Annotated in this window: 49 protein-coding genes (2 of these 49 only partly in view); 31 read left to right on the top strand and 18 right to left on the bottom strand. The window is 71.5% G+C overall.

What is annotated here, in order from left to right; genetic code table 11:
- The 4 genes from ACIBI5_RS19745 to ACIBI5_RS19730 form a co-directional block, all read right to left on the bottom strand.
- Window positions 1–396: the 5' portion of a hemolysin family protein gene (locus ACIBI5_RS19745; RefSeq protein WP_397248632.1), read on the bottom strand. 894 nt of this gene lie to the left of the window's left edge; only the first 396 of its 1,290 coding nucleotides appear in the window; its start codon is at window positions 394–396; the stop codon falls past the left edge of the window.
- Window positions 393–869, bottom strand: coding sequence for an rRNA maturation RNase YbeY (gene ybeY, locus ACIBI5_RS19740; RefSeq protein WP_397248630.1), 477 nt, complete (start codon window positions 867–869; stop codon window positions 393–395). The genes ACIBI5_RS19745 and ybeY overlap by 4 nt, the downstream gene beginning before the upstream one ends.
- A gap of 46 nt (window positions 870–915) precedes the next feature.
- Complete coding sequence (locus ACIBI5_RS19735; RefSeq protein ID WP_397248628.1) at window positions 916–1,953, bottom strand: PhoH family protein; 1,038 nt, start codon at window positions 1,951–1,953, stop codon at window positions 916–918.
- Window positions 1,954–2,050: 97 nt separating this feature from the next.
- Entirely contained in the window at window positions 2,051–2,395 is a 345-nt protein-coding gene (locus ACIBI5_RS19730) for a histidine triad nucleotide-binding protein (protein ID WP_397248626.1), read from the bottom strand.
- A 230-nt stretch (window positions 2,396–2,625) separates the two neighbouring features.
- Between ACIBI5_RS19730 and ACIBI5_RS19725 the strand changes: the two genes are divergently transcribed.
- Window positions 2,626–3,171: a SigE family RNA polymerase sigma factor gene (locus tag ACIBI5_RS19725; protein ID WP_184967323.1), complete on the top strand. Its 546-nt coding sequence runs from the start codon at window positions 2,626–2,628 to the stop codon at window positions 3,169–3,171.
- Window positions 3,168–3,812 carry a hypothetical protein gene (locus tag ACIBI5_RS19720; protein ID WP_397248624.1) on the top strand — a complete coding sequence of 215 codons (645 nt, stop codon included), beginning with the start codon at window positions 3,168–3,170 and terminating at the stop codon, window positions 3,810–3,812. The genes ACIBI5_RS19725 and ACIBI5_RS19720 overlap by 4 nt, the downstream gene beginning before the upstream one ends.
- A 4-nt stretch (window positions 3,813–3,816) precedes the next feature.
- Here ACIBI5_RS19720 and ACIBI5_RS19715 read toward each other — a convergent pair whose 3' ends face one another.
- From ACIBI5_RS19715 to hrcA, 3 genes are read right to left on the bottom strand one after another with little or no spacing between them, the layout of a single operon-like run.
- Window positions 3,817–4,548, bottom strand: coding sequence for a 16S rRNA (uracil(1498)-N(3))-methyltransferase (locus ACIBI5_RS19715; RefSeq protein ID WP_397248622.1), 732 nt, complete (start codon window positions 4,546–4,548; stop codon window positions 3,817–3,819).
- 28 nt (window positions 4,549–4,576) lie between these two features.
- On the bottom strand, window positions 4,577–5,716 hold the full coding sequence (gene dnaJ / locus ACIBI5_RS19710; protein WP_379616629.1) for a molecular chaperone DnaJ: 1,140 nt from the start codon (window positions 5,714–5,716) through the stop codon (window positions 4,577–4,579).
- 11 nt (window positions 5,717–5,727) lie between these two features.
- Window positions 5,728–6,741, bottom strand: a complete 1,014-nt coding sequence (gene hrcA, locus ACIBI5_RS19705) for a heat-inducible transcriptional repressor HrcA (RefSeq protein ID WP_379616627.1) — start codon at window positions 6,739–6,741, stop codon at window positions 5,728–5,730.
- 143 nt (window positions 6,742–6,884) lie between these two features.
- On the opposite strand from hrcA, the gene ACIBI5_RS19700 reads away from it, so the two are divergent.
- From ACIBI5_RS19700 to ACIBI5_RS19680, 5 genes are all read left to right on the top strand, one after another.
- Complete coding sequence (locus tag ACIBI5_RS19700; RefSeq protein ID WP_397248620.1) at window positions 6,885–7,784, top strand: hypothetical protein; 900 nt, start codon at window positions 6,885–6,887, stop codon at window positions 7,782–7,784.
- Window positions 7,785–7,801: 17 nt separating this feature from the next.
- On the top strand, window positions 7,802–8,611 hold the full coding sequence (locus tag ACIBI5_RS19695) for a DUF3097 domain-containing protein (RefSeq protein WP_397248618.1): 810 nt from the start codon (window positions 7,802–7,804) through the stop codon (window positions 8,609–8,611).
- Window positions 8,608–9,336: a DUF4870 domain-containing protein gene (locus ACIBI5_RS19690; protein ID WP_397248616.1), complete on the top strand. Its 729-nt coding sequence runs from the start codon at window positions 8,608–8,610 to the stop codon at window positions 9,334–9,336. Before ACIBI5_RS19695 ends, ACIBI5_RS19690 begins: the two co-directional genes overlap by 4 nt.
- An 82-nt stretch (window positions 9,337–9,418) precedes the next feature.
- A complete protein-coding gene (locus tag ACIBI5_RS19685; RefSeq protein WP_397248614.1) occupies window positions 9,419–11,026 on the top strand; it encodes a hypothetical protein in 1,608 nt (535 codons plus the stop codon).
- The gene (locus ACIBI5_RS19680; RefSeq protein ID WP_397248612.1) at window positions 11,023–11,406 is read left to right on the top strand and encodes a hypothetical protein; all 384 of its coding nucleotides are present in this window, start codon (window positions 11,023–11,025) and stop codon (window positions 11,404–11,406) included. The genes ACIBI5_RS19685 and ACIBI5_RS19680 overlap by 4 nt, the downstream gene beginning before the upstream one ends.
- 22 nt (window positions 11,407–11,428) lie before the next feature.
- On the opposite strand, the gene hemW is transcribed toward ACIBI5_RS19680, so the two are convergent.
- Window positions 11,429–12,649: a radical SAM family heme chaperone HemW gene (gene hemW, locus ACIBI5_RS19675; RefSeq protein WP_397248610.1), complete on the bottom strand. Its 1,221-nt coding sequence runs from the start codon at window positions 12,647–12,649 to the stop codon at window positions 11,429–11,431.
- A gap of 97 nt (window positions 12,650–12,746) precedes the next feature.
- Here hemW and ACIBI5_RS19670 point away from each other — a divergent pair, with 97 nt between their 5' ends.
- A complete protein-coding gene (locus tag ACIBI5_RS19670) occupies window positions 12,747–14,003 on the top strand; it encodes a glycoside hydrolase family 18 protein (RefSeq protein ID WP_397248608.1) in 1,257 nt (418 codons plus the stop codon).
- A gap of 68 nt (window positions 14,004–14,071) precedes the next feature.
- Here ACIBI5_RS19670 and ACIBI5_RS19665 read toward each other — a convergent pair whose 3' ends face one another.
- Window positions 14,072–14,695: an MOSC domain-containing protein gene (locus tag ACIBI5_RS19665; RefSeq protein ID WP_397248606.1), complete on the bottom strand. Its 624-nt coding sequence runs from the start codon at window positions 14,693–14,695 to the stop codon at window positions 14,072–14,074.
- 43 nt (window positions 14,696–14,738) lie between these two features.
- The gene (locus ACIBI5_RS19660) at window positions 14,739–15,011 is read right to left on the bottom strand and encodes a hypothetical protein (protein WP_379634186.1); all 273 of its coding nucleotides are present in this window, start codon (window positions 15,009–15,011) and stop codon (window positions 14,739–14,741) included.
- 102 nt (window positions 15,012–15,113) lie between these two features.
- On the opposite strand from ACIBI5_RS19660, the gene ACIBI5_RS19655 reads away from it, so the two are divergent.
- The 4 genes from ACIBI5_RS19655 to ACIBI5_RS19640 are packed head-to-tail and all read left to right on the top strand — an operon-like array spanning window position 15,114 to window position 17,898.
- A complete protein-coding gene (locus ACIBI5_RS19655; protein WP_397248603.1) occupies window positions 15,114–15,728 on the top strand; it encodes an ATP-binding cassette domain-containing protein in 615 nt (204 codons plus the stop codon).
- Window positions 15,725–17,155 (top strand): DUF6297 family protein, encoded by a 1,431-nt coding sequence (locus ACIBI5_RS19650; RefSeq protein WP_397248601.1) that lies wholly within the window; start codon window positions 15,725–15,727, stop codon window positions 17,153–17,155. Before ACIBI5_RS19655 ends, ACIBI5_RS19650 begins: the two co-directional genes overlap by 4 nt.
- Before the next feature lie 33 nt (window positions 17,156–17,188).
- Entirely contained in the window at window positions 17,189–17,485 is a 297-nt protein-coding gene (locus ACIBI5_RS19645) for a hypothetical protein (RefSeq protein WP_379616603.1), read from the top strand.
- Window positions 17,482–17,898: an acyl-CoA thioesterase gene (locus ACIBI5_RS19640; RefSeq protein WP_397248599.1), complete on the top strand. Its 417-nt coding sequence runs from the start codon at window positions 17,482–17,484 to the stop codon at window positions 17,896–17,898. Before ACIBI5_RS19645 ends, ACIBI5_RS19640 begins: the two co-directional genes overlap by 4 nt.
- 15 nt (window positions 17,899–17,913) lie before the next feature.
- On the opposite strand, the gene lepA is transcribed toward ACIBI5_RS19640, so the two are convergent.
- Window positions 17,914–19,746 (bottom strand): translation elongation factor 4, encoded by a 1,833-nt coding sequence (lepA, locus tag ACIBI5_RS19635; protein ID WP_397248597.1) that lies wholly within the window; start codon window positions 19,744–19,746, stop codon window positions 17,914–17,916.
- A gap of 55 nt (window positions 19,747–19,801) precedes the next feature.
- Between lepA and ACIBI5_RS19630 the strand changes: the two genes are divergently transcribed.
- Together ACIBI5_RS19630 and rpsT are read left to right on the top strand one after the other, a co-directional pair.
- Complete coding sequence (locus ACIBI5_RS19630) at window positions 19,802–20,806, top strand: hypothetical protein (protein ID WP_397248595.1); 1,005 nt, start codon at window positions 19,802–19,804, stop codon at window positions 20,804–20,806.
- Between the two features lie 102 nt (window positions 20,807–20,908).
- Window positions 20,909–21,178: a 30S ribosomal protein S20 gene (rpsT, locus tag ACIBI5_RS19625; RefSeq protein ID WP_184966628.1), complete on the top strand. Its 270-nt coding sequence runs from the start codon at window positions 20,909–20,911 to the stop codon at window positions 21,176–21,178.
- Between the two features lie 482 nt (window positions 21,179–21,660).
- On the opposite strand, the gene ACIBI5_RS19620 is transcribed toward rpsT, so the two are convergent.
- Entirely contained in the window at window positions 21,661–23,025 is a 1,365-nt protein-coding gene (locus ACIBI5_RS19620) for an ankyrin repeat domain-containing protein (protein ID WP_397248593.1), read from the bottom strand.
- 197 nt (window positions 23,026–23,222) lie between these two features.
- Here ACIBI5_RS19620 and ACIBI5_RS19615 point away from each other — a divergent pair, with 197 nt between their 5' ends.
- The 8 genes from ACIBI5_RS19615 to ACIBI5_RS19580 all read left to right on the top strand — a co-directional run bounded on the left by ACIBI5_RS19615 (window position 23,223) and on the right by ACIBI5_RS19580 (window position 37,864).
- Window positions 23,223–23,900, top strand: a complete 678-nt coding sequence (locus ACIBI5_RS19615) for a GNAT family N-acetyltransferase (RefSeq protein WP_397248592.1) — start codon at window positions 23,223–23,225, stop codon at window positions 23,898–23,900.
- Between the two features lie 118 nt (window positions 23,901–24,018).
- A complete protein-coding gene (locus ACIBI5_RS19610; protein ID WP_397248590.1) occupies window positions 24,019–24,477 on the top strand; it encodes a hypothetical protein in 459 nt (152 codons plus the stop codon).
- 46 nt (window positions 24,478–24,523) lie between these two features.
- Entirely contained in the window at window positions 24,524–27,703 is a 3,180-nt protein-coding gene (locus ACIBI5_RS19605; protein WP_397248588.1) for an FtsX-like permease family protein, read from the top strand.
- Complete coding sequence (locus ACIBI5_RS19600; protein WP_397248586.1) at window positions 27,700–30,267, top strand: FtsX-like permease family protein; 2,568 nt, start codon at window positions 27,700–27,702, stop codon at window positions 30,265–30,267. Before ACIBI5_RS19605 ends, ACIBI5_RS19600 begins: the two co-directional genes overlap by 4 nt.
- A 149-nt stretch (window positions 30,268–30,416) precedes the next feature.
- Window positions 30,417–33,593: an ABC transporter permease gene (locus ACIBI5_RS19595; protein ID WP_397248584.1), complete on the top strand. Its 3,177-nt coding sequence runs from the start codon at window positions 30,417–30,419 to the stop codon at window positions 33,591–33,593.
- On the top strand, window positions 33,590–36,250 hold the full coding sequence (locus ACIBI5_RS19590) for a hypothetical protein (protein ID WP_397248582.1): 2,661 nt from the start codon (window positions 33,590–33,592) through the stop codon (window positions 36,248–36,250). Before ACIBI5_RS19595 ends, ACIBI5_RS19590 begins: the two co-directional genes overlap by 4 nt.
- A 2-nt stretch (window positions 36,251–36,252) precedes the next feature.
- A complete protein-coding gene (locus ACIBI5_RS19585) occupies window positions 36,253–37,173 on the top strand; it encodes an ABC transporter ATP-binding protein (protein WP_397248580.1) in 921 nt (306 codons plus the stop codon).
- Entirely contained in the window at window positions 37,166–37,864 is a 699-nt protein-coding gene (locus tag ACIBI5_RS19580) for an ABC transporter ATP-binding protein (protein WP_397248578.1), read from the top strand. The genes ACIBI5_RS19585 and ACIBI5_RS19580 overlap by 8 nt, the downstream gene beginning before the upstream one ends.
- Here ACIBI5_RS19580 and ACIBI5_RS19575 read toward each other — a convergent pair.
- A complete protein-coding gene (locus ACIBI5_RS19575) occupies window positions 37,818–38,999 on the bottom strand; it encodes an MFS transporter (RefSeq protein ID WP_397248576.1) in 1,182 nt (393 codons plus the stop codon). The two genes, ACIBI5_RS19580 and ACIBI5_RS19575, sit on opposite strands and share 47 nt — an antisense overlap.
- A gap of 67 nt (window positions 39,000–39,066) precedes the next feature.
- Between ACIBI5_RS19575 and ACIBI5_RS19570 the strand changes: the two genes are divergently transcribed.
- The 4 genes from ACIBI5_RS19570 to holA all read left to right on the top strand — a co-directional run bounded on the left by ACIBI5_RS19570 (window position 39,067) and on the right by holA (window position 45,345).
- Window positions 39,067–39,552 (top strand): MarR family winged helix-turn-helix transcriptional regulator, encoded by a 486-nt coding sequence (locus ACIBI5_RS19570; protein WP_397248574.1) that lies wholly within the window; start codon window positions 39,067–39,069, stop codon window positions 39,550–39,552.
- Window positions 39,553–40,452: 900 nt separating this feature from the next.
- Window positions 40,453–40,887, top strand: a complete 435-nt coding sequence (locus ACIBI5_RS19565; RefSeq protein WP_397248572.1) for a helix-hairpin-helix domain-containing protein — start codon at window positions 40,453–40,455, stop codon at window positions 40,885–40,887.
- Window positions 40,856–43,729 carry a ComEC/Rec2 family competence protein gene (locus ACIBI5_RS19560; RefSeq protein ID WP_397248570.1) on the top strand — a complete coding sequence of 958 codons (2,874 nt, stop codon included), beginning with the start codon at window positions 40,856–40,858 and terminating at the stop codon, window positions 43,727–43,729. The genes ACIBI5_RS19565 and ACIBI5_RS19560 overlap by 32 nt, the downstream gene beginning before the upstream one ends.
- 632 nt (window positions 43,730–44,361) lie before the next feature.
- The gene (holA, locus tag ACIBI5_RS19555) at window positions 44,362–45,345 is read left to right on the top strand and encodes a DNA polymerase III subunit delta (RefSeq protein WP_397248568.1); all 984 of its coding nucleotides are present in this window, start codon (window positions 44,362–44,364) and stop codon (window positions 45,343–45,345) included.
- A gap of 497 nt (window positions 45,346–45,842) precedes the next feature.
- On the opposite strand, the gene ACIBI5_RS19550 is transcribed toward holA, so the two are convergent.
- The 4 genes from ACIBI5_RS19550 to ACIBI5_RS19535 all read right to left on the bottom strand — a co-directional run bounded on the left by ACIBI5_RS19550 (window position 45,843) and on the right by ACIBI5_RS19535 (window position 50,482).
- Window positions 45,843–46,649, bottom strand: coding sequence for a DegV family protein (locus tag ACIBI5_RS19550; protein ID WP_397248566.1), 807 nt, complete (start codon window positions 46,647–46,649; stop codon window positions 45,843–45,845).
- Window positions 46,650–46,662: 13 nt separating this feature from the next.
- A complete protein-coding gene (gene hutI / locus ACIBI5_RS19545) occupies window positions 46,663–47,871 on the bottom strand; it encodes an imidazolonepropionase (RefSeq protein ID WP_379616555.1) in 1,209 nt (402 codons plus the stop codon).
- A 427-nt stretch (window positions 47,872–48,298) separates the two neighbouring features.
- The gene (hflX, locus tag ACIBI5_RS19540) at window positions 48,299–49,717 is read right to left on the bottom strand and encodes a GTPase HflX (protein ID WP_397248564.1); all 1,419 of its coding nucleotides are present in this window, start codon (window positions 49,715–49,717) and stop codon (window positions 48,299–48,301) included.
- A gap of 75 nt (window positions 49,718–49,792) precedes the next feature.
- On the bottom strand, window positions 49,793–50,482 hold the full coding sequence (locus ACIBI5_RS19535) for a DUF4097 family beta strand repeat-containing protein (protein ID WP_397248562.1): 690 nt from the start codon (window positions 50,480–50,482) through the stop codon (window positions 49,793–49,795).
- A 147-nt stretch (window positions 50,483–50,629) separates the two neighbouring features.
- Here ACIBI5_RS19535 and aceB point away from each other — a divergent pair, with 147 nt between their 5' ends.
- The 5 genes from aceB (at window position 50,630) to ACIBI5_RS19510 (ending at window position 56,913) form a co-directional block, all read left to right on the top strand.
- Window positions 50,630–52,207, top strand: coding sequence for a malate synthase A (gene aceB, locus ACIBI5_RS19530; RefSeq protein ID WP_397248560.1), 1,578 nt, complete (start codon window positions 50,630–50,632; stop codon window positions 52,205–52,207).
- Complete coding sequence (locus ACIBI5_RS19525) at window positions 52,204–53,652, top strand: FAD-linked oxidase C-terminal domain-containing protein (protein ID WP_397248558.1); 1,449 nt, start codon at window positions 52,204–52,206, stop codon at window positions 53,650–53,652. The genes aceB and ACIBI5_RS19525 overlap by 4 nt, the downstream gene beginning before the upstream one ends.
- The gene (locus tag ACIBI5_RS19520; protein ID WP_397248556.1) at window positions 53,652–54,806 is read left to right on the top strand and encodes an FAD-binding oxidoreductase; all 1,155 of its coding nucleotides are present in this window, start codon (window positions 53,652–53,654) and stop codon (window positions 54,804–54,806) included. The genes ACIBI5_RS19525 and ACIBI5_RS19520 overlap by 1 nt, the downstream gene beginning before the upstream one ends.
- Before the next feature lies 1 nt (window position 54,807).
- Window positions 54,808–56,031: a (Fe-S)-binding protein gene (locus ACIBI5_RS19515; RefSeq protein ID WP_397248554.1), complete on the top strand. Its 1,224-nt coding sequence runs from the start codon at window positions 54,808–54,810 to the stop codon at window positions 56,029–56,031.
- A 144-nt stretch (window positions 56,032–56,175) separates the two neighbouring features.
- Window positions 56,176–56,913, top strand: coding sequence for an IclR family transcriptional regulator (locus ACIBI5_RS19510; RefSeq protein ID WP_397249139.1), 738 nt, complete (start codon window positions 56,176–56,178; stop codon window positions 56,911–56,913).
- A gap of 116 nt (window positions 56,914–57,029) precedes the next feature.
- Here ACIBI5_RS19510 and ACIBI5_RS19505 read toward each other — a convergent pair whose 3' ends face one another.
- Window positions 57,030–57,671, bottom strand: partial view of a VOC family protein gene (locus tag ACIBI5_RS19505; protein WP_397248552.1) — the 3' portion only. Its footprint extends 57 nt past the window's final position; 642 of the gene's 699 nt are visible here — the last part of the coding sequence; its start codon lies beyond the right edge, outside the window; its stop codon occupies window positions 57,030–57,032.

Raw genomic sequence — 57,671 nt, 5'->3', positions numbered from 1 at the left:
GAGGCCGTAGACGACGGGGGCTCCGGCCAGCGCGATCGGCTCCGCGTGCTGACGGCCCAGCGTACGGGGAGAGACGCCGACGATCACGTAGCTGACCACGATCATGACGGCGGCGGCGCTCACGTACGCCCAGCCCTGATCGCCCTGAACGTCGATGAACAGCAACGTCACGATCACGGTGGCGACCAGCTCGCAGCTCAGCCTGAGCAGGAGCAGCAGGTTGAGCGAGCCGGACGGGTCGGTGACGATGTCCTGCAGGCGCTTGGAGCCTCTCCTGCCCTCGCGCACGAACTCCTCCGCCCGCACCCGGGAGATGCGGGTCAGCGCCGTCTCCGCACTGGCGATCAGGCCGGCGATCACCACGAGGAGGATGGCCAGAGGCAACCAGGCGTTCACCGCGGGGAGCGCACCTCTTTCCACGACGCGAGAAGCTGGGCCTGCAGCCCGAACATCTCCTTGTGCTCCTCAGGCTCTGCGTGATCGTAGCCGAGCAGGTGGAGGATGCCGTGGGTGCACAGCAGCTCCAGCTCGTCGGCGGCGCTGTGGCCGGCCTCGGCGGCCTGCCTGGCCGCGACGGGCGGGCACAGCACGACGTCGCCGAGCAGGCCGGGCTCGGCCGGGCCCTCGGAGTCGCCGCGGGCGCCGCCGCCGGGACGCAGTTCGTCCATCGGGAAGGCGAGCACGTCGGTGGGACCCGGCTCGCCCATCCACTTCTCGTGGAGGTCGGCCATGGTGTTCTCGTCCACGATGAGGAGGGACAGCTCGGCGAGCGGGTGGATGCCCATCTCGCCGAGCACGTGGGTGGCGAGGGCGACGAGCGTCTCGTCGTCGACCTCGTCACCCGACTCGTTGTTGATCTCGATGCTCACGCGCCCTCCTTCGCCGGGCGCGCGAGCGGGAGATCCGGTAGCTCTCTCATCGCCTGGGCCCCCGCTGCTGCTTGACCGACTTCAGCTCCTGCTGCTTCAGCACGTCGTAGCGGCCGTAGGCGTCGACGATGTCGCTGACGAGCCGGTGGCGCACCACGTCGACGCTGGTCAGCGTCGCGAAGTGGATGTCGCGGATGTCGGAGAGGATGCCCTGCACGACGCGCAGGCCGCTCTCGGTGCCGGAGGGGAGGTCGACCTGCGTGACGTCACCCGTCACCACGATCTTGGAGCCGAAGCCCAGCCGGGTCAGGAACATCTTCATCTGCTCGGGCGAGGTGTTCTGCGCCTCGTCGAGGATGATGAAGGCGTCGTTGAGTGTACGGCCGCGCATGTACGCCAGCGGCGCGACCTCGATCGTGCCCGCGGCCATGAGCTTGGGGATCGTCTCGGGGTCGAGCATGTCGTGCAGCGCGTCGTAGAGCGGCCGGAGATAGGGGTCGATCTTCTCGTAGAGCGTGCCGGGCAGGAAGCCCAGCCGCTCCCCCGCCTCGACCGCCGGCCGGGTGAGGATGATCCGGTTGACCTTCTTCTCCTGAAGCGCGCGGACCGCCTTGGCCATGGCCAGGTAGGTCTTGCCGGTGCCGGCGGGGCCGATGCCGAACACGACCGTGTGCTTGTCGATGGCGTCGACGTAGCGCTTCTGGTTGGCCGTCTTGGGGCGGATGGTCCGCCCCCTGGAGGACAGGATGTCGAGCGACAGCACCTCTGCGGGCCGCTCGGAGGTCATCTTCATCATCGCGATGCTCCGCTCGACGGCGTCGGGCGAGAGCTCGCCGCCGTTGCGCAGCACCTCGACCAGCTCCTCGAACAGGCGCACGACGGCGCCGCTCTCGTCGGGGGTCCCGGTGATGGTGATCTCGTTGCCCCGGACGTGGATGTCGGCCCGGAAGGCGCCCTCGATGACGCGCAGCAGCTCGTCACGGGAGCCCAGGAGGCTGACCATCGGGTATTCGTCCGGGATCAGCACCTTGGCCTGAGTGCGCGAGGGAGGTGCCGTGCGTCGGGATTCGTGTAGTTCGGACATGGGTCAGGCCCTCGGGCCTGATGCCTCCCGGTCTTAATTCGGGTGTACTTCTCTGGCCCCATCGTAGCCGGGAGTGGCCCGCGCGCTCGCGTCAATATCAGCCGGGAGGCCAGGTCAGGTTGCGCCCGCCGAGAACATGCGCGTGCACGTGGAAGACGGTCTGCCCCGCACCGGCCCCGGTATTGAACACGACGCGGTACCCGGTTTCGGCCACCCCTTCCTGCACGGCGACCGCGTGGGCGGCTTTCAGCACGTCGTCGGCCAGCCCGTCGTCGGCCACGGCCAGCGCCGCGGCGTCGGGGTGGTGCTCCTTGGGGATCACGAGCACGTGGGTGGGCGCCTGCGGGTTGATGTCACGGAAGGCGAGCGTGCGGTCGCTCTCGTGGACGACGTCGGCCGGGATCTCCTTGGCCACGATCTTGCAGAAGAGGCAGTCGGTCACGGGAGTAGCCTATCGAGGCGACCCGTTGCCAATCGGTAATCCTGCGTACCGTGCGCCGGAAGATCCACGCGGTTAGGGTGTGTGTGCGACACTTCAGCACAAAAGACGATTCAGGCTCGGGCGAGGCCACCTGGCGAGGACACGACTGGGTAATGCATCCCAAGGAACCGGGAAAACCTCAAGAACCGGATGAGCGTAAACCCGCAGGGAAGGCCGAGCGTCCCATTGATGTGACCACCGAAACCCTTCTGGCCGACAGGTCGCTGGGGGCGGTGCCGGTCGGATGGGACGCCGACGTGGCCGTTACCGCGCTGTACAGTGCGCACTTCCGGTCATTGGTTCGTCTCGCCGTGTTGCTCGTGCGCGACATAGCAACCGCGGAGGAAGTCGTGCAGGACGCGTTCGTCGCCATCCATGGCGCCTGGCGCAGACTGCGTGACCCCGACAAGGCACTCGCCTACCTGCGGCAGTCTGTCGTCAACCGGTCCCGTTCCGTTCTGCGTCACCGAGCCGTCGTGGAGAAGTACGCGCCCAAGGGCCTGCCAGACGCCCCGAGCGCCGAGAACGGCGCCATCGGCGAGCTGGAGCGCTCCGCAGTCATCGAGGCATTACGCGCGCTGCCGACCCGGCAGAGAGAGGCCCTTGTCCTTCGTTACTACGGGGATCTGTCCGAGGCTGAGATCGCCCATGCCATGGGCATCAGCAAGGGCGCGGTCAAGAGCCACACCGCCCGTGGCATGGCCGCCTTGCGATCCGTCCTGGAGAAGATGTCATGACCCAGCCGCCCGACGAGTACGGCGACATTCTGCGCCGTGTGCTCCGCGCGGAGGCGGACGCGGTCGTGCCGTCTCCGGAAGGTCTGGAGATCATCCGCGGCCGCATCGAGCGGCGGGGCGTGCGCAGCGTGTTGTGGTGGCGCATCGGCGCCGCCACGGTCAGTGCCGTACTGGTCGCGGGCACCGTCGTCATGGTGGTCCCCTCACTCAGGGAACGGGTCATCACGCCCACCCAGATCCAGCCGGTGGAGGACTCGACCGTCCCGCCGGACAACTCCTCCACCAACCGCCCTCAGGACAAGCCCAGCCCGAGCAGGTCGGAGCCGGCGATCCTGCCCGCCGACCCGACGCCCACGCCGACGTCGCCCGGACAGGCCACCGAGTCGGCCAAGTCGACGGCGAAGCCGTCCCCGAGCGGCAGCGTCACCCCGACGCCGACGCCCTGCCCGACCACTCCGGAAGAGGAGGCCGCGCCGCGCGAGGACTGCCCCACGGCGTCGGCCAGTCCCACGCCCTCCGGCCCCACTGACACGCCCATCCCGTCCGGCAGCTGCCCGCCGGAGGAGTGCCCGCCGGACGACCAGCCGCCCGCGCCACCCACCGACCTGACGACGCCGCTGACCTCCAACCAGGTGAGCTGAGGTCTCACCAGCGCCCCGTGCGCGCCATCAGCACCGCCGCCGCGGCCACTCCCGCGGTCGAGGTCCGCAGCACCGTGGACCCCATCAGCGCCGGTACGGCTCCCGCCGCGACGAACCCGGCCAGCTCGCCTTCCGAGATCCCGCCCTCGGGCCCGACCACGAGCACGATCTCCCCGCCGGCGGGCAGGCTCACCCGCGACAGCGGCTCCGCCGCCTCCTCGTGCAGCACGAGAGCCAGCGCCGCCCGTCCGAGCAACGCCTCCACCTCAGCGGTGGAGGCCAGATCGGCCACCTCGGCTCCGTGGAAGCGCCGTGCCTGCTTGCCCGCCTCCCGCGCGGTGGCGCGCCACTTGCCGAGCGCCTTGGCGACCTTGTCGCCCTTCCACTGGGTGATGCTGCGCGCGGCCGCCCAGGGCACGATGCGGTCGACACCGGCCTCGGTCATCATCTCGACGGCCAGCTCGCCCCTGTCGCCCTTGGGCAGTCCCTGGACGACGACCACGCGTGGCGCGGGAGCCGGGACCTCGTAACGCTTGAGCACGTCGAGCAGCAGCCGGTCCTTGAGCGCCTCGCGCACGACGCACTCGGCCACCGCTCCGTCGCCGTCGGTGAGGTCGACCCGCTCACCCGCCCGCAGCCGCCTGACGGCCGCCGCGTGGCGGCCCTCCGGGCCGTCGAGCACCGTCTCATCGCCGCCGAACGTCTCGCGCCCGGCCAGGAACACAGGAACGCTCATGGCCGCCTCCGCTCGCCGTACAAGGAGGTCAGCGGCCGTTGAACGCGTCTCGCAGGCGGGAGAAGAAGCCCTGCTGGCCCGGCGCGAACTTGCCGGGCGGGCGCTCCTCCCCGCGCAGCTTCGACAGCTCGCGCAGCAGCTCCTCCTGGGCCGGGTCGAGGCGGCCCGGCGTCTCCACGTTGACGTGGATGAGCAGGTCGCCGCGGCCGGAGTCGTTGAGGCGCTGCACGCCGCGGCCGTACATGGAGATCACCTGGCCGGACTGCGTGCCGGGGCGGACGTCGACCTCCTCCGCGCCGTCGAGCGTCTCCACCGTCAGCACGGTGCCGAGGGCGGCGGCGGTCATCGGGATCTGGACGGTGCAGTGGAGGTCGTCACCGCGCCGCTCGAAGATCTCGTGCGGCCGCTCGACGATCTCCAGGAAGAGGTCTCCGGGCGGGCCGCCGCCGGGGCCGACCTCGCCCTCTCCGGCCAGCTGGATGTGGGTGCCGTCCTCGACGCCCGCGGGAATGCGGACCTTGATCGTACGGCGGGTGCGCACCCGGCCGTCGCCCGCGCACTCCTGGCAGGGGTTGCGGATGATGGAGCCGAAGCCCTGGCACTGGGGGCACGGCCGCGAGGTCATGACCTGGCCCAGGAAGGACCGGGTGACCTGGGAGACCTCACCCCGGCCGCCGCACATGTCACAGGTGTCGGGGTGGGTGCCCGGCGCCGCGCCGGCGCCCTGGCAGACCTCGCAGACCACGGCCGTGTCGACGACCAGTTCGCGCGTGGTGCCGAACGCCGTCTCGCGCAGGTCCAGCTCGACGCGGATGGTGGCGTTGCGCCCCCTCCTGGCACGCGAGCGGGGGCCGCGCCCGCCGCCCGCCGTACCGAAGAAGGCGTCCATGATGTCGCTGAAGGGGAAGCCCGCACCGAAACCGGCCGCTCCCGCGCCCGCGCCGGCGGCGGCGAAGGGGTCGGCGCCAAGGTCGTACATCTGGCGCTTCTGCGGGTCCGACAGCACCTCGTACGCCTGCGTGATCTCCTTGAAACGCTCCTGCGTCGCGGGATCGGGGTTCACGTCCGGGTGCAGCTCACGGGCCAGCCGGCGATAGGCCTTCTTGACCTCGTCCTGACTGGCGTCACGGCGCACCCCGAGGGTGCTGTAGTAGTCGCTGTTTGCCACTTATCGACCTCTTAAGAAGCAGCCAGGATCTGGCTGACGTAGCGTGCCACTGCGCGCACGGCGCCCATGGTCACCGGGTAGTCCATCCTCGTGGGGCCGAGGACGCCCAGCCGGGCCAGTTGGTTGTCGCCAGAACCGTATCCGGTGGCGACGATGGACGTACCGTGGAGATAGGGGTTTTCCGCTCCGATGCGCACGGTGAGCGCGGTCGGGGTGTCCGTTGTCGTCTCGCCGAGCAGGCGCATGAGGACGACCTGCTCTTCCAGCGCTTCGAGGACGTCGCGCAGGCCGATGGTGAAGTCGGCGCCGGCCAGGTTGGCCGCACCGGCGAAAACGATCTTCTCGTCGTGCCGTTCGACGAGCGTCTCCAGCAGGACCGACAGAATCGTCGCGACGACCGGCCGGTCCTCCACCGGAAGCCGTTCCGGCAGATCGGCCACCAGGTCGGGCACCTCGGCCAGCCCGCACCCGTCGAGACAGGCGTTGAGCACGGCGCGCAGGTGCGCGATCCGGGGATCCTCGATGACCTCGGGCAGTTCGACGACGCGCTGCTCGACCCGGCCCGTGTTGGTGATCAGCACGAGCATGATCCGCCGCTCGCTCAGCGGCACGAGCTCGACGTGACGCACGCTGGAGCGCGTCAGCGTCGGATACTGCACCACCGCGACCTGCCTGGTCAGCTGCGCCAGCAGCCGCACCGTGCGGGTCACCACGTCGTCGAGGTCGACCGCGCCGGCCAGGAACGTCTCGATGGCCCTGCGCTCGGCCGTGGACAGCGGCTTGATCTGCGAGAGGCGGTCGACGAAGAGCCGGTAGCCCTTGTCCGTCGGCACCCGGCCCGCGCTGGTGTGCGGCTGGGTGATGTACCCCTCCTCCTCCAGCGCGGCCATGTCGTTGCGCACCGTGGCCGGGGAGACCTTGAGGTTGTGGCGCTCGGCCAGCGCCTTGGAGCCCACCGGTTCGTTGGTGGACACGTAGTCCTCGACAATCGCGCGGAGGACCGCGAGTTTCCTGTCGTCGAGCACGTGTGCACCTCCTACCTCTTCCCTTGGGAAACGCCAGGTCTGGCACTCGGTGTTCCCGAGTGCCAAGTGTACGGCTCTCACCCACAAGGTGCGATAACCCTCGTGCTAGCGGACGGCAAGCCGGTACGGCCACACTTGCCGGTATGAGTGATGATTTCCGGCAGGGTGGAGGATGGCAGCCTCCTCAGCAGCCTCCGTACGAGCCTCCGCCGCAGGGTGGACCCCCGTACGGCCCCCCGCCGCAGAGCGGTCCCCAGTACGGGCCTCCGGGCGGCCCGCCGTACGGCCAGCCGCCGTCGGGCCCCCAGCAGGGCCAGCAGCCCTCAGGTCCCCAGTACGGCCAGCCGCCGTCGGGCCCGCAGTACGGACAGCAACCCCAGTACGGACAGCAGCCCCAGTACGGCCAGCCCCCCTTCGGCCAGCAGCCCCAGTTCGGGCAGCAGCAGTTCGGCCAGCCCCCCTACGGCGGCGCGCCCCCGTTCCCCCCGCCGGTGGACGGCAAGCGGCTGCGCCCGCCCCTGTGGCAGATCGCCGCGGCCTGGGGCGTGGCCGTCGTGTTCGTGATCGCCGGCATCGCGCTGTTCGCGGGCGGCGTGACCAGCGGCGTGAGCGGCGCCGCCCCGAGCAAGACGTTCCAGCCCGGCCAGCCCGCCACGGTCACCATCGACCCGGCCGACCGGCCCGCGCTCTACCTGTCGCGCGGCACCCAGGTCAGCTGGGAGTGCCAGATCAACGGCAACGCCAAGCTCGTCACCACTCCCGTGAACCAGACCGTCGAGCTCAACGGCACGAGCTGGGAGCTGATCGCGCTGGTCAACGCCCCGGCCGCGGGTGACTACCAGATCAGCTGCACGATCGAGCCCGACGCGCAGACCCGCTTCGGCGTCGGCAAGGACCTGGCCTCCGCGGCCGGCGGCATCATGGGCGGCGTGGCCGCGCTGTTCATCCTGCCCGCGGTCGGCGTGCTCATCGCGGTGGTGTGGACGGTCATCGTGCTGGTGCGCCGCAGCGGCCACCGCAAGCGCCTCGCGATGGGCGGGTGATTTGCTACGGTCCCCGTGTGTACGACGGTGATGTGCTCGCGGGGAACTGGCGGCGTCCGGGCAAGGGCAAGATCCCTCAGGTCCCGGCGGATCCCGACCTGGTCGTGGAGGACGCCGACAGCGGATTCTGCGGCGCCGTGGTGGCCTGCGACAAGGAGGCCGTCACGCTGGAGGACCGCTTCGGCAAGCGCCGCCTGTTCCCGCTCGCGCCCGCGGCGTTCCTGCTGGAGGGCAGGCCGGTGACGCTGGTGCGGCCGGTCGCCCCGGCGGCGGGCGGGACGAGGCGCAGCGCGTCGGGCTCGATCGCCGTCGAGGGCCTGCGCGCCCGCGTGGCCCGCGAGAGCCGCATCTACGTCGAGGGCGTGCACGACGCCGCCCTCGTGGAGAAGATCTGGGGCCACGACCTGCGGGTCGAGGGCGTGGTCGTGGAGTACCTGGAGGGCGTGGACGACCTGCCCGCCATCGTCGCGGAGTTCGGCCCGTCCACCGGCAGGCGGCTCGGGGTCCTGGTGGACCACCTGGTGCCCGGTTCCAAGGAGAGCCGGATCGCCGCCCAGGTCAGCTCGCCCGACGTGCTGATCGTCGGGCACCCGTACATCGACATCTGGCAGGCGGTGAAGCCGTCCGTCCTGCGGATCCCCGGCTGGCCGGACGTGCCGCGCGGGGTACCGTGGAAGGAGGGCGTGATCGCCGCTCTGGGTTGGCGGGTGGAGCCCGCCGCGGCGTGGCGGCGCATCCTGGGCGCCGTCTCGACCTTTTCCGACCTCGAGCCCGAGCTTCTCGGCCGGGTCGAGGAGCTGATCGACTTTGTCACGGAGGCATCATGAGCCAGGACCATCCCCAGCCTGACGACGACTCCACCCGCCGGGTGGAGCGCTCCGACATCCCCGACCACGCCCAGCCGCCCTCGGGAGGCTACGGTCAGCAACCTCCGGGTGGCTACGGTCAACAGCCCCCGAGCGGATACGGCCAGCAGCCTTCGGGAGGCTACGCTCAGCAGCCCCCCAGCGGGTACGGCCAGCAGCCGCCGGGCGGATACGCCCAGCCGCCCTCGGGAGGCTACGGCCAGCAGCCCTCAGGCGGGTACACCCAGCAGCCGCCCTCCGCCGACTACCCCTACGGGCAGCAGCCGTCGGGCCCCCAGGGCTACGGCTACCCCCAGCAGCCCCCGCCCGGCTACGGCTACCCGGCGGCCCCCCAGCCCCACACCCCCGGCATGTACGGCCCGCGCCCCGGCACCGACGACACCACGATGGCCATGCTGTCCCACCTGCTGGGCCTGCTGGTCTCCTGGATCGGCCCGCTCGTCATCTACCTGATGAAGAAGGACGAGTCGCCCTACGTCCGCGACCAGTCGGCCGAGGCGCTGAACTTCCAGATCACGATGTTCATCGGCTACATCGTCTCCTTCGTCCTGACGATCGTCATCATCGGCTTCCTGCTGCTGCCGGTGGTCTGGATCGTCTCGCTGATCTTCCACATCCAGGCGGCCATCGCCACCAACAAGGGCGAGAACTACCGCTACCCGATCAGCATCCGCATGATCAAGTAATACGGAGAATCACGGTTCGATCACTCTCCGGAATGATCCCAGCTCCCCGGGTGACGATGGACGGGTCACTCACGGGGAGGTCATGGTGCACGAGCGCCTGCGCAACACCACCAGATACCTGGCAGCCGCCGCCTACCTGGATCCCGGCTTCCGCGACCGGGCGCTGTACGCGCTGATCGAGCGCCGCCACCACGCGGTGGCGCCGTCGGTCGGCGGCTTCGACCTGGGCCCCGTGCTGCGGCACTGCCTCTACTCGCGGTCGCTGCTGACCTTCAGGGAGGCCGCGGTCACGGTGATGCTGCTGCTCGCCCTGCTGTTCGACTTCCAGGCCACGACGCCGTGGCTCACGGTCCTGGGCGCGCTGGCGGCCTTCGCCTCCGGCGGGTTCGGCAGTCTGGGGCGGCGCAGGCGGCTGAGTCCCGTCCTCGTGGCCGGTCTGGTGGTCGGCTTCTTCGCCCTGGTGGTCGTGCCCGCGCTGCTGCTGACCAGATATCTCGGCGCGAGCGGCTCGGGGATCGAGGAGGACAGCGGCTCCGGCTGGATGGCGCCCCTGATGCTCCTGGCCGCCATCGCCACCGTGCTGGCCTACCGGGTGCGCGTCTACCGGATCCTGTCGGAGCGGCTGCGGCCGGGCGCGGGCCGTACCGGAGCCGAGGCGGGCCCGCGGATGACGGAGGTCAAGCTCGCGCAGCACGGCAACCTGACGCTCTACTCCGGCGAGAACCCGTTCGTCGGCGCGGGCGAGCTCGTGCGGGCCTGGACGATCGCGGCCGAGCTCGACCGGCGCACCGGCGACGCGGGCCGGGCGCCGGCCATGGTGGACGCGGTGGACCTGCACGAGTTCGTGGGCGAGCGGCTCAGCCAGATGCGCACGGCCGCCGAGCCCGCCATGCCCGTCCACCTGGACATCCTCGACCACGTGATCGCGCAGGGCCGCCTCAACCAGCTCCACGGCGAGCACCCGCTCCTGCACGGCACCCGGCCCCGCTACCACCTCGGCGACCGGGAGCTCCAGGCGGTGATCCGCAACCCGCAGTCGGGCGCCCGCCACTACCGCTGGATCGTGGTCGGCACCAGCGGCGCGGCCGTCACCGACGTCGAGGGCGAGGAGGTGCTGCCCGCCGAGGACCGCGACACCACCGTGTCGATCTTCATCCATCTGGCCGTCGAGGGCCGGATGCTCTACACCGAGTTCATCGTGACGGCGCTGCCGCCCGTGCGCGGCGCCTACCGGGTGGTGGACGAGCTGCCCAGGGAGGCCGGCGCGGCGCTCGTGCTGGCCGCGCTCAGCCGCGCCCCGCTCGCGCTGGCCCGCGACGTCGTCGGCGCGCCCGCCCGGCTGCTGCGGCGGATCTTCATGGCGATGCGGCTGCCCGAGGACCCGGACAAGTACGTGGTCTACGACTACGGAGCCAGGGTCAGCCTGCGCGAGGCGGGGGCCGAGCCGCGCATCAACACCTTCCTCGAAGGGCTGGACGCGTTCAAGTACGCCAAGCTCGTGGAGGAGCGGCTGAACAACGCGGTGCTGGACTTCCTGGAGCAGCGCGGCGTGGACACCGCCGCGTACCGGCAGCAGATCGCCGCCGTCATCAACAACGGCACGGTGGTCAACGGCGGCACGTTCAACGGATCCAACATCGGCGGCCAGGGCGCGCAGTTCGCCGCGCCCGCCGGCAAGGGGGCCGCGTGAGCACGCCCGACCCGCGGGCGCCCAACTACGGGACGGTCGTCAGCGGCGGCACGTTCACCGGCAGCAACATCGGCGGCCAGGGCTCGGTCTTCCAGTCCGGCCAGGCGCGCTCCGTCCCGCGGGAGGAACTGGAGCGGCTGCGGAGTCAGGTGGAGGCGCTCCTGGCCCTCGTGCGGGCGCACGAGGCCGAGCTGCCACAGGCCCGGCAGGCCCGCCGCGACCTGGAGGAGGTGCTGGCCGAGGCCGAGGCCGAACCCGGGGAGCGCGACCCGGCCCGGGTCACGGCCGCCCTCGACCGGCTCGGCACCCGCCTGGCGCCCGTCACCGCCCTCGCCGCCGCGCTGGGCCCGATCGCCGACCTGGTCGCCGCCCTCCTGTGACGCCGCCTCCCTGGGGCGGTGGTCAGAGCGTGAGGTCGCGGATCAGGGCGTCGGCGAGCAGGCGTCCGCGCAGGGTCAGCACCATGCGGCCCGCCTTGAACGCCTCCTGCTCCAGGAGCCCGTCCCCCACGGCCCTGGCCACGGCGAGCTTCGCGCCGGGCGCCACGCCGGCCAGCGGGTATCCGGTGATCAGCCGCAGCTCCAGCATCAGCCGCTCCACCTCGCGGTCGGCGTCCTCCAGCACCTCCCTGGCGTGCGCCGGGGAGACGCCCTGGGCCAGCCGCTGCGCGTAGGCGGCGGGGTGCTTGACGTTCCACCAGCGGGTGCCGCCCACGTGGCTGTGCGCCCCCGGCCCGACGGCCCACCAGTCGCCGCCGGTCCAGTAGAGCAGGTTGTGCCGGCACCGGCCGGCCTCGGAATCGGCCCAGTTCGACACCTCGTACCAGGAGTATCCGGCCTTCGCCAGCAGTTCGTCGGCGATCAGGTAGCGGTCGGCGGCCACGTCGTCGTCGGGCATCGGCAGCTCGCCGCGCCTGATGCGGGCCGCCAGCCGGGTGCCCTCCTCGACGATGAGCGAGTACGCGGAGACGTGGTCGGGCCCGGCGGCGATCGCCGCCTCCAGCGAGGCCCGCCAGTCGTCGTCGCTCTCTCCCGGGGTGCTGTAGATGAGGTCGAGGTTGACGTGCGCGAACCCGGCCTGCCGAGCTTCCCGTACGGCTTGCGCCGCCCGCCCCGGTGTGTGGTGCCGGTCGAGCACCTTCAGCACGTGCTCCCTGGCCGACTGCATGCCGAAGCTGATCCGGTTGAAGCCGCCCGCGCGCAGCTCGGCCAGATATTCGGGGTCGACGGACTCGGGGTTGGCCTCGGTGGTGACCTCCGCGCCGGGGCGCAGGCCGAACTCCTCGTCGATCGCGGCCAGGATGCGGGCCAGGTCGCCGGCGGGCAGCAGGGTGGGGGTGCCGCCGCCGAGGAACACCGTCTCGACGGGCAGGTCGGCCGTGCCGAGCACGCGGCGCGCGAGCCGTACCTCGTCGATGGCGGTGTCGGCGTAGTCCCGGTGCGAAGCGCCGGGGCCCAGCTCGGCGGCGGTGTAGGTGTTGAAGTCGCAGTAGCCGCAGCGCGTCACGCAGAACGGGACGTGCACGTAGAAGCCGAACGGGCGCTCGCCGAGGCCGCGCAGGGCGCTCTCGGGCAGCTCTCCGGACGGGGGCGCGGGATCGCCGTCGGGCAGGGTGGATGGCACCCCTCCAGTCTGCCTTCTGCCATTGACTGCCCGATCACACCGTCCTACTGTCAGGGCATCTTAAAGGAAAGTTTCCTATCAATTCAGGAGACGCCGCGTGAAGAAAGTCCTGCTCGCTCTCACCCTCTTACTCGGTATGACGGTGGTGTCAGCCCCGGCAGAGGCCACCCACGGCTCCGGCTACAAGAGAGTCGCCTACTTCGTCCAGTGGGGCGTCTACGGCCGCAATTACCACGTCAAGGACATGGAGACCAGCGGGGCGGCCCGCAAGCTCACCCACATCAACTACGCCTTCGGGTTCGTGAACCAGCAGGCCGAGTGCTACTCGGCCGACGCCTGGGCCGACTGGCAGCGTCCCGTGCCCGCCGAGCAGAGCGTGGACGGCGTGGCCGACGCGCCCGGCCAGGCGCTCAACGGCAACCTCAACCAGCTCAAGAAGCTCAAGGCCAAGCACCCCAAGCTCAAGGTCCTGATCTCACTGGGCGGCTGGACCGGCTCCAAGTACTTCTCCGACGCGGTCCTCACCGCGGAATCGCGGAGCAAGCTCGCCAAGTCCTGTATCGACCTGTGGCTGCGCGGCAACCTGCCCGGCCTGGCCGACGGCACGGGCGCCGGCGTCTTCGACGGCATCGACCTCGACTGGGAGTGGCCCGGCTACCCCGGAGCCCCCGGCAACGTCGTACGTCCCGAGGACAAGCAGAACTTCACCGCCTTCGTCGCCGAGCTCAGGTCGCAGATGAACGCTTACAAGCGTTCCGCCCTGATCACGGCGTTCCTGCCCGCGGCGACCCGCGTCATCGACGCCGGCCTCGAGGTGCGCAAGGTTTTCCGCAACCTGGACTACGCCACCATCCAGGGCTATGACCTGCACGGCCCGTGGGACAAGATCACCGGCCACCACTCCAACCTCTACAACGACCGCCGCGACCCCAACGAGATCCGCGAGAGCCTCGACCAGACGGTCAACTACTACCTGGAGCGCGGCGCACCGATACGCAAGCTCGTCGCCGGCGTGCCCGCCTACGGCAAGGGCTGGACCGGCGTGCCCGCGGGCCCGGCCAAGGACGGCGTCTACCAGCCCGCCACCGGCGCGGCGCCCGGCAAGTGGGAGGCGGGCTCCGAGGACTACAAGGACATCCTCGCCAAGCCCGGCAAGCGCTACCGCGACGTCAGGACCGGCGCCGTGTGGCTGTACGACGGCAACGAGTTCTGGACCTACGACGACCCGATCGTGATGCTGCAGAAGGCCGCCTACATCCGGCACAAGGGCCTGGGCGGCTACATGATGTGGTCCATCGACGGTGACGACGCCAAGGCCTCGCTCACCTCCGCCCTGTACAGGGTCCTGCGCTAGAGGCGGGACGGCGCACGGGCCGCACCAGCGGGGGGCTGCCCGTGCGCCGCTCCCCGCCGGTCGGCGTCTCAGCGCATGAGGCGTTCGGCGCGGCGGTCCCAGTAGGAGCCGTGGCCGGGAAAGGCCAGGATGCGCGCCAGGACGTCCTTGTCGCCGTGGTAGGCCAGCACGGACTCGGCGACCGTGACGCTCCCCTCCGGGCGGGCCACGATCTCGACCCGGTCGCCCACGCCCAGCTCGCCCGTCTCCACCACGCTCAGGTACGCGCCCACCCGGCCGGCGTCGGTGAAGCGCTTGAGCCAGCCCGGTTCGTCCATCCAGTTGCGGAACACCACGCACGGAATGCGCGGCCCGCTCACCTCCAGCAACGCCGTGCCGACCCGCCAGCGCTCGCCCAGCATCGCCCCCGACACGTCCACCCCGGACGTGGTGAGATTCTCGCCGAACTGGCCGTCGCGCAGCTCCCGCCCCAGCTCCCCTTCCCACCAGTCATAGTCTTCGCGGGCATAGGAGTAGACGGCCTGCGTGGGCGCGCCGTGGTTGGGCTGGTCGGCCCGCTCGTCGCCCTCCAGCCCGTTCCGCCGCACGCCGACCCGGCGCGTGACCGCCTTCTTGTCGATGGCGGTGCGCCCCAGCTTGCCCGCCCACTCCGCGTCGACCGCCCGCCCCACGTTCACTGAGATCAGCCGCATGGCTCCGACGGTAACCGACCCCGTCAGGTGGGGGCGCACGCGGTCACCGGCTCAGCCTCAGGTCGGCCAGCTGTAACAACGTCGACAGCGCCGCCTCCCGCGCCTCCTCCCCGTCGCCCTCCTCACCGAAGCACTCGGCGGCCACGTCGAGCACCGCCCGGACCACCGCCGCGTCCGGATAGGGCACCTCCACCCCCACCGTGCCGTCGGCGGCCACCTCGGCCGGGCGCAGATGCAGGCGGAGCAGCCGCCGCGTCTCCTCCGCGATCGCGACACCCAGCAGGGCCGCCCTCTCATACCGCTCAGCAGCGATCACAACACACCTCCTGTCGCACTCATGTTCGAGATTCGAAAGGCTAGAGTGCGGCACCGACAAAAATCCCGCGCCGGGTAGGGTCGAACGGTGTGCGATCCCCTCGTGACCACTGTCCGCCTGACCGTCGAACTCGGCGGCAATCCCGTCCTCACCGGCCACGACCTGGTCGTACGACCAGGTGAGCTGGTCGCGATCGTGGGCGAGAACGGGTCCGGCAAGTCCACGCTGCTGCGCTGCCTGGCCGGTCTCCAGCTACCGACGAGCGGGGAGGTCACGGTCTTCGGTGCGCCTCCGGCCGACGTGGCGGCGTTCTGGCAGCGGGTGGCGGTGACGGGGGACGAACCGGCCTGGTATCCGGGTCTCACCGCCCGGGAGCACCTTGAGCTGGTGCTGGCCGTACACGATGGGCCGCGCATGAGCGTGGAGCGGGCGCTGGAGCTGTTCGACCTCGGTCCGCGCGCGGACGCCGTCCCGCTCAACCTCTCCACGGGCCAGCGCCAGCGTCTCGCGCTGGCCGCCGCCCTGGTACGGCCCAGCCGCCTCCTGCTGCTCGACGAGCCGGAACGCGGCCTGGACACCGCCTTCCGCGAGCGCCTGGGCGCCCTGCTGCTGGAGTACACGGCCGGCGGCGGCACCGTCATCATGGCCACCCACGACCCCGACCTCGCCGCCCGCGCCCGCCACGTCTCCCTCGCGACCCGGGTGGGCGGACGATGACCGGGGTGCGCGAGATCAGGGCGCTCGTCCGGGCCAGGTCCGGGCGGCGGCGGAGCCTGAGCGACCGCTACGCGGCGCTGTTCGGGCTGGCGATGGGCTGCGCGATGCTGGCCCAGCCCGTCTCCGCCGCGTTCGAGGCCATGGCCGCGCCGCCACCGCCGGAGCAGGTGGGTGCCGGGCTGGCGCTGGTGACGCTCGTGTTCGCGGGCTTCCTGTGGGCGGCGCGCACGATCGGTCCCGTCGTGGTGTCGGCGGCGGACGCGGCCTGGCTGCTGCTGTCCCCTCTTGACCGGCGCGGCGTGCTGGGGCGTTCCGCGCGGACGCTGCTGCTGGTCAGCCTCGTGGTCGGCGCCGGTCTCGGACTGGCGGCCCTGGCGGTGACCGGCGCGCCCGACTTCCTCGTCTGGCGGCTGGCCGGCGCGCTCGTGGCGGGCGTCTCGGTGAGCGCGGGCGGGATGGCGCTGGCCGTGCTGGCCCAGACGTCCGACCCGTGGGACCTCGCGCTGCGGGCGGTGATCGCCGCGCTGGTGCTGGCCGCGGTCGTCCTGATGCTGGTCGCGGGCCACCACGTGCCGGCGGCCGCCTGGTCGGCCGTTCCGGTCCTCGTCTCCGCCTTCCTGGTACGGCAGGCCCGCTCGGCCCTCGTGCGCATCCCCGCCCGCCGCCTGCTGTCGTCATCGGCCAGGGCCGGGCATCTGGCCAACGCCACCGTGAGCCTGGATCCGAGCCTGCTGAGCTGGCTCGCCGAGGACAACCACTGGCGTGGCGCCCGCCTGCGCAGCAGGCCGTGGCCCGGCCTGCCCGCGGTGTTCGCGCCCGCGTGGCAGGAGGTGCTGCGGCTGGCGCGGCGGCCGGCGCGGCTGGCCGTACTGGCGGGCTCGACGGCGGCGCCCGCGCTGATGGCCCGGGCGACCGGAAGTGACGCGGTGGCGCTGGTGGCGGTGCTCGTCCTGGTCGGTGGGCTGGCCGCTGCGGCCTCCGCGGTGTCGGGGGCGCGCTGGGACGCCGACAACCCGGCGCTGGCCCGCCTGCTGGCGCTGCCGGGGCGCGGGCTGCTCGCGGCGCGGGCGGTGCTCCCGGCGGTGCTGGCGGCCGTGTGGATGGGGGCGGCACTGGTGTGGTTGCCCGGGTCCGCGGGGGCGCTGGTGTGGTTCGCGCCGCTGGCGGCGCCCGCGCTGGCCGCCGCGGCGTTGCGGATGGCCAGGCGGGCTCCGGTGAACCATGCGATGCCGATCCTCGACACGGGGGCGGGCGCGATTCCGACCGGGCCGCTGTTCTGGGGTCTTACCGGGCTCGATCTGGCGGTCATCGGCTGCTTTCCGATGGCGATCGCGCTGGTGGCGGGGTTTTCCGGCGTGCTGCTCGCCGTACAGGCCGTGGTGGGCGCGGCGGTGCTCGCGGGCTATCTGAGCCGCCAGCATCGCTAGGCAATCGCTAGCGATCGCAGTACGATTGTGAGCATGGACGTCCCACGGGCGCAGGCCGCGCTCCGGCAGATCGCCAAAGGATTCGAGGAGCTCGCCACCGCCCTGGGCGGCCCCGAGGAGCCCGACGAGCCGGAGCGCACCGCCCGCGTCATCGCCGAATGGGGGCGCAGGGGGCTGACGAAGCAGGAGGCGTCGGCGCTGTTCAGGAAGCACGGCTTCGCCCCGCAGACCACCGGCGGCTGGGCCCGCGGCGACTGGATCGCGATCGGCGAGGACGGCCTGCGCTACCTCACCGGGCGATCGCACGACTGGCTGGAGGAACGGTCATGAGCTTCGCGGTACGCATCGCCGTACGCGGATATGAACTCGACACGCAGGGCCACGTGAACGGCGCGGTCTACCACCAGTACGGCGACCACGCGCGATGGGAGTGCCTGCGCGCGGCCGGGATCACCGTCGAGGACCTGCTCGCGTCGGGCGTGGGCCCGATCACGCTCGAGAACACCATTCGATACCACCGCGAACTGCGCGGCGGCGACGAGGTCGAGGTGAGCTGCGGGTTCGAGTGGGGTGCGGGCAAGACGTTCAGGATCGTGCAGGAGTACCGGCACGAGGACGGCGGCCTGGCGGCCGAGCTGACCAGCGTCGGCGGGCTCCTCGACCTGCGGGAGCGCCGCCTCGTGCCGGACCCGGCCGCGCGCTGGCGGGCGCTGGCGTCGGAGCCCGCGCTGCTCGGGCTCTGATCTCGGGCTTGCCCGCTACTTCTTGGGCTTGTCCGCGGCGCTGGAGTCGGTCGACAGGGCGGCCACGAACGCCTCCTGCGGCACCTCGACCCGGCCGACCATCTTCATCCGCTTCTTGCCCTCCTTCTGCTTCTCCAGCAGCTTGCGCTTACGGCTGATGTCACCGCCGTAGCACTTGGCGAGGACGTCCTTGCGGATCGCGCGGATGTTCTCGCGGGCGATCACCCGGGCGCCGATGGCCGCCTGGATCGGCACCTCGAACTGCTGCCTCGGGATGAGCTCGCGCAGCTTCTTGGCCATGTCGACGCCGTAGGTGTAGGCCTTGTCCTTGTGCACGATCGCGCTGAAGGCGTCGACCGGCTCGCCCTGCAGCAGGATGTCGACCTTGACCAGCTCAGCCTCCTGCTCGCCCGCGGGCTCGTAGTCGAGCGAGGCGTAGCCGCGGGTACGGGACTTCAACTGGTCGAAGAAGTCGAAGATGATCTCGCCCAGCGGCAGCGTGTAGCGGATCTCGACACGGTCCTCCGACAGGTAGTCCATGCCCAGCAGGTTGCCGCGCCGCCCCTGGCAGATCTCCATGATCGCGCCGATGAACTCGGCCGGAGCCAGGATCGTCGACTTCGTCACCGGCTCGAAGACCTTATCGATCTTGCCGCCGGTCGGGAACTCCGACGGGTTGGTGACGGTCAGCTCCTTGCCGTCCTCCATCTCCACGCGGTAGACGACGTTGGGCGCCGTGGAGATCAGCGACAGGCCGAACTCGCGCTCCAGCCGCTCGCGGATGATCTCCATGTGGAGCAGGCCGAGGAAGCCGACGCGGAAGCCGAAGCCCAGCGCGGCCGACGTCTCCGGCTCGTAGATCAGGGAGGCGTCGTTGAGCTGCAGCTTGTCGAGCGCCTCGCGCAGCTCCGGATACTCGTCGCCGTCGATCGGGTAGAGGCCGGAGAACACCATCGGCCGCGGGTGGTCGTAGCCGGCCAGCATCTCCTTCGCGCCGTGCACGGCCGAGGTGACGGTGTCGCCGACCCGCGACTGGCGCACATCCTTCACGCCGGTGATCAGGTAGCCGACCTCGCCGACGCCGAGACCCTTGTCGGCGACCTTCGGCTCCGGGGAGATGACACCGATCTCCAGCGTCTCGTGGGTGGCCTGCGTGGACATCATGGTGATGCGCTCGCGCTTGCCGAGGTGGCCGTCGAAGACGCGTACATAGGTGACGACGCCCCGGTAGGTGTCGTACACCGAGTCGAAGATCAGCGCGCGGGCGGGCGCGTCGGCGTCGCCCACGGGCGGCGGGACCGTCGCGACGACATGGTCGAGCAGTTCGCGCACGCCCTCGCCGGTCTTGCCGGAGACCCGCAGCACGTCCGACGGGTCGCAGCCGATCAGGCCCGCGATCTCCTCGGCGAACTTCTCCGGCTGGGCGGCCGGAAGGTCGATCTTGTTGAGGACCGGGATGATGTCCAGGTCGTTGTTCATCGCGAGGTAGAGGTTCGCGAGCGTCTGCGCCTCGATGCCCTGGGCGGCGTCGACCAGCAGGATCGCGCCCTCGCACGCCTGCAGGGAGCGGGACACCTCATAGGTGAAGTCGACGTGGCCGGGCGTGTCGATCATGTTGAGCACGTGCCCGTCCCACGGCAGCCGCACCGCCTGGGACTTGATCGTGATGCCGCGCTCGCGCTCGATGTCCATTCTGTCGAGGTACTGAGCACGCATCGAACGGTCGTCGACCACACCGGTGATCTGCAGCATGCGATCGGCAAGCGTGGACTTGCCGTGGTCGATATGCGCGATGATGCAGAAGTTGCGGATCAACGCGGGGTCGGTCTGGCCAGGCTGATTGCGCACCGAAGTCCGTTTCGACAGGGTTGAGGTCAAGCGTCTTTCATGGTGACATGCCCGGGTGATTGCCCGAACCGTCATCCGCCGCGGCCTGCGCGTGCTCGCGCTTGCCTTGGCCATCGTGGTCGTGCTGGTCGGCGTGGTCGCCGCAGCGTTCCGAGTCCAGTTTACCGGCGAGCCCGCGGACTGGGCCAAGAGCACCGGTAACGACGCTCTGTGGATGGGCCACATGTGGGTGGACGGCCGCCGCACGGAGCAAGACGTCAAGAATCTGGCGGTACGGCTGCGCAGTACCGGCATCAAGGACCTGTACGTCCACAGCGGCCCCTTCAAACGCGACGGAACCCTCGACATGGGCGCCATCTCCACCGCCAAGAGCTTCGTGGCCTGGGCGCACAAGCATCTGCCCGACGTCCGTGTCTCGGCCTGGCTCGGCCAGAAGGTGGACGGCTTCCTCGACCTCGGCTCCCCCTCCACCAGGCAGAACATCCTCACCAGCGTCACCGCCGTCATCGCCCTCGGCTACGACGGCATCCACTACAACTTCGAGCCCATCGGCTCCGACGACGCCGGCTTCCTCGACCTGCTCGACCGGACCCGGCCGCTGACCGACCTTCTTTCGACGTCGACGCCGCAGATCGAGCCCTACCCCCTCATGCGACCCGTGACCAGGGTCTTCCTGGACCACGACAAGTATTGGTCGCAGGGATACTTCGGCGAGGTGGCCCGGCGCGTCGACCAGGTGGCCGTCATGGCCTACGACTCGGGCATGCCCCTCACCTCCCTGTACGGCGGGCATGCCGTACGGCAGGCCAAGCTCGCACTCGACCTCGTGCCCGACACCAAGACCGTGCTGCTCGGCGCGCCCGCCTACCACGACCACGGCATCCCCTGGGGCGACTCCGCCGAGAGCGTGGCCGACGCGGCGCTGGCCGCCCGCCTGGCCATCACCAGCAAGGGACCGCGCGAGCGATACGGGCTGGCCATGTATGTAGACTTTGCGGCGACGGAGGAGGACTGGCGCGAGTACACCACGGAGTGGCTACGCTCGGAGTCGTTGATTTGAGCGGCGACCTGAGTTATTGGTAGCCTGTTCAACTGCGTGTGGCGCGCCCTCTCTCGAGCCCGCGCGCCCCATCCATCACCAGATTCTCACCGAGGCTTCTTCGTGGCGAACATCAAGTCCCAGATCAAGCGCAACAAGCAGAACGAGAAGGCTCGTCTGCGCAACAAGGCCGTCAAGTCGTCCCTGAAGACCGCGGTCCGCAAGTTCCGCGAGGCCGCCGAGCAGGGCAACGTCGAGGAGGCCGCGGCAGCTCAGCGTGTGGCTTCCCGTCAGCTCGACAAGGCAGTGAGCAAGGGCGTCATCCACAAGAACCAGGCCGCGAACCGCAAGTCGGCGATCGCCAAGCAGGCCGCCGCGCTGGCTGCCAAGTAGCCTGACGCCTTCCTGGACGCCGTGCCCCCGGGTAGGGGTGCGGCGTTTCCGCGTACCCGAAGGGCAAGGTGTTTCGCGCGTCCTTCCCGTCGAGCCGCGGGCTCGACCCTGGTCGGCCTCGCTCCGCTCGGGCTGCCTATCTGCGGTCCCGCCCGTTGCCCGGCCAGTTGGATCCCACCCTCGCTTCGCCCCCGGAAGGCGGCTGGGCCGTCGAGCCCGCCTTGACCCCGCGGCCGTCGTCGATGCTCTGTCCAGAGGGTTCCAGATCTACCTTGCCGGCGCGGCACCTGAGCTGGACGCCCGGCGCCGAGCAGGTTCGGCATCACCGTGACCCCGGCTGGTCAGCACATGTGGATCGACGTCCCATGGCGGATCGTCGAACCAGGTAGTGGTCACTTCGGCGGAACCTCTCCGTCTCTGCGGGCCGGGGGGTTCTAGGCAGCCCGTCCCCCGCCGGTTCGCGGGGGACGCGTGCGGGGCACTCAGTGTGGACCGGACCCCATCAGATTGTGGAGGTGGCGGGCCACTGGATCGTGGGGGTGGGCGGCGAAGGATATGCGTAGCCAGCCGTCGGCGTCGATCTGGAGGAGGTCGTCGCGGATGGATGGGTCGGCGCCGCGTTCCAGGAGCAGGCGGATCACGGGGAGACGGCCGCCGGTGATGGCCCAGTGCAGGCCGGTTCGTCCGAGGTAGGGCGCCACGTCTGGATGGACTCCCCGGTCGAGGAGCCAGCGCACGACCTCGATCCGGCCGTGCTGGCAGGCATGGACGAACGCCTCTCCCACGATCTCCTCCGGATCGTCGGCCGGCGGCAGCCGGGAGGGGAAGCCCGCGCCGGTGTCGGCGAGGTCGGGGCGCGCCGATGCGGCGTCCGGCCGGAGCAGGCCGTCCGCGTCGAAGCAGGCCCGCACCAGATCCAGGCGGCCGCAGGCTGCGTATGTCCAGAGTGCCTGCGGCACGATCGCGTGTACGGCGAGCAGGTCGACGACCTCCGTATGGCCGTGATAGACGGCGTTCTCCAGCGGGGTGACGCCCAGCACCCGGGTGCCGGGGTCGGCGCCGGCGTCGAGCAGGAGGCGCGCGTATCCGACCCGGTTGTGGCGGGCGGCCCAGGTGAGCGGGACGTTCAGGTCGGTGGCTTTGCGGAGCAGGACGGCGACCGCGGCGCGGGGCACGCCGAGCTCCCTGCCGAGCCGGGCACCGGGGATCATCTCGGAGCCGGCGAGCATGTGCAGCAGGGTGTCGGCGTGCTCGGCGGTCAGGTGGGCCAAGCCGTCGGTGTCGCCGGCGAGCAGGGCTTCGGCCTCGCGGTGCAGCCGCCGCCGTCTGCCGCGCCGTTCGCCGAGATCGCGGCGGGACTTCTCGGTGAACGTCAGGAGCTCCTGCCAGGTCGGGAGGCCGAGCTCGCGCGCGATGATCAGCCGCGCGTCGCGGAGCGCGGCGGTCGTGGCGGAGGTCGCGGTGGCGTGCCGGGGCACGTGGGCCCGCAGCCGCCGCAGCGCGCCGGGGTCGCCGCGGCGCAGCTCGGCGAGGAGGGTGCCGGCCATCGAGGCGTAGATCCCCGGCCTGACCCCCATGAGGCGGGAGACCGGCCGTTCTTCTGTGGTGCCGCGGCTTTCGAGGTGGGCGCGGAACTCGGCCCAGGTCCGGAACCCATGTTCCTGAGCGAGCACGTGCTGGGCGTCGCTGAGCAGGAACCGTTCGCCGGCTCGTTCGCCCAGCATGTCGGCGACCCGGGTTCCGGCCGCCGCATCGCCCGCCGCGTACGCGTGACGCAGGTGTTTGGCCTGCTTGCGGTAGTACTCGACGTTCGGATGAGCCGACAGCTCGAAATGACGATCGGACATCGCAACCTCCATCGTCGCCGAGGTCCGCTGGCCCGGCCGGAAGAGGTTGATCTCGCTTGGTGCGTTGAGGTGGGAAAATCCCTGCCCGCGGACTGGCAGCGCCCTCGCACGCTCGTTTCAGAGTAGTCCAAAAACCGGTTGTTCTCGCCTGCGGAGCCCAGCACAATCATGGTCGTGATCTTTCGGGGCCGCCTGTCGTGAACCGCACTCTCCGTGACTACGCCCGCGCCGACGAACCCTCCTGGCTGCGCTGCCGGGTCCTGGCCTTCCTGCGCACCGCCTACTTCGACGACGTCGCCCCGGCGAAGCCCGCCATCGCGGCCCCCGGCTTCGAGCTGGTCGCGGTCGACCGGCACGACACCGTCCTCGGCCTGATGGACGTCGCCGTCCGGGGCGAGCTGGCGACGATCGAGACCGTCGCGGTCCACCCCGACCACCAGCACGCCGGCATCGGCCGCGCTCTGCTCGAACAGGCCCTGACACGCGTCCGTGCCCTGTCCACGGTGACCATGATCGACGCCTGGACGCGGGACGACCCGGACGCCCTGCGCTGGTATCGGGCGATGGGTTTCCGCGAGAGCGACCAGTACCTGCACGTCTACGCGACGGCCGGCGAGCCGGAACGCGCGCTCACCGGCGCGCGGCCGGGCACCCGGTGTCGGTGTTCCTCCACGCAGGCCTGGCCGAAGAGGAGCGGCTACGTCGCGAGTTCGCCCGGGTTCATGTCTGCCGTCGCTTTTCCGTCGCGCTCTGACCCGCTTCCAGTTCCGCTGCCCGGCGGAGGTCCTTGGGGCGGCCGATGGCGCGGCGCATCAGGATCAGGTCCTCCCGGCAGGCGTAGTGAACCTCCAGTCCGCCCGGTCCGGCCGCGGTGATCGCGCGGTCGAGGAACGCTCCGACCTGAAGGCCGCCCCAGGGGAGCGCCGGGGTGCAGCAGTCGCCACCGGCTCCTGGCGAGGTGAACTGAACCTTGGGGCGGAGAAGCGACTCCGGGTGAAGGGGTACGGCGTCGCCCGCTTCGTCCATCAGCCGGGCGTGGACGGCGGTGAAGGCGGCCGCCAACGCCGGGGCGTGCGCCGGCAGGCCGTCCCAGAGCAGGTCCAGGTCGCCGGTCAGTTCGGCGGATCCGTGCATGATGCCGGCGACCTGCCCGATCACCACGGCCCGGACGCCGTGGTGGTGAAGGGCTTCGAGCAGCGGGAAGGGGTCGAAGCCGAGGGCGCCGTCCGTGCCGATCGTGCCAATGTCGTCGTCGGCGTCCTGGTGACCCAGGCCGGTGCCCGCCCGGTTCAGGGCCAGTTCACGGGTGCGCCGGGCGGCGGCGCGGAGACGCGCCAAGGGCTCGTTGATCATTCGGGCATCCAACACCTGGCCCTGCTCATGACGCACCCGCATTTCAGGGAATGTCACGATTTCCGCATCACATGGGAATCTCGGCTGGATCACCATTAAGTCCGCCGCCATTGCCCGCCCCCGACGCTCCCCTGATGGTGGACCCATGCGGGGGCTGTTTGTCATCAGACGGGCGTTGAGCGAGCCCCTGCTCCTGCTGGCCGCCTTCTTCTCCATCCTCCTGGCCACCGCGACCCTGGTCGCCCTGACGATGTACGCCTCCACGACCACCGAGGCGGGCGTGCGCCGTACCATGGCCACCGCCGCGATCCCGGACAAGGCGGCGGTCCTGTCCGCCCCGGTGACGAAGGAGAACTTCCGCCAGATCGACGCCATGGTGCGCGGCCAGGTCGAGCGCGCGTACCAGGGCCTGCCCGCGGCGGTCACGGCCACGGCCAGGTCGGCCACGTACGTGGCGCCGGGGCAGCTCGGCCGCAAGACGCCGGAGCTGTTCACCTTCGGCCTGTACGAGGATCTGGGCGAACACGCCAAGCTGGTCGCGGGGTCGTGGCCCCGGCAGGGGAGCGTGGTGGAGGCGGCGGTCTCGCAGCCGGTCGCCACCGCGCTCGGGCTGGCACCCGGCCGGACGTTCACCACCCGGGGACGGGTGGCCAAGGCGCCGGCCACCGTCCGCGTCTCGGGGATCTTCCAGCTCGACGACCCGTTCGGGGAGCGGTGGTTCGCCGAGCCGCTGCTGGTGCGCGGGGCGGAGGTGGGTAACTTCACCACGTACGGCCCGCTGGTGGTCGCGCCCGAGACGTTTCTGGAGCGGTTCGCCGACCATGTCACTGTCACCTGGCTGGCGGTGCCGGACCTGCGGGGGCTCCAGCCGGACCGGCTCGCGGCGTTCGCGGCCGACGTCGCCGGGACGAAGGAACGCCTGGCCCAGGCGGGCTGCGTCAACTGCGGCGCCACCTCCCGCCTGCCCGAGGTCATCGCCCAGCTCGACACCGCGGCGCTGGTGGCCCGTTCGACCATGCTCATCCCGGTGCTCCAGCTCGTCCTGCTGGCGGGCTACGCGCTGATGCTGACCGCCCGCCTGCTGGCCGACCACCGGCGCATGGAGGCGGCGCTGCTCCGGGCCCGGGGTGCGGGCAGCGTGCGGCTGGCGGTGCTCACGGGCGCGGAGGCCTTACTGGTGGCGGTCCCGTGCGCGGTGGCGGCGCCGTTCCTCGCGCCGCTCCTGCTCGAAGCGGCGGGCGCGGGAGCGGCAGGCGCGGGGGCGGCGGGCGCGGGAGAGGCGGGGGTTCGGGCCGGGCTGGGGGCGTTCGTGGTGGCGGCGCTCGTCGCGGGCGCCTGTGCGGTACTGCTGGCGCTGCCCGCCCTGGCCGGGGCCCGCCGTACCTACGTCGAGACGCAGACCGCGCGCGCCCGCAGAGGGCTGGTGCAGCGGGCCGGGGCCGACCTGGTGCTGGTGGGGGTGGCGGCGCTGGCGATCTGGCAGCTCCGGCACTACGGGGCTCCGGTGACGGCTACCGCGGCGGGCGGGCTGGGGGTCGATCCGCTGATCGTCTCCGGCCCGGCGCTGGCGTTGCTGACCGGAGGGCTGGTGAGCCTGCGGCTGGTGCCACTGGTCTCCGGGGCCGCCGAACGGCTCGCCGCCCGGCGGACGGGTCTGGCCCCCGCCCTGGGGGCGATGCAGGTGAGCAGGCGGCCGCTGCGGTACGCGGGCCCCGCCCTGCTGCTGACCATGGCCGTGGCGATCGGCGGCCTGTCGCTGGCCACCGCGGCCACCTGGCGAGCCTCCCAGAACGACCAGGCCGCCCACCAAACCGGCGCGGACCTGCGCATCTCCGACCCGCCCGAGAACCACGAGCTCGGCGTCCTCGGCCGCGGCGGCGCGTTCGCCGCGCTGCCGGGCGTGAGCGCGATCAGCCCGGTCTACCGGGGCAGCGCCGACGTCGGCGGCACGGACGTGACGATGCTCGGCGTGGACGCGGCCACGATCGGCGGCATCCTGCGCCTGCGCGCCGATCTGTCCGCCGACCGGGTGCCGGACATGGCGAAACGGCTGCTCGCCGGACGTCCCGACCTGCCGGTGATCCCGTTGACGGGTGACCATCTCCGGCTCGGCGTCCAGCTGGAGGCGGAGGAGCCGGTACCGGCCAAGGTCAGCGTCGTGGACGGGCTCGGCGTCTGGCGGGAGCTCGCCCTCGGACCCCTGGAGCCCGGCGCGCGTACGCTGGAGATCGACCTGCGCCCGCTCTACGGCCGCACGGGCACGGCAGGCCCCCTGTCCCTGCGCGGACTGACGTTCGACCTGCCGGTCCCGGCCAGAGGCACGGCGACCGGGATCACCGTGACCGGCCTGAACGCCCCAAAAGGCGCCCCATGGACCCACGCCGTCCAGCGCCCCGGCCGCCTGCATGGCGGCAAGCTCACGCCAACCCCCGGCGGCTTCACCATCGAGGTACCGGCCCCCAAACCCGCCGAAGCTCCCGCGGACCCACAGCCACTGGTCGTCACCCTGGGCAAGGGCCATCTGATGGCCCCGCCGAGCGATCGGCGCCACCCGCTGCCCGTGGTCGTGTCACGAGACCTGGCCGCCATCATGAAGGCGCGCGTCGGCCAGGTCACCGCGGTGGCGATCGAGGGCCGCAACACCGCGGTGCGCATCGCGGGCATCGTGGACGCGCTGCCTTCGACGGCCGCCGGACGGCCCGCCGTACTCCTGGATCTGCCCACGGCGCAGGCCCGTGACCAGGCGTGGGCGCTGCCGCCGAAGCCCGTGACCGAGTGGTGGGCCGCGGCGCGCGGCGGCGACACCGCGCCCGCGGTGGAGCGGTTGCGGCGCACGCCCGCGTGGGGCGCGAGCGTGGTGGATCTGCCGTCGCAGGCGGCGAAGCTGCGTGACGACCCGCTGGCGGCGGGGCTGGAGGGGGCGCTGACGCTCGGGTTCGCGGCGGCGCTGGCGTTCGCGGTGCTCGGGTTCCTGGTGAGCGCGGCGGTGGCGGCGCGCGAGCGGGCCGGTGAGCTGGCGATCCTGCGGGCGCTGGGGATGAGCGGGCGGCAGATGTTCTGGTTGCTGGCGGTGGAACAGGCGTTCGTGATCGGGCTGGCCATGGGGGCGGGGATCGGGCTGGCGGTCGTGGTGGGGTACCTGGTGGTGCCGCACATCGTGCTGACCGGGCAGGCGGCGGCCGTGGTGCCCGCCGTGACGCCGGTCTTCCCATGGGCAGCCACGCTGGCGATGGCGTTGGCGGTCTGTGTGGTGTTGTTCGGCGTGGTCGCGGGGCTGGCGGCCAGCCTGCGCCGCCGGGCGCCGCTGGTCAGGGAGGACCTGTGAACCCGCTGCGCCTGGCCAGGACGCACGCCGGGGCGCTGGCCGTGCTCGCCGCCCTGGTGGCCGCGGCGGCGCTACTGGTGGCGGCGCTGCCGAAGATGATGGAGGCGGCCTACGACCGGGCGTTCGCGCACTCGGTGGGCTCCGCGTCCGCCGACTGGACCGACCTGACGGTCGAGTACTCCACCCAGGACGACCCGCCCGAGCACCGCACCGCCGCGGACTTCGCGCGGCGCGACGAGCGGCTGCGCGAGATCCTGCCGCCGGTCCTGCGCCGGATGGTGGGCCCAGGCCATCAGCGGGCCTCCACGTTCAACCTGCCCGTGATGAAGGGGCCGGCGGCGGACGGCCCGCTGTTCGTGGACCCGACCTGGGTCTCCGGCGTCGAGCAGCGCATCCGCTACGTGGCCGGCCGGCCCCCGGGCGCGTCGGACGGCAGGCGCTTCGAGCTCGCGATCGTCAGGTCGGCGGCCGAGGCGATGAACATCCGGGTCGGCACCCGGCTCCAGCTCGGCACCGTCGGCGTCATCGACGCCACCGTCACCGGCCTGTTCGACGTCACGGACCCCGGCGACCGCTTCTGGGACCACAACCGGGCCGTGCGCGCGGTCAACCGCGTGCCGATCCCTGGCAGCGACATCTACGAACTGCACGTCGACGCGCTCATCTCACCGGAGAGCCTGCCGGTGCTCGGCGGCGGGGAGCGGCAGATCCACTACGCCTGGGTGATCCCCGTCGACACCGCCAGGGCCACCGCGCGGGACGCGCCCGCGCTGCCCGCGGCGATCGCCGAGTACGACCGGCTGGCCGGCGTCGAGGCCGCCGACCCGTGGAACCGCTTCGTCCTCATCACCCGGCTGCCGGAACTGCTCGGCAGGTTCCTGGGCGAGCTGGCCACCGCGCAGACCGTGATGACCGTGGTGCTGGGCGGGCTGCTGGCGGTCTCGCTGTGCGTGGTGCTGCTGGCCGTACAGCTGATGGTGGAGCGGACGGACCGGGCGCTGGCGCTCGCGCGGGCGCGCGGTGGATCGCTGCGGCAGGTCGCGGGCGCGGGGACGGGCCTGGTGGCGCTGGCCGCGCTGCCCGCCGCGCCGGCCGGATACGGGCTGTCCTACGCCGTGCCGGGCCCGCTCACCCCGATCGTGCACGCCGGTCCCGCGCTGATCGCCGCCGCCGTGGTGGCGGGCGCCGCGGCGCTGCTCGCGGCCCGGCACCGGGCGCCGCTGCACGAGCGGCGCGCCGACGTCGTGGCGGCCCGGCTCTCACCGGCGCGGATCACCGCGGAGGCCGCGGTGGTGGCGCTGGCGCTCGGCGGCGCGTTCCTGCTGCGCCTGCGCGGGCTGGCGGTCGGGGACCCGTTCCTGGTGCTGGTGCCGTTCGGGCTGACGGTGGCGGTCGCGGTGATCACCGTGCGCTGCTACCCCTTCCCCCTCCGCCTCCTGGTACGGCTGGCCGCGCGCCGTCGCCGGGCGGTGCCGTTCCTGGGTCTGACGCTGGCGGCCAGGGCGCGCTCGTTCTCGGTGCTGCCGGTGCTGGTGCTGCTGCCCGCGCTGGCCGTGTCGGTCTTCTCCGCGGTGGTCGCCTCGGGCATCACGACCGCCCAGGAGCACGTGGCCTGGAACGAGGTCGGCGCCCACGCCCGCCTGCAGGCCTCCGGCGTGTTCTCCCCGGAGGCGGTCGAGCGGGTGCGCCGGGTCCCGGGAGTGAAGCGGGTGGTGCCGGCGCAGATCGCCACCGTGCGGATCGCCGAACGCCATCCCACGCTGGTGGCCATCGACCTGGAGGCCTACCGCGCGATCGTGGCCGGCACGCCGCTCAGGCCGCCGGGCCCGCTGCGCGACGGTCCGGGGATCCCCGCCCTGGTGCCGCCCGACCAGGTGGGCGCCGAGCTCACGATGACGTGGAACCAGCAGGTCAAGCTGCGGCCCCAGGGCTCGGTGACCTCGTTCCCCGGGCTGGGCGACCTGCGGGAGTTCGTGGTGACGCCGCTGGACGTGCGAGCGCGGATGGGCCGCGAGGTGGAGATCACCACGTTGTTCGTCGAGGGCGACGGCGTGGCGGCGGCGGACCTGGCGCGGGCGGCGGGCGCGGGCGTGCGGGTGCGCACGTTCGGCGACGCGCTGCGGGCGATCGAGGACGAGCCGCTGACGGCGACGGTCCAGGTGGTCTTCCGCGTGGTGACGCTGGCGCTGGGCGGCTACGCGCTGGCGGCGGTGGTGCTGGCGCTGGTGGTGGGCGCGCGGGAGCGGGCGCGGGCGCTGTCGTTCCTGCGTACGCTCGGGCTGTCGGCGGGGCAGGCGCGGCGGCTGACGGTGCTGGAGGTCACGCCGATGATCCTGCTGACGGCGCTGGCCGGTCTGGGGCTGGGTCTCGGGCTGGAGCCGGCGCTGGGCCCGGCGATCGACCTGTCGGCGTACGCGGGCGGGGCCGCGGTGGCGGGGACCGAGGTGTGGTGGCCGCTGCTGCTGGCGGCGACGCTGGCCCTGATGTCGGTTTTGGGGGTATACGTCCACATTTGGCTGGGCCGCCGGGCGGCCGTGGGCGCGATACTTCGCGTGAATGAGTAACAGCGTCCAGGTCCTGTGCGATTTGTGTCACAGTTTCGATATCACATGCACATCGCCGCAGCGTATCGGGTGCGCATCCCTTATGAAGATCACCTTGCCCTCGACTCCGCCGATCCTCAAAAGTTCACTAAACGGGTGAAGGGGGTCATATGCGGGGGCCGTTGATCGTCAAGCGGGCGTTCAGTGAACCGCTCCTTCTCCTCGCCGCCCTCGGCTCCATCCTGCTGGCCACCACCACACTCGTGGCGCTGACCATGTACGCCTCGTCCATCGCCGATGTCGGCGTCCGGCGCACCATGGAGACGGCCTCCTTCGGCAACACCGCCGTCACGGTGACCGCGCCGGTCAAGGGCGAGACCTTCCCGAAGCTGGACCAGGTCATCCGCGAGCAGGTGGGCAAGCTCTTCACCGGAGTGCCGACGGCGATCGGCGCCAGCTTCCACTCCGACTCCTACGCCATGCCCGGCCAGGAGCGCAAGGAGCGCCCGGAACTGCTCAGGTTCGGCAGCTACGACGGCCTCGACCGGCAGGCCAAACTCGTCTCCGGCGCCTGGCCGCGCGACGGCGCTCAGCCGCTGGAGGCCGTCGTCTCGCTGCCCGCCGCCTCGGCCACCTCGTTCAAGGTCGGCCAGGTCATCACCACCCAGGGCCGCGTGGACAAGAAGACCCGCCAAGTGAAGATCGTCGGCATCTTCCAGCTCGACGACCCCTTCGGCGACCGCTGGAGCGGCGAAGCCCTGCTCAGCCGTGGCGTCGAGACCGGCTCCTACACCACCTACGGCCCGCTCATGGTGGGCCGGGACACCTTCCTCACCCACTTCGCCACCACCGTCAGCACCACCTGGACCGCGCTGCCCGACCTGCGCCAGGTCTCCCCCGAGCAACTGCGCCCGCTGGCCGACGGCGTCACCGGCCTGCGCGAACGGCTCCGCTCGAACGGCTGCTCCGAGTGCACCGCCATCAGCCGGCTCAACGGCGTGCTCACCCAGCTCGACACCGCCGCCCTGGTCTCGCGCTCGACCATGCTCATCCCGGTGCTGCAACTGCTGCTCCTGGCCGCGTACGCGCTCATGCTCACCGCCCGCCTGCTGGCCGACCACCGGCGCATGGAGGTCGCGCTCCTGCGCTCGCGCGGCGCCGGCACCTGGCGGCTGGCCTCCCTGGCCGGCGGCGAGGCGCTGCTGGTGGCCGTCCCGTGCGCGGTCATCGCGCCGTTCCTCGGCCCGCCGCTGCTGGCCGCGGTCAACACGCTGCCGTGGATCCAGGCCTCAGGTGTACGGCTGGCGCCCGTCGCCGACCTCGGCACCTTCCTGGTCTCCACCTCGGTGGCGCTCGTGTCGGCGGTGCTCCTGGCGCTGCCCGCCCTTGCCGGCGCCCGCCGTACCTATGTGGAGGAACAGTCGGCACGCGGCCGCAGCGGCGCGCGCGGCCTGATCGAGCGCGCGGGCGCGGACCTGGCGCTGCTGGTCGTGGCCGGGCTGGCGATCTGGCAGCTGCAGCACTACGGCGCGCCGGTGACCTCGACCACCAGCGGCGAGCTGGGCATCGACCCGCTGATCATCTCCGGCCCCGCGCTGGCGCTGCTCACCGGCGGCATGCTCGGCCTGCGCCTGGTCCCCCGCATCTCCAAGGTCGCCGAACGGTTCACCACCAAGCGCGCCAGTCTCGCGCCCGCGCTGGGCGCCTGGCAAGTGGCCAGGCGGCCGCTGCGCTACTCGGGACCGGCGCTGCTGCTGACCATGGCGATCGCCATCGGCATCGTCTCGATGGCCACCGCCTCCACCTGGCGCGCCTCGCAGAGCGACCAGGCCCGCCACCAGGCCGGCGCGGACCTGCGGCTGACCGGACCCCCGGACGGCGGCGAACTCGGCACCCTCGGCAGGGGCACCGCCTTCAGCGCGCTGCCCGGCGTACGGGCCGCCGCCCCCGCCTACCGGGGCCGCGCCGACGTCGACAACGCGTTCGTCAGCCTGATCGCCATCGACGCCGCCAAGCTCGGCCAGGTCTTCCAGCTGCGCTCCGACCTGTCCGCCCAGACGGTCACCGAGCTCGGCGCCGGGCTCACCGCCGGCCGGCCCAAGACCGCGCCGGTGCAGCTGCCCGGCACCCCGCGCACGCTCACCGTGGACGTGCGGGCGCCCTTCGGAGCCGTCCCCCTGCAGCTCGTGCTCTCCGACGCGCTCGGCGTACGCCACGCGCTGCCGGTCGAGGCGACCGCCAAGACCGTACGGCAGGCCACCCTCGACCTCACCGCCTTGACCGGCCGCGGCGGGAAGGTCAGCTACCCGCTGGCCGTCGAGGGCTTCATCTCCGGAGTCAGCGAGACCGACCGCGAGGCCCGCGTGCTCGCCCTGCGCGCCGACGGCCAGGAGGTGAGCGTCCCCGGCGGCCTGCGCTGGGCGGGCGCGGACCCGGCCGGCCGGGAAGGGCTGTTCACCATCGAGTCCGGCCGCGAGGGCGCGGTCGTGATGCCGGCGCCCCCGGGCATCGACCCGGACAAGATGCTGCTGCCTCCGCGCGCGGCCGGCGCCACGGTCAACGCGCCGCTGCCCGTCGTGCTCACCGCGGACCTGGCCGCCGCGCTCAAGCTGACCGTGGGCCAGGTCGCGCCGATCACGTTCGAGCGGAAGGTCATCGAGGTCAAGCTGACCGGCGTGGTGGAGCGCATGCCCACGACCACGCCGGAGCAGCCTGCCGTGCTCGTGGATCTGAGGACACTGCAGGACCGCACGCTCAGCGCGGGCGAGCTCCCGCTGCCGGCGACCGAATGGTGGCTGAACACCGGTGGCTCGTCCACCGCCGCGTACGAGAAGATCAGGACCAACCCCGTCTGGAACGTCACCGCGCTCGACCAGCGGCGCCTGGCGACGGAGCTGCGCGACGACCCGCTGGGCAGCGGCCTGCAGGGGGCGCTGATCCTCGGCTTCCTGGCGGCGCTGGTCTTCGCGGCGCTCGGCTTCCTGGTCAACGCGGCGGTGGCGGCGCGCGAGCGGATGTCGGAGTTCACCATCCTGCGGGCGCTCGGCGTGAGCTTCCGTCAGGTGTTCGGGCTGCTGGCCATCGAGCAGACGTTCGTCATCGGGCTGTCGCTGGCGGCCGGGACCGGGCTCGCGGTCGCCGTCGGATACCTGGTCGTCCCGCACATCGTGCTCACCGGCCAGGCCGCGGCGGTCACGCCGGACGTGCGGCTCGACATCCCGTGGCCGGCCACGGCGGCCATGCTCGTGGTGGTGGCCGTGGTGTTGTTCGCCATCGTCGCCGGGCTGGCCCGCAGCATGCGGCGGCAGGGTCTCGGTCAAGTGCTGCGCATCGGGGAGGACCAATGAAGACCCTGCGGCTGGCTCGGGTGCATCCCGGCGCCCTCGCCATGCTCGCCGTCCTCACCCTGAGCGCCTGCCTGCTCATCGCGGGCATGCCGCGGATGATGCAGGGGGCCTTCAACCGGGCGATGGCGCAGGATCTCGACGCCGCCCCCGCGCAGCAGGCCGACCTCACCGCGCGCGCCGCCTCCCATGGGATCCGGCAGGACATCGGCTCCGCCGAGCAGTTCGAGCGCTGGGACGTGGAGCTGCGCGAGCTGGTCCCGGCCGGGCTGCGGACCGTCGTGCGCCCTCCCGGCGCCGGCACCTCGCACATGAGCGCCAAGACCTCGCGCACCCCGGTGCACAACACCGGCGGCATGAGGTACATCAACCTGGCCTGGCTGTCCGACGCCGACCGGCGCGTGCAGTGGACCGAGGGACGGGCGCCCGGCAAGCCCTCGACCACGCGCTTCGAGAACACCGACATCCCCCTGTTCGAGGTCGGCGTCGTCGCCGACGCGGCCAAGAAGATGGGGCTCACGATCGGCGCCCGGCAGATCATCGGCGAGAGCGACTACGCCGCGATCAAGGTCGTCGGCATCTTCAAGGCGGTCGACCCCGGCGACCGCTGGTGGAGCCACAACGGCGACGCGCTCAACGTCAACGAGGTGCAGCCGCCGGGCAAGCTGGACCTCGAGAAGTCCGTCACCGTGCTCATCCCCCCCGCCGCGCTGGCCGTGCTGAGCGGCCAGGCCCGTCAGCTCGACTACCGCTGGGTCCTGTCCGTCGACACCGCCGCCCTCGCCAAGCTCGACCCCGTCGCGGTGCAGACCGCCATCAAGGAGTATGACAAGGCGCTCGCGCTCAACGCCAAGGGCGACTTCGCCCACCGCCTCGACACCCAGCTGGCCAACCTCATCGCCGCCTTCCTCACCAAGCTGGCCACCGCGCAGACGATCATGTACCTGGCACTGGGCGGGCTGCTCATGGTCGCGCTCGGCGTCATCGTGCTCGGCGTGCAGCTCGTGCTCGACCGCATCGACCAGGCGCTCGGCCTGATGCGGGCGCGCGGCGGCGCGCTGCGCCAGATCATCGCGACCGCGGGCGGGCTCACCGCCGCCGCCCTGCTGCCCGCCGTCCTCGCCGGGTACGGCCTGGCCTACCTCGTACCGGGACCAGCCGTCGCGCTCGTGCACGCCGGCCCCGCGCTGCTGCTGCTCACCGGCATCGGCTACGCCTGCGCCCGAGCCGCCATCGAGCACCGCGCGCCCCTGAACGAGCGCCGCGGCGACGTGGCCACCGCCAAGCCGTCGGCCAAGCGGATCACGCTGGAAGTCCTGGTCATCGGGCTCGCCCTGGTCGGCGCGTACCTGATCCGCACCCGCGGGCTCACCACCGACGTGGCCACGCAGGGGCAGGACCCGTTCCTGCTGTTCGTCCCGATCGCGCTCACGCTGGCCGCCGCGCTGATCACCCTGCGCTGCTATCCCTACCCCCTGCGCCTCATCGTACGGCTGGCGGCACGGGCCCGGCCCGCCGTACCTTTCCTGGGCCTGACCAGGGCGGCCCGCGCCCGCTCCTTCAGCGTCCTGCCGGTCCTGATCCTGCTGCCCGCCCTGGCCGTGTCGGTGTTCGCCTCGCTGATCTCCAGCGGCATCGTCCGCACCCAGGAGGTCGCCGTGTGGCAGAAGGCCGGCGCGCCGATCCGCGTCGAGTACTCCGGCATCTTCACCGACGAGGCCATCACCCAGATCGGCAGGACACCCGGCGTCGACCAGGTCGTCCCCGCGCAGCTGGGGAAGGTGCAGATCGGGTTCACCGCCGAGCGGGCCGACATCCTCGCCGTCGACCTGGCCGCGTGGAGCGAACTCATCGCCGGCACCCCGGTCACCCTGCCCGCCCAGCCCGGCGGAGCCGGCATCCCCGCGCTCGTCTCGCCCGGCATGAAGGGCCGCGGCACCATCGACATCGGCTGGCAGAACCGGATGAAGGTCCGCGAGGCCGGCGTCATCGAGAAGGTGCCCGGGTTCTTCAGCCAGGGCCGCTTCCTCGTCGTCCCACTGGACACCAACCAGCGGGCCGGCACCCGCGTCAACGTCAACACCCTGCTCATCAGCGGCAACGCCGACCCGGCCCAGGTGCGGGCGGAGGCCGTCAAGGCGGTCTCGGCCGCGATCAAGGGCGGCGACGGCGCCAAGCTGATCACCGTAGCCGGGGCCGCCGAGGCCCGCGCGGCCATCACCGGTGACGCGCTGACCGGCACCGTTCTGGCCATCTTGCGGATCGTGACCGTGGCGCTCGCGGCGTACGCGCTGGTCGCGGTCGTGGTGACCCTCGTGATCAGCGCGGCGGAGCGGGCCGCGGCCCTGTCGTTCCTGCGTACGCTGGGGCTGTCGGCACGTCAGGCACAGGGGCTGACCGTCCTGGAGATCTCCCCGATGATCGTGCTGACCTCGCTGGCCGGGCTCGCGCTCGGCCTCGTCCTGCCCGCCGCGCTCGGCCCCGGCGTCGACCTGTCGGCCTACACCGGCGACCTCGACGTCCAGAGCTACGACCTCGACCTGCTGACTCCTACGCTCCTGGCCGCCGGGCTGACCGGCGTCGCCGTACTGGGCGCCTACGCGCACACCGCCATCAGCCGTCGCCGCAGCCTCGGCTCCGTACTCCGAGTGGGTGAGTGAACGTGAACCCGACCCTGTCCGAGCTGGAAGCGCAGGCGAGCCAGGAGAAGGCCGCCTTCGGCGGTGACGCGCACATCGTCTGTGACAACCTCGTCCGCATCTACAAGACCGAAGGTGTCGAGGTCGTCGCCCTGCAGGGCCTTGACCTGCTGGTGCAGAAGGGCGAACTGGTCGCCATCGTCGGCGCCTCCGGTTCCGGCAAGTCGACGCTGCTGAACGTGCTGTCCGGCCTCGACGTCCCCACGGCGGGCCTGGCCAAGGTGGCCGGCACCGACCTGCTGTCCATGGCCGCCAAGGACCGGCTGCGCTACCGGCGCGAGGTCGTCGGTTTCATCTGGCAGCAGACGGCGCGCAACCTGCTGCCGTACCTGACCGCACAGGAGAACGTCGAGCTGCCCATGAAGCTGGCCGGCAAGGCGCGCAGGGGCCGGGCCGTGGAGCTGCTGACGCTGCTCGGGGTCGACTACTGCGCCGACCGCCGGCCGTCCGAGATGTCCGGCGGCGAGCAGCAGCGCGTCGCCATCGCCGTGGCGCTGGCCAACTCCCCGCAGCTCATCCTCGCCGACGAGCCCACCGGCGAGCTCGACAGCGACACCTCGGAGGAGGTCTTCCACGCGCTGCGCAAGGCCAACCGCGAACTCGGCGTCACCGTCGTCATCGTCACCCACGACCCGCTCGTGTCCGAGCAGGTGGACCGCACGATCGGCATCCGCGACGGCCGCACCTCCAGCGAGACGCTGCGCCGCGAGGGCGCCGAGGGTCAGATCGTCGCCGAGGAGTACGCCGTCCTCGACCGCGTCGGCCGCCTCCAGCTGCCCCGCGACTTCATGAACGCCCTGGAGCTGGAGCGGCGCGTACGGCTCGAACTCGAGTCCGACCACATCGGCGTATGGCCCGCGCGAGAGGAGAGCAACGGTGAGTGAGCCCCTGGTCGTCGTCGACGGGCTGCGCAAGGTCTACCGGACGGGCCCCAAGGAGGTCGTGGCCCTGCGCGAGGTGTCCTTCCAGGCCTTCCCCGGCGAGCTGATCGCCATCCGCGGCCGGTCGGGCTCCGGCAAGACCACGCTCCTGAACCAGATCGGCGGCCTGGACCGTCCCGACGCCGGCCGGGTCGTCGTGGCGGGCGAGGAGGTCACGGCCATGAGCGAGGACGCCCTGCTGGCGTTGCGCCGCGACACCGTCGGCTTCGTCTTCCAGTCCTTCGGCCTCATCCCGGTGCTCTCGGCCGCCGAGAACGTCGGCGTGCCCATGCGCCTCGCGCGCACGCCCGTCGAAGAGCGCGAGCGGCGGGTACGCATGCTGCTGGCCCTCGTCGGCCTCGAACAACACGTCAACCAGCGCCCCTACGAACTGTCCGGCGGCCAGCGCCAGCGCGTCGCGATCGCGCGCTCCCTGGCCAACCGGCCGAGACTGCTCATCGCCGACGAGCCGACCGGCCAGCTCGACTCCCAGACCGGCCGCCAGATCATGCAGCTCATCCGGGCGCTGGTGCGCAGCGAGGGCGTGACGGCGCTGGTCGCCACCCACGACCCGAGCCTGATCACGCTGGCCGACCGGGTGCTGGAGATCAGCGACGGCGTGGTTCGGGAAGCGGCGCTGCTGCAGGAGTCCTGACCACGGCGGCGAGGTTGGCCGCCGTCACCAGCACCCCCGCCACCAGCAGCAGCCCCGTGCCGCCGGTCACCCCGGCCAGCGGCACCGCCACGGCCAGCCCGAACGGCCGCGAGGCGAACGAGATCAGCTGGTCGAACGAGCGCACCCGCCCCAGCGCCGCCTGCGGAATCTCCCCGGCCACGACCGTCTCCCACAACGGGCTCAGCAGGCCCAGCCCGAACATCGCCACCAGATAGGCCCCCGCCAGCACCCACACCGGGGCGGCGAACGCCAGCGCGGCCATCGGCAGCACGTACAGGGCCGCGCTCACCTGGACCACCACCAGCGGGCGGCGGATGGGCAGCCTGGGGGCGGCGAACACGCCCGCGACCAGGCCGGCGGTGCCGCACTGCACGATCAGCACCCATCCGGCCTCACCGGCCGCGCCCGTGACGGCCAGCGGGCCCAGGGTCAGGAAGAGGCCCGCGGCGAAGTGCCAGACGCCGTGGCCGAGCACGCTGGTCAGGAACCAGGGGCGCCGCCTGACCTCCTGCCAGCCCTCGCGCAGGTCGGCGCCGAAGGTTCGGCGGTGGGCGGGGTGGGGCGGGCCTGCCGTACGGACTGAGCCGAGGGTGAGTGCCGAGCACGCGAACAGCAGCCCGGTCAGCAGCGCCGCCCAGCCGGGACCCGCCACGAGCACCACCCCGCCCGCGAGCGCGGGCGCCGCCACCGCCGACAGGCTCGTCGCCACTCCGATGCGCGCGTTGACCCGCAACCGGTCCCGCTCGGGCACGACCGCGGCCACCAGCCGGGGTACGGCCGGCATCCCGAACGCGATCGCCACCCCCGCCGCGGCCGAGAGAACGGCCAGATCGAGGATCCGGTTCACGCCGAGCAGCAACTCGGCGCCGATGCCGACCTGAGTGAGACAGCGGGCCAGATCCGCGCCCAGCGCCACCCGTTCCGGCCTCATGCGGTCGGCGAGCACTCCGCCGATGGGCAGGAACAGCAGCAGCGGGACGAGTTCGGCGGCCAGCACCAGTCCGAGGTCGGCGCCGGAGCCGGTGGTGCGCAGGACGGCGAGGGTGAGGGTGGTGGGGATCAGGGCGGTGGCGAGGGCGGACAGGGCGCGCCCGGCCAGCAGGCGGTTCGTCATGGCTTGGGATGGTATTTCGCTGGCGAATGTTTCGTCAACAAAATACTTAGTGGCGTATGATCCAATCGTGGAAGACTCCGTCGACCGTCACCTGGCCCGCTGGCGCGGCAAGGCCCCCTACGACGAGCTCGTCGAGGGGGTGGTGACCCGGATGCAGATGCTGGTCAAGCACCTCCACCAGACGAAGGCGGCGGCGCTGGCCGAGGTGGGGATGCAGGACTTCGAGTTCGAGACGCTGCACCGGCTGGCGGCGCACGCGGGGAGCGCCACGCCATCTGCGCTGGCGGCGGAGCTGCTGCTTTCACCGGCGGGGATGACCGGACGGCTCGACACGCTCGAACGGTCGGGACTGATCCGCAGAGTGCGGAGCAGTGATGACCGGCGGCGGGTGGATGTGGAGCTGACCGAGCGGGGACGTGAGTTGTGGACCGAGGCGATGGAGATTCGGGCGGTGGTGGAGTCGGGGATGATCTCGGCGCTTTCGCTTGAGGATCGGGTGACGCTGGACGCCCTGCTGAAGCAACTCCTCCACAACGTCGAATCCCCCCACTAACCTCCACCCCCCACCAGCGCTCACCCCCACCGACGTCCGCCCCCACCCGCGTTCGCCTCCACCCGCGTTCGGCCCCTGTGATCGCCCCCACCGGCCTTCACCTCCACCCGCGTTCGGCCCCCACCGGGGTTCGCCTCCATCCGCGTTCGGCCCCCACCGGGGTTCGCCTCCATCCGCGTTCGGCCCCCACCGGGGTTCGCCTCCATCCGCGTTCGGCCCCCACCGGGGTTCGCCCCCCACCAGCCCTTCACCGCCTCGGCCCGCGCTCGTCCGCCGTGCCACGCCGACGACCCTCCACCCGCCCGGCCCGCGCTTGCCCACCCGACCACAACCCGCTGTCCACCCGCCCGCGCTTGCCCGCCCTGCCACGCCGACGACCCTCCACCCGCCCGGCCCGCGCTTGCCCACCCGACCACAACCCGCTGTCCACCCGCCCGCGCTTGCCCGCCGTGCCACGCCGGCCCCATCGGCCCGGCTCGCGAGTCTCACGACCTCCTTGGCCCCCTCCTGGCCCGTGAGCCCTCGTGGCCCGCGTGTGACCCGTTGGCCGGGTGGCCGGCTGGGTCGCGTTGTCCACAGCCCCCGCCCCATCCCCAGAACCCCGTTCGCCCGATCCCCCTCACCCCGCCCCGCCGTACCGTCGCTGCCGTGCGCTCCCCCGATCCCACCAGCGAGCAGGCCATAGCCGAGGCGAGGCTGCGATCGATCACCCATCCAGGGACAGGCGAGCGCAACCTCCCACCCACCTTCCAGGCATTCCGCGCGGCAGTGGCCGCCCAAGCCCCCACCCGCACAGGCGTACGCGTCCTCATAGCCATAGGCGTCCTGGCAGCAGCGATAGCCGCGTTCACCTTCTGGCGTTCAGCCCCCACCCCCGCCCCACTCCCACCACCCCCAGCGGTGACCACCCCACGCCCGACCGCCTCGGTAACCATCCACGTCACCGGCAAAGTACGCACCCCAGGCGTCTACCGCCTCCCCACCGGCTCCCGCGTGACGGACGCCCTGACCGCCGCCGGAGGCCTGCGAAGGGGCACCGACCCAAGCCCCCTCAATCTGGCCCGCCGCCTGATAGACGGAGAGCAAATAGCCGTAGGCACTCCCGAGGCGGCAGCGGCGGCCCTGGCCTCAGACCCCACAACGTCGATCGTCGACCTCAACACCGCCACCCCCGTCCAACTGGAGCAGTTACCAGGCGTGGGCGAGGTCCTGGCCACCCGCATAGCCGAGTTCCGCGACACACACGGCGGCTTCACCAGCATCGACCAGCTCAAGGAGGTGACAGGCATAGGCCCGCGCAAGTATGAAGAGCTCAAAGACCGAGTCCGCGTATAGCCCCACCGTCTTCCCCGCCCTCGCCACCTGGGCCACCGCCCTGATCCTCCTGGGCGCTCCGCCACAGGTCGGCTTCATCTGCGCGGCAGTCGCCACACTGGCCACCGCAATGCTCTACGCCACACCCCCCTGGCGAGGCACCGCAGTGGCCATAGCCGCCTGCACCGCGGCGACAGCCGCCACAGTGGCCTTCCACACCCACGCGGTTTCCACGGGCCCCATCCCCGACCTAGCCAGAAAAGGCCTAACCGCAACAGCCGAGGTAGTCCTCACCAACGACCCCCGAACCCGAAAGAACCCCCGCTTTCCCGGCGAAAGCGTCGTAGCAGAAGCCCGCCTAGAACTCCTACAAACCCCCACAACCCGCCTAACCCTGAGCACCCCGGTAACCCTCTTCGCCACAGGCCCACACTGGCGAACCCTCCTCCCCAGCCAACGCCTGAAGATCACCGCCAAACTGGCCCCCGCCGATCCGGCCGACCTAACAGCCGCCCTCCTCCTGGTACAAGGCGCCCCTCAGCAACTGGGCGCCCCCTCAACAATCCAAACCGCCGCCGGAACCATGCGCTCCGCCCTGAGAGCAGCCGCCGACCCCTTCCCCGAAGACCAACGCGGCCTACTCCCCGCCCTGGTAGTAGGCGACACCTCCCGCATGGACCCCCAGGTATCCACCGACTTCAAAGAAGCCGGCCTCACCCACCTGACCGCCGTATCGGGCGCCAACCTCGCCATCATCGCCGGCGCGGCCCTGGCCCTGTCCCGCCTGACAGGCCTCCCCCTACCCGTAAGAGCACTCCTGGCCGCAACCGCCATGATCGCCTTCGCAGTGGTGGCCCGCCCCTCCCCCAGCGTCCTGAGAGCCCTGGCGATGGGCCTGGCAGCCGCACTGGCCCTGGCCACCGGCCGCCCCCGCCACGGCATGGCCGCCCTGTCGATCTCCGTCCTCTTCCTGATCCTCTTCTCCCCCGACCTGGCCCGCTCCTACGGCTTCGCCCTCTCCGTAACCGCCACCGCCGGCATCCTCCTCCTGGCCCCCAAATGGCGCGACCACCTGACCCAACCCCCACCCGCTCACCCATCCACCCCACCAACCCCCCACACCCAGACCCGTCCCACCCCCACCAAACTCCGCCCCACACCCACACCCACACCCACACCCACACCCACACCCACCAACCCTCGCCCCTCTCCCACCCCCGCCAGGCTCCGGCCCACCCGCACCCCCACCGAACCCCACACCCCACCTCCACCAACCCCCGCCTCGCCTGCCCTCCCCCGACACGCCACCCGAGGAAGCACGCCCACAGATCCCGGCGTTCAAAATCACGCACCAGCAGGCGACGCGACGCACCAAGCACGCGTGCACCCGATCACCGCAGGGCCCGGCGCCGCGCACCCCACCACCGCAGAGCCCATCACCCCACACCCCACCACCACAGGACCCGGCGCCGCGCGCCTCATCACCACGGAGCCGAGCACCACCGCACAACCCCTCACCGCGCGTCCGGCCGCGTCCCTCGCCCTCACCACGGAAGCCCCTCGAACCCGAAGCACACGCAGGCGACACCACCCACGCCCAAGGTCTTCCGTTGCCCAGGCGGCGGCAAGCCTTCTCCGGCCGCGGCGGGGCCTGCCCCGGTGGCTGGCGGAGGCGATCGCGGTGCCGGCCGCCGCCCAGTTCGCCGTGACACCGGTGCTGGTCCTGATGTCCGGCCAGGTCACCCCGGTCGCGGTGATCGCCAATCTCCTGGCCGGCCCCGCGGTGGCCCCGGCGACCCTCCTGGGATTCGCCGCATCCGTCGTGGCCCCGATCAGCGTCGAGGCGGCACGGATCCTGCTGATCCCGGCCGGGTACGCCGTGGGCTGGATCATCACCGTCGCACAGTGGGCGGCGGGCCTGCCGTTCGCCACCATCCCGTGGCCCGGCGGCCTGCTCGGCTTGGCCCTCCTGGCGATGGCGGTGGCCGTCGCCGTACCCCTGCTCCGCCACCCTCGATGCCGAGCCGTCACCCTGGCTGTGCTGGCGGGCATCTTGATCGCCGCCCTGGTCCTTCCACCCGCCCTGTCCCCGTGGCCGCCACGCAGGTGGCTCATGGTGATGTGCGACGTAGGTCAGGGCGACGGCATGGTCATCGCCGCAGGCCCAGGCAGGGCAGTGGTCGTGGACACCGGCCCCGACCCAACTCCCATGGACCGCTGCCTACGCGACCTGGGCATCCACGAGATCCCATTGATCATCCTGACCCATCCCCACGCCGACCACACCGGCGGCCTGACCGGAGCCCTGAAGAACCGCCGCATAGGCGCCGCCCTGCTGACCAACCACTCCGCCACCCCACCCCCCATCACCCGAACCCTCTCAACCCACCACATCCCCCAATGGACAGCCATCCCAGGCACCCAATGGACCTTCGGCCCCTCCGAGCTCACCGTCCTGGCCCCACCCGCGACACCCCCAACCGCACACGCCGCAACCGAGGGCAGCGAGATCAACAACACCAGCGTCGTCCTCCGCGTCCGCTGGCACGCGGGCTCCATCCTCCTGAGCGGCGACATAGAAACCGAAGCCCAATCCAACCTCCTGCGAACGGCCTCCCCAGCCGCCGACATCCTGAAGGTCCCCCACCACGGCTCCGCCCGCCAGGACCCCGCCTTCATCTCCGCCGTCGGCGCCCGAGCAGCCCTGATCAGCGTCGGCTCCGACAACACCTACGGCCATCCCGCACCGGCCACGCTGGCCCTCCTCCACCGCTCCGGCACCCGCATCTACCGCACCGACCAGTCCGGCGACCTAGCCGTAACCGACCACAACGCCACCCTGGCCATCACCCCCCGCAACTAGCCCCCACGGGGCCATCACCCCCGCAACCAGCTCTCACGGGCCATCACTCCCCGCAACTAGCCCTCACGGGCCATCACCCCTCGCACCTAGCCCCACCGCCCAACCCACCCCACCCCCCTCGCGCTCGCCTCCCCCTCACGCCCCTCTCGTCACCAAACCGCCGACCGCTACGACGACGTCGCCCTCCAGCATCCGCCAACCGCGGCGCTCGCCGTCTTGTCCCGAGCACCCGCTCCCTTCCGGCCCGCACCTCGTGCAGGTGTGGTCCGGGTGGCGCACAACGCAGCGACGCTCCGCCCTTCCCCTGTCCACCGAGCACGAGGTCTCGCTTGGTCATGTGGCCCACCCATGCTCTTCCCCGATCTGCAACCGCACCCGTGCGCCCATGCGGGCCTTCACCGCGCCCCCGAGCGCGTGCGAGTCGAAACCCCGCTTCGCGCAGAAAGACAGCACTAGCCTCGGCCGAAGCAGCACTCGCCGCAGCCGAGACATCGCTCGCCTCGGCCGAGACACCTCTCGCCGACCTAGGCGGTTCGGGTGCCGGAGCGGCGTCCTCGGGCTTCCCCGTGGCAGGGGTGGCGGTCGCTCTGGTGGGTGGTGGATTGAGTTCCGGGTTGTCGTTGGGACATGGCATGCTGCTCGACATGGCCGCAACCGATCCACCACTCGTGACCCTGGTCGTAGGCGACGAGGAGCTGCTGGCTGAGCGGGCCGTTGGCGAGGTTGTCGCCATCGCGCGTGCTGCCGACGCCGGGGCGGAGGTGCACGATCTGGTCGGGTCCAAGGTGACCCAGGGGGAGCTGACGCAGTTGGCCTCACCGTCCTTGTTCGGGGATCGGTCGGTGGTGGTGATCCGGTCGGCGCAGGATCTGGGCAAGGATGTGATCGCCGAGGTACTGGCCTATGCGGGGCAGCCTTCCGACGACACGGTGCTGGTGCTGATGCATCCGGGCGGGGTCAAGGGGAAAGCGTTGGTCGACGGGCTGAAGAAGGCTCGGGTGAACGTTGTCACCGTCAGCAAGCTCACCAAGCCCGCCGAGCGGCTCGACTTCATCAAGACCGAGGTGAAACGGGCCAAGCGCGCCATCGCCGGCGACGCGGCGCAGGCGCTCCTTGAGGCCGTAGGTAATGATCTTCGTGAACTGGCTGCCGCGTGTAGTCAGCTGGCGTTCGACACGCAGGAGAAAACCATCACCCTGGCGGCGGTCGCGCGGTATCACAAGGGGCGCGCCGAGGTCACCGGGTTCAATGTGGCGGACTCGGCTGTCGAGGGGCGGCTGGGGGACGCGCTCGAACAACTGCGCTGGGCGCTGGGCACGGGCGTGGCGCCGGTGCTGCTGGTCAGCGCGATGGCGGGCGGCCTGCGGTCGCTGGCCAAGGTGGGCGGGGCGCCCCGCAACCTTCGCGGCGGTCAGCTGGCCGGCCACCTGGGGATGCCGCCGTGGAAGGTCGATCGGGTACGACGCCAGCTCAACGGCTGGGGGCCGGAGGGGTTGTCACGGGCACTCCAGGCGGTGGCGGTGGCCGACGAGCAGGTCAAGGGCGGCGGCGCCGACCCGGGCTACGCGCTCGAACGCGTCGTCCAGACCATCGTGGCCAACCGCACGGGGCGCTGACACCCCAGGCCGCCTGTCGGGCAGGAGTGTGGACTCCCCCAGAACCCCGCCGCCTGACCAGCAGGGTGTCGATGCCACAGGGGCAGACGGGTCGCGGGCCAAGGCTGCCGGAAACATGCGAGCCTGGGCCAAGACGCAGGAACAGGCGGGCCGTGAGCCAAGACGCAGCGACAGGCGGGCCGTGGGCCAAAGCGTGGGGACAGGCGGGTCGCGGGCCAAGGCGCCGGAGCAGGCAGGCCCTGGGCCAAGGTTCGGGGACAGGCGGGTTACGAGCCAGGGCGCGGGACGACAGGCGGGTTACGAGCCAGGGCGCGGGACGACAGGCGGGTTACGAGCCAGGGCGCGGGACGACAGGCGGGTCGCGGGCCAAGGCGCCGAAGCAGGCAGGCCCTGGGCCAAGGTTCGGGGACAAACGGGTCGCGGGGCGAGGCGTAGGGACAGGCGGGTTGTGGGGCAGGGCAGTGGGACGGCTGATGGGTGGTGGGGTCTGGGGGTGGTTAGGCGGGGGTTAGGGTGATGCCGAGCATGCCGGGCCCTACGTGGGCCCCCACTACGGCGCCTACCTCTACCAAGGTGAGTTCGCGCAGTCCCGGCAGGCGTTTGCGGAGGCGCTCGGCCAGCGCGTGGGCTCGGTCCGGGGCGGACAGGTGTTGGACTGCCAGGTCTACCGGTGACGAGGACGCGGCCTCCACCGCCAGATCTTCCATGCGGGCCACCGCCCGGGTAGCCGTGCGGACCTTCTCCAGGGGCTGGATGGTGCCGTCCTCGATGTGGAGCAGGGGTTTGATCATGAGGGCGGAGCCGAACAGGGTGGCGGCCGCGCTGACCCGGCCGCTGCGGTGGAGTTGGTCGAGGGTGTCGACGTAGAAGAACGTGCGGGTGGCGGCGGCGCTGGTGCGGGCCGCTTCGGCCACCGTGGCCAGCGGGGCGCCCTGGGCGGCGGCGCGGGCGGCGGCCAGGACCGGGTATCCGAGGCCCATGGCGAGCGACCGGCTGTCCACGACCTCGACCGGTAACCCGGCGGTCGAGGCGGCCAGTTCGGCGGCGCCCACGGTTCCGGACAGTTCGGCGGACAGGTGGATGGAGACGATCGCGGTATGGCCGGCCGCCGCGAGCGCGCGGTAGCAGGTGGCGAAACGTGAAGGTGACGGCTGCGACGTCGTGACCGTGGCGAGGTCGCCGGTGAAGTCGGGTTCGTCGTGGGCCGTTCCGCCGACGAGGACCGAAAGGGGGACGACCGTGACGCCTTCGACGGCGGGCAGGTAGGCGGTGGAGTCCGTGACGACGGCGACCGAAGGCGGCATACCCCGAGATTAACTACTGAACGGGGGTGCCACCCCGCCAGACGCGGCGCGGCTTGAGACCGAAGGACCAGGCGAAGGCGCCCTCGTGGTCGGCGTCCCACTGGACGATGTCGGCCAGGCGGCCGGGAGCGAGGACGCCGCGGTCGGGCGCGCCCAGGACGGTGGCGCCACCGAGCGTCGCCGCGCGAAGGGCGTCGTTGACGCTCATGCCGAAGGCGGCGACGGCCATCGCGATGACTTGGGACATCGAGGTGATGCCGCAGTAGCCGGGGTTGTGGTCGCTGCCGAGGGCGACGATCACGCCGTGCTTGATCATCTTGCGGACCGGCGGGAGGTTGCCCCGCTGGAGCGCGGTGGCCGGGCAGACGACGGCGGGCACGCCGTACCGGGAGAGGATGGCGAGGTCCTCGTCGGAGGTGTGGTGGAGTCCGTCGGCGGAGGCGCAGCCGAGTTCGGCGGCCAGTTGGACGGCGCCGCGGCGGCTGAACAGGCCGGCGTGGATGCGCGGCAGCAGGCCGACGTTGCGGCCGGAGGCGAGGACCCAGCGGGATTCCTCGGTGGTGAAGTGGCCTTCGTCGCAGTAGACGTCGACGCTGTCGGCTCCGGCGGCGGCCGCGTCGGCACACCAGGCGCCCACGGCTTCGACGTACTCGCGCTGGCGGCCGAAGTATTCGGGCGGAACCACGTGGGCCGCGAGGAAGGTGACGTGCACCCGCGGCATCATCGGCTCCTTCTCCAGCTCGCGCAGGAGCCGCACGTCGGCGAGTTCGCCGTCGCGCGTGAGGTGGTAGCCGGTCTTGGCCTCGACGGTGGTCGTGCCGCTGAGCAGCCAGGCGCGAAGACGCTCGCGCACGCCGTTGCAGAGGGTCCACGGGTCGGTGCCGCGCGTCACGGTGACGGTGGAGCCCACGCCGCCGCCCGCGGCGGTGATCGCCGAGGAGGTGGAGCCGCCGGTGCGGATGGCCAGTTCGGCGTAGCGGTTGCCGGCGTAGACGGGGTGGGTGTGCGCGTCGATGAGGCCGGGAGTGACGAGGGCGCCGCCGAGGTTCTCCACATGGTCGACGTCGACGATGTCGTCGACGACGCCGGGCACGCTCTGCGGCAGGTCCGGCGCGCGGCCGACCCAGGCGATGCGGTCGTTGTGCACGAGGATGGCCGCGTTGCTCAGGACCTCGTTGCCGGTCCAGAGGCGGCCGATGTTGGTCAGCAGGCGAACGGTCACCGCATCACCGCCACGCACGGACGCGAAACAGAGCGCACGGCTCCCGCCGCGCCCACTGAGTCCAGTCCGGGTCCGGACGACATGGGGTCTCCTGCTCTCATCCGCCAATGATGTGCGGTGACCGTATCGCCGGACGCATGATCCGGCGATTTCAGTTCAGTTACGTTATTTCACAGGTCGGCCGACTGTACAGGGTTATTCGGAAGAAATCACAATCGTCACAGCGCCCCCTGCATGCGTCTCGTCCCGCAGCAGCCATCATCCGCAACCCGTGCCCTTTGCTCTCCTGAGGCTTGGCCAATGGTAGCAATCTCAGGCACATCAAGGCCACTGTCGCATTTGTCAGGATTTAAGATGTACGGCTACCGCCATACGCTGGGCATTCACCCAATCGAGATAGCGATAGCCGTACAGGTGAAAATGGAGATCAGACCCGTTCGACCGGCTTGGCGACCTTCTCCAGCTCGTGGAACAGGCTCGACAGCACCCAGGCGTGCAGGATCGTGCCGTCCTCGACGTGCTCGACGGAGACGACCTCGCCCTCCTCGTGGGCCCGCGAGACCAGGTCACCCCTGTCGTAGGGGACCAGCAGGCGCACCTCGTGGTCCAGGCGGGGCAGCTGCTGTTCGATGAGCTCCATGAGCTCGGGCAGGCCGGCGCCGGTCCGCGCGGAGACGACGATGCTGTTGCGCTCGCGCCGCATGATGCGGTCGATCACTTCCTGGTCGGCGGCGTCGGCCTTGTTGATCACCACGACCTCGGCCACGTCGAGCGCGCCCTCGATGGTGGAGAAGACCTCGCGCACCGCCGCGATCTGCCCTTCGGGGTCGGGATGCGAGCCGTCCACCACATGGAGGATCAGGTCCGCGTCGGCGACCTCCTCCAGCGTGGACCGGAACGCCTCCACCAGCTGGTGCGGCAGGTGGCGCACGAACCCGACGGTGTCGGCAATCGTGAACAGCCGCCCGTCCGGCGTGCGCGACTTGCGCACGGTCGGGTCCAGGGTGGCGAACAGCGCGTCCTCGACCAGCACGCCCGCACCGGTGATGCGGTTGAGCAGCGAGGACTTGCCCGCGTTGGTGTAGCCGGCGATGGCCACGGCCGGCACCTCGCGGCGCTGGCGCTGGTGGCGCATGACCTCGCGCGAGGTGGACATGCCGGAGATCTGCTTGCGCAGCTTCGACATCCGCTCGCGGATGCGCCGACGGTCGAGCTCGATCTTCGTCTCACCGGGTCCGCGACCGCCGACGCCGACGCCGTTGGAGGAACGGCCGCCGACCTGACGGGACAGGCTGCCACCCCAGCCACGCAGGCGCGGCATGAGGTACTGCAGCTGGGCGAGCTCGACCTGGGCCTTGCCCTCCCGGCTCTGCGCGTGCTGGGCGAAGATGTCCAGGATCAGCATCGTCCGGTCGACGACCTTCACCTTGACGACCTCTTCGAGCTCGCGCAGCTGGGCCGGGGTCAGCTCGCCGTCGCAGATCACCGTGTCCGCGCCGGTGGCGTCGACGATGTCGCGCAGCTCCAGCGCCTTGCCGGAGCCGATGTAGGTTGCCGAGTCCGGCTTCTGCCGCCGCTGGATGAGGCCCTCGAGCACCTCAGATCCCGCGGTTTCGGCCAGAAGCTTGAGCTCCAGCAGGGAGTTTTCGGCATCGCTCGATGTACCAGAGGTCCAGACGCCCACGAGGACCACCCGCTCGAGACGGAGCTGGCGGTATTCGACCTCGGTGACGTCCTGGAGTTCGGTGGAAAGGCCCGCTACGCGGCGGAGCGCGTGGCGCTCTTCGAGGTCCATCTCGCCGGTCTCGATCTGGTCGAGCGTGGAGTATTTCTGCATTCGTGTCATCTCTAATAGGGAACGTCCGGACACCGTGGTGTCTTCCCCAGATGGTGGCACGACATCCCCACGGCCATCACCTGGTTATCCGGGTAGGACGTTGATGTTCCCCGATCCGGCCTCGATGGTCACGCGGTTGGCGGCGTTCGGGTCGTTGGTGACCTCGACCTTGGAGTTTCCGGAGTCGGCGTTGGCTTTGACGTTGTAGGAGCCGCCGGGCAGGGTGAGCGTGACGTCGCCGGAACCGGCTTCGAGGCTGACGTCGGCGGGCACGCTGGCGTACTTGAGGTCGATGCTGCCGGAACCCGCGTCGGCGAGGACCTTCTTGCCGCCGAGGGAGGAGGCTTCGATGTCGCCGGAACCGGCGGAGGCTTCGAGTTCTCCGGTGAGGTTGCGCAGCGTGATGGTGCCGGACCCGGCGTCGGCCTTGACCTTCAGGCCCTTGGGCACCTCGATCTTGTAGCTGACGCTGCAGGAGCCGAAGCCGCCCTTGCAGTCGTACGTGACGCGCAGCGTGTCGCCCTCGACCTTGTGCTCGGCCTGCGGCTTGTTGTTGCGCCACTGGAGGGTCTCCGTGACGCGGATGCCCGATCGCTCACTCTCGGTGATGACGATGTCACCAGATCCCGAGTTGACATCCAGGAGCGCGACCTTGTCGTTGACGTCGTAGTTGACGACGCTCTCCTCGGTGGGCCCCCCGATGCTCGCCAGCCCGCAGCCGGTGAGGACGGCCGTGGAGGCCAGCAGGGCCCCCGCGAACACGATTGTTTTCATAGCTCAAATCTTCCCGGCCCGTGCCCGGACCCGCATCCGGGATGCCCCCTAGCCGACCCCCGTCTTTGACCCTCGACCCCTCATGAAGTAGCTTCACTTCCATAATCCAGAACACGTTTTCCACGGCATGGAAAGGGGTTTCGGCCCATGGAGATCACCGGCCCGATGCTCGACCGGTTCGACGAGGTTCTTACCCCGGAGGCGCTCGACTTCGTGGCAGCGCTCCATCGGCGTTTCGACGCCCGCCGCCTGGAACTCCTGGAGGCCAGGCAGACGCGGCAGGCCGAGCTGTCGGCCGGCGGCACGCTCGACTTCCTGCCCGAGACGAAGGCGGTCAGGGAGGGCGAGTGGCAGGTCTCCGCACCGGCCCCCGGCCTTGAGGACCGCCGCGTCGAGATCACCGGCCCGGTCGACCAGAAGATGACCATCAACGCGCTCAACTCCGGCGCCAAGGTCTGGCTGGCCGACTTCGAGGACGCCAACGCGCCGCTGTGGGACAACTGCGTGGCCGGCCAGCTCAACCTGCGCAACGCCCTCGACCGCGCCATCGACTTCGAGACCGGCGGCAAGAGCTACTCGCTCAAGCCCGACGGCGAGCTCGCCACGATTGTGGTCCGCCCGCGCGGCTGGCACCTCAACGAGAAGCACGCCCTGGTCGACGGCCAGGAGGTCGCCGCCTCGCTCTTCGACTTCGGCCTCTACTTCTTCCACTGCGCGCGGCGCCAACTCGCCAAGGGCAAGGGCCCGTACTTCTACCTGCCGAAGATGGAGTCCCACCTTGAGGCGCGCCTGTGGAACGACGTCTTCGTCCTCGCCCAGGACACGCTCGGCATCCCCCAGGGCACGATCCGGGCGACCGTTCTGATCGAGACGTACCCGGCCGCGTTCGAGATGGAGGAGATCCTGTACGAGCTGCGCGAGCACTCGGCCGGTCTCAACGCGGGCCGCTGGGACTACCTCTTCAGCGTGATCAAGAAGTTCCGCACGCGCGGCCGCGAGTTCCTGCTGCCCGAGCGCAACGCGGTGACGATGACCGCCCCGTTCATGCGCGCGTACACCGAACTGCTGGTGCGCACCTGCCACAAGCGCGGCGCGCACGCGATCGGCGGCATGGCCGCGTTCATCCCGAGCCGCCGCGACCCCGAGGTCAACGCGGTCGCGCTGGAGAAGGTGCGCGCGGACAAGACCCGCGAGTCCGGCGACGGCTTCGACGGGTCGTGGGTGGCTCACCCCGACCTGGTGCCGATCTGCCGTGAGGTCTTCGACGGCGTGCTCGGCGAGCGTCCCAACCAGCTCGACCGCACCCGCGAGGACGTGCGGGTCAGCGCCGAGGACCTGCTCAGCGTCTCGGCCACCCCCGGCGGTATCACCGAGACCGGGCTGCGCAACAACGTGGACGTCGCCCTGCGCTACCTGGCCGCCTGGATGGGCGGGCTCGGCGCGGTCGCGATCCACAACCTCATGGAGGACGCCGCCACCGCCGAGATCTCCCGTTCGCAGATCTGGCAGTGGATCCACAACGGCATCGCGCTGGCCGACACCGGCGAGACGGTCACGAAGGAGCTGGTCGAGCGGATCATCGCCGACGAGCTCGCCAAGATCGCGAAGGAGCCCGGCTACGACGCCGAGCGCTACGCGCAGGCCGAGGCGCTCTTCAAGGAGGTCGCGCTCGACGATGATTTCGCGGAGTTCCTCACACTTCCGGCTTATGCTCGCATGCCATGACCCCTTTGGCGGAGTTCATCACGGCGCTGCACGGGGTGGCCTCGGGTGAGGGCGAGGTCATCACCGACCCGGTACGCCTGCGCACCTACGAGTGCGACGGCCTGACCTACCACCGGGCCACCCCCGGCGTCGTGGTGCTCGCCGAGTCCGCGGCGCAGATCGCCGCGATCGTCAAACTCTGCAACAGGTACGGCGTGCCGTTCGTCGCCCGGGGATCGGGCACGGGCCTGTCCGGCGGCGCGCTGCCCAGGACCGACGGCGTGCTCATCGTCACCTCGAAGATGCGGCGCGTCCTGGAGATCGACCTGCCCAACCGGCGCGCGGTCGTCGAGCCGGGCGTCACCAACCTGGCGATCACCGAGGCGGTCCGCGAGCAGGGCTACTACTACGCCCCCGACCCCTCCAGCCAGCAGATCTGCTCCATCGGCGGCAACGTGGCCGAGAACTCCGGCGGCGCCCACTGCCTGAAGTACGGCTTCACCGTCAACCACGTCGAGGCCTGCGAGATCGTCACCCCCGACGGGGACATCGTGATCCTCGACCGGATGGATCCGGGTTACGACCTGCTCGGGGCGTTCGTGGGCTCGGAGGGCACGCTGGGCATCGCCACCAAGGTCACGGTGCAGCTCAGCCGTACCCCTGAGGCGGTGACGACGGTGCTGGCCGCCTTCGAGAGCATCGAGCAGGGCGGCCGGGCCGTGTCGGCGATCATCGGGGCGGGCATCGTTCCCGCGGCCATCGAGATGATGGACGCGCTGTCGATCGAGGCGGCCGAGGCGGCGGTGGCCTGCGCCTATCCCGAGGGGGCAGGCGCGGTGCTGATCGTGGAGCTTGACGGTCCCGCCGAGGCGGTCGAGCGGCAGTTCGCTCAGCTCACGGAGACCTGTGCGCAGGCGTTCGAGCTGCGGGTGGCGGCCGATCCGGCCGAACGGGCGGCGATCTGGAAGGGGCGCAAGTCGGCATTCGCGGCGGTGGGGCGGATCAGCCCGGCCTACATCGTGCAGGACGGCGTGGTGCCGCGTACGAGCCTGCCCGCGGTGCTGGCGAGCATCGACCGGCTCTCCGCCGAGTACGGGATCAAGGTGGCGAACGTCTTCCACGCCGGGGACGGGAACCTGCATCCGCTGGTGCTGTTCGATGACGCGGAGCCGGGAGCGGGCGAGCGCGCGGAGACGGTGTCGGGCAAGATCCTCGATCTGTGCGTCGAGAACGGCGGATCGATCACGGGTGAGCACGGGGTCGGGGTGGACAAGTCCCGATATATGCCGAGGATGTTCTCCGACGACGATCTCGACACCATGCAACTCGTCCGCTGCGCCTTCGACCCGGGAAACCTGTCGAACCCCGGCAAGGTCTTTCCCACGCCGCGGCTCTGCGGCGAGGTGCCAGGCGTGCGGAAGGGCGTGCATCCCCTGGTCGAGTCGGGGAAGGCGGAGCAGTTCTGATGCTGGAAGAGGCACTCGAGAAGAGCGGCGTCACCGTGCGCGAGGCCGGTCCGCTCGACGCCGTCGGCGGCGTGCGGCCCGCCTTCGTCGCGCTGCCGGAGTCCGTGGAGGAGATCTCCGCGCTGCTGCGCGCCTGCGCCGAGGCCGACCTCGCCGCCGTGCCCGTCGGCGGCGGCACCAAGCTCGACTGGGGCGCGCCGCCCGAGCGCTGCGACGTGCTGATCGACACCTGCTGCATGAACCAGATCATCGAACACGCCGCCGGCGACCTCGTCGTCCGCGCGCAGGCCGGGGTGACGCTGGAGGCGCTCGCCGACCGGCTCGCGACGCAGGGCCAGGAGCTCGTCTACGACGGCCCCTTCCGCGACGAGGCCACCGTCGGCGGACTGCTCGCCGCCGGGACCGCCGGCCCCCGCTCCTTCCGGTACGGCACGCCGCGCGACCTCCTCATCGGCATCACCGTCGTCCTGGCCGACGGCACGATCGCCAAGTCCGGCGGCAAGGTCGTCAAGAACGTCGCCGGCTACGACCTCGGCAAGCTCTTCACCGGCTCGTACGGGACACTCGGCGTGATCGCCGAGGCCACGTTCCGCCTGCACCCGCTGCCCACCGAGCGGGCGTGGGTCCACACGCGCCTGGCGCCTCCGCGGGTCCAGGAGGCCGCGGTACGGCTGGCGGCCTCGCAGGCCGAGCCCGCGGCGGTCGAACTCGACTGGCCGGACCCCTCCGGACCGGTCACGCTGGCCGCCCTCGTGGAAGGTGCCTGCGCCGCCGGGCGCGCACGGACGCTCCTGGAGGAGGCCACCTCCGCGATGCCCGGCTGGTGGGGTGAGGCCGGCGAGGGTGAGTCGCTGGCCGAGGTGCGCTGCCTGCCCGATCGGGTCGGCGGCGTTCTGGCCGCTTTGGCGGGAACGGGGCTGGCTCTGCGCGGATCGCCCGTCTCCGGCCGGTTCTTCCTGTGGGGGGACGGGGCCGGGTTCGGGCCCGTGGTCGCCGGGCTGCGGGAGGCGGGGGCGCGGGTCGGCGTGCTGGCTTCGCCGTACCGGATGGACAGGTGGGGTGAGGTGTCCGCGCTGCCGCTGATGCGGCGGGTGAAGGAGCGGTTCGATCCCGGGCGCAGGATGTCCCCCGGCCGGTTCGTGGGAGGGATCTGACATGGACCCGAAGCTGATCAAGGACTGCGTGCACTGCGGGTTCTGCCTGCCGACCTGCCCGACCTACGTGTTGTGGGGCGAGGAGATGGATTCCCCGCGCGGGCGGATCCACCTCATGAAGCAGCACACCGACGGCACACCGGTCACCCCCGAGATGGCCGGGCATTTCGACGCGTGCCTCGGGTGCATGGCGTGCGTGACCGCGTGCCCGTCCGGGGTGAAGTACGACCGGCTGATCGAGCAGACGCGCGCCGAGGTCGAACGCGTGCACGTGCGCGACCCGCGCGAGCGTGCGGTGCGGGGGATCGTGTTCAGCCTGTTCCCCTATCCGCGGCGGCTGCGGCTGTTGCGTCCTGGTATCGGGCTGGCCGAGCGGATGGCGCCCTTCCTGGAGCGCGTGCACCCGAGCCTCGGCGCCATGGCCGCCCTCGCGCCCCGGGTCACCCGCCGGCAGCGCCTGCCGCGCCGCGTCCGTGCCCGCGGGCCGCGCCGGGCCGTCGTCGGCATGCTCACCGGGTGCGTACAGGGCGAGTTCTTCCCCCAGGTGAACGCGGCGACCGCCCGCGTGCTCGCGCTGGAGGGCTGCGAGGTCGTGATCCCGCCCGGCCAGGGCTGCTGCGGGGCGCTCAGCGTGCACTCCGGCCGCGAAGACCAGGCCCGCCGCTTCGCCAGACGCACCATCCGCACCTTTGAACGCGCCGGCGTCACCACCGTCGTCGTCAACGCCGCCGGCTGCGGCTCCTCCATGAAGGAGTACGGCGAGCTGCTCGCCGGCCGGCCGGACTGGGCGGCCAGGGCCCGCGCCATCAGGACCGTCGACCTGGCCGAATGGCTCGCCGAACTGGGCCCCGCCGCCATCCGCCACCCCCTCCCCCTGACCATCGCCTACCACGACGCCTGCCACCTCGCCCACGCCCAGGGCATCCGGGCCGAGCCGCGCGCGCTGCTGTCGGCCATCCCCGGCCTGTCGGTGCGCGAGGTGCCGGACGCGGCGATCTGCTGCGGCTCGGCGGGCACGTACAACATCTTCCAGCCCGAGGCCGCCCGCGACCTGGGCGACCGCAAGGCCAAGTCGGTGGCGTCGACCGGGGCCGAGGTGCTGGTGTCGGCCAACCCGGGGTGCACGATGCAGATCGCGTCGGCCATGGCGCGGGCGGGCGGCTCGATCCGCGTCGCCCACACGGCCGAGGTCCTCGACGCGTCCCTGCGCGGCGTCTGCCTGTGAGCCCGCCGTGGCCGGCCACCCACTGTCTCCTCTCCGCACCTTTCCTCGTCGGCGGCCGGGGGCGGGCTGGTCTGGAGGCGGGTGGAACGGGAGTAAGTTGCCCGGGGAGCCGGGTGGGGAGCGAGCGGGGGTGAGCGGGTGAGCGTGCAGTCGGTCGATCGGGCGCTCGACGTGCTGGAGGCGCTGGCCGAGCACGGCGGCGAAGCCGGTCTGTCGGAGATCGCGGCCAGGACGGGCCTGCCGTACGGGACGATCCACCGCCTGTTGCAGACCCTGTTGTCCCGCGGCTACGTGCGGCAGGAGTCCGACCGGCGTTACGCCCTCGGCGGCGGGCTGGTCCGGCTGGGCGGCGTCGCCGAGCGGATGGTCGGGGTGTGGGCGCAGCCGTACCTGACGAGGATGGTCGAGTTGTCCGGGGAGACGGCGAACCTGGCCGTGCTGGAGGGCGACTTCATCGTCTACGTGGCGCAGGTGCCGTCGCCGCGCAGGCTGCGGATGTTCGCCGAGGTCGGGCGGCGGGTGCTGCCGCACAGCACGGCCGTCGGCAAGGTACTGCTCGCCGACCGGGCCACCGACGAGGCCCTCAGCCTGTTCGAACGCACCGGCATGCCCCGCAAGACCGCCAACACCATCACCGACCCGCAGGCGATGCTCGCCGAACTGGACCGGGTCCGCGTCCGCGGCTACGCGATGGACCTGGGCGAGGAGGAGCTGGGCGTGCACTGCCTGGCGGTACCGGTGCAGGACGGCAACCGCGTGGTGGCCGCCATGTCGGTATCCGGCCCGGCCGAACGCATCGACGCCCTGGACCGGGACGAACTCGCCACCGGCATGCGCAAGATCGCCGCCGCCTTCGGCTCAGAACTCAGCCCCACCCCCTGACCACCGGTGAGGGCACGATCTGACCCTAGGACTCGAGGCCCTGGTGAGGAGAGTGCTCACTCACCGGCGGCTACCAGACACCGAGTCTGCCAGCGCGGCCGACCCGGTAGCTCCCATTAGGTGGGGGTGATGGCGGTGAAGGGGATGCCGGCGGGGTCGCCGATGATGGCCAGGCGGCCGCGGGGGGAGGCCACGGGGCCATGGCCCACGGTGCCGCCCAGGTCTTCGGCCAAGGCCGCCACGGAGTCCACGTCCGCCACCGCGAAGTACGTCATCCAGTGCTCGGGGACGCCGGCCCACTCGGAGTCGTTCATCTCCAGGCGGCCCGCCACCGGCCGCCCGCCGGAGTGCCACGACGTGTAGTCGCCGGCCGCCGGCTGAAGGTCGTAGGACAGGACGGCGGCGTAGAAGGCGTCGATCCGCTCGCCGTCTCGCGTGTTGAGGTCGAGCCAGTGCACGCCGCCGCCCGTGAACTCCCCCGGCTGCCACAGCGCGAACGGGGTCCCGGCCGGGTCGGCGGCGCGGGCGTAGCGGCCGTGGCCGGGGACGTCGAAGGGTTCTTCCAGGAGGGTGCCGCCAGAGGCCGGAACCCTGGCCGCGGCCGCGGCGACGTCGGAGGTGGTCAGGTAGACCTCCCACGCCTCGCCCGGGGCCTGCGTGATCTGGGCGACGGGACGGGTGCCGTCGAGGCACATGGTCCATGCGCCGCGCTCGTCGAAGGTCCAGCCGAACAGGCCGCCGTAGAAGCGCTTGGCCGC

The sequence above is a fragment of the Nonomuraea sp. NPDC050540 genome, from assembly GCF_044457485.1.
Classification (GTDB): Bacteria; Actinomycetota; Actinomycetes; order Streptosporangiales; family Streptosporangiaceae; genus Nonomuraea.
The sequence above is the reverse complement of the archived record's forward strand: the minus strand, read 5'-3'. Positions and strand labels throughout refer to the sequence as shown.

What these genes read in the sequence shown, in the direction of transcription:
- ACIBI5_RS19550 (WP_397248566.1), bottom strand. Translation starts at nt 46,649, where the DNA reads ATGCCGCCTTCGGTCGCCGTCGTCACGGACTCCACCGCCTACCTGCCC.
- ACIBI5_RS19535 (WP_397248562.1), bottom strand. Translation starts at nt 50,482, where the DNA reads ATGAAAACAATCGTGTTCGCGGGGGCCCTGCTGGCCTCCACGGCCGTC.
- ACIBI5_RS19595 (WP_397248584.1), top strand. Translation starts at nt 30,417, where the DNA reads ATGCGGGGGCCGTTGATCGTCAAGCGGGCGTTCAGTGAACCGCTCCTT.
- aceB (WP_397248560.1), top strand. Translation starts at nt 50,630, where the DNA reads ATGGAGATCACCGGCCCGATGCTCGACCGGTTCGACGAGGTTCTTACC.
- ACIBI5_RS19685 (WP_397248614.1), top strand. Translation starts at nt 9,419, where the DNA reads ATGGTGCACGAGCGCCTGCGCAACACCACCAGATACCTGGCAGCCGCC.
- ACIBI5_RS19715 (WP_397248622.1), bottom strand. Translation starts at nt 4,548, where the DNA reads ATGAGCGTTCCTGTGTTCCTGGCCGGGCGCGAGACGTTCGGCGGCGAT.
- ACIBI5_RS19720 (WP_397248624.1), top strand. Translation starts at nt 3,168, where the DNA reads ATGACCCAGCCGCCCGACGAGTACGGCGACATTCTGCGCCGTGTGCTC.
- ACIBI5_RS19735 (WP_397248628.1), bottom strand. Translation starts at nt 1,953, where the DNA reads ATGTCCGAACTACACGAATCCCGACGCACGGCACCTCCCTCGCGCACT.
- ACIBI5_RS19640 (WP_397248599.1), top strand. Translation starts at nt 17,482, where the DNA reads ATGAGCTTCGCGGTACGCATCGCCGTACGCGGATATGAACTCGACACG.
- ACIBI5_RS19515 (WP_397248554.1), top strand. Translation starts at nt 54,808, where the DNA reads ATGGACCCGAAGCTGATCAAGGACTGCGTGCACTGCGGGTTCTGCCTG.
- ACIBI5_RS19665 (WP_397248606.1), bottom strand. Translation starts at nt 14,695, where the DNA reads ATGCGGCTGATCTCAGTGAACGTGGGGCGGGCGGTCGACGCGGAGTGG.
- ACIBI5_RS19590 (WP_397248582.1), top strand. Translation starts at nt 33,590, where the DNA reads ATGAAGACCCTGCGGCTGGCTCGGGTGCATCCCGGCGCCCTCGCCATG.
- ACIBI5_RS19575 (WP_397248576.1), bottom strand. Translation starts at nt 38,999, where the DNA reads ATGACGAACCGCCTGCTGGCCGGGCGCGCCCTGTCCGCCCTCGCCACC.
- ACIBI5_RS19690 (WP_397248616.1), top strand. Translation starts at nt 8,608, where the DNA reads ATGAGCCAGGACCATCCCCAGCCTGACGACGACTCCACCCGCCGGGTG.
- ACIBI5_RS19520 (WP_397248556.1), top strand. Translation starts at nt 53,652, where the DNA reads ATGCTGGAAGAGGCACTCGAGAAGAGCGGCGTCACCGTGCGCGAGGCC.
- ACIBI5_RS19605 (WP_397248588.1), top strand. Translation starts at nt 24,524, where the DNA reads ATGCGGGGGCTGTTTGTCATCAGACGGGCGTTGAGCGAGCCCCTGCTC.
- ACIBI5_RS19645 (WP_379616603.1), top strand. Translation starts at nt 17,189, where the DNA reads ATGGACGTCCCACGGGCGCAGGCCGCGCTCCGGCAGATCGCCAAAGGA.
- ACIBI5_RS19525 (WP_397248558.1), top strand. Translation starts at nt 52,204, where the DNA reads ATGACCCCTTTGGCGGAGTTCATCACGGCGCTGCACGGGGTGGCCTCG.
- ACIBI5_RS19620 (WP_397248593.1), bottom strand. Translation starts at nt 23,025, where the DNA reads ATGTCCGATCGTCATTTCGAGCTGTCGGCTCATCCGAACGTCGAGTAC.
- hflX (WP_397248564.1), bottom strand. Translation starts at nt 49,717, where the DNA reads ATGACACGAATGCAGAAATACTCCACGCTCGACCAGATCGAGACCGGC.
- ACIBI5_RS19560 (WP_397248570.1), top strand. Translation starts at nt 40,856, where the DNA reads ATGAAGAGCTCAAAGACCGAGTCCGCGTATAGCCCCACCGTCTTCCCC.
- holA (WP_397248568.1), top strand. Translation starts at nt 44,362, where the DNA reads ATGCTGCTCGACATGGCCGCAACCGATCCACCACTCGTGACCCTGGTC.
- ACIBI5_RS19650 (WP_397248601.1), top strand. Translation starts at nt 15,725, where the DNA reads ATGACCGGGGTGCGCGAGATCAGGGCGCTCGTCCGGGCCAGGTCCGGG.
- ACIBI5_RS19700 (WP_397248620.1), top strand. Translation starts at nt 6,885, where the DNA reads ATGAGTGATGATTTCCGGCAGGGTGGAGGATGGCAGCCTCCTCAGCAG.